Source organism: Pseudoalteromonas aurantia 208 (assembly GCF_014858725.1).
Taxonomy (GTDB): domain Bacteria; phylum Pseudomonadota; class Gammaproteobacteria; order Enterobacterales; family Alteromonadaceae; genus Pseudoalteromonas; species Pseudoalteromonas aurantia.
The window spans coordinates 288,357-338,164 of record NZ_AQGV01000009.1; the positions used below are offsets into that span (position 1 = coordinate 288,357).

The window sequence follows — 49,808 nt, forward strand, 5'->3', positions numbered from 1 at the left end:
CTAATAGTTTACTCACCACCGAACGTTGTTGATTCACTTTTATCGGATAAACACAGGTATAGTGACCTTGATACTGCTTTTGTTCACAAGCCAAGGAAAACGCCTCTGTCATAGTATCAACACGGTGTTGCAGAATATCTGTAAACCTGACTAAAACCGGTAATGTTAAACCTTCTGCTTTAAATTGTTCAGTCAGTTCGGTCAATGAGATTGCCGGAGTCCTTTTTTCCCCATCCGGAAATGCAACGAGCTCACCTTGGTCGTTAATATCAAAATAACCATCACTCCAATGTGCAACATTATAGATATCTCGCGCTGTCTCTAAGCCCCATTTCATGGCAATCTCACTTACTCAATTCGAAAGGCGTATTTTAATACTAGCGCATACTATTGGCGAACAAAATTCACGTCTCTTTCGTGAAAATACGCTTATATTTTTTTCAAAAGCGCGAAAGTCACACTTTGATGCAAAGTTTAGAAGCAATACATATATCAAACAACCGTTAAGCATGCCTCACTTTGTTATTCCTTGTTAGCCAAATCAAAGCACTATCAACGACAACTCAGATGAAACATGAGCTTTTAGCTAAAATGCGCTAAAATAGATTGAGCAAACACGTGCTCACTGGCAAAATTACCCGAATTAGAATAGTAAGTGTGAAATATATATGGCAAATCTAGAAGCAAACCGTTGGTTTACCGAAGTAAGTGACCGTGATGGCAGCGCCTTTTCTCTGCGTATCAACAGAAAACTCGATGAGATCCAATCTCCATTCCAGAATGTTGAAATGTATGAAACCACCGACTTTGGCAACTTAATGATAATCGATGGCTGTACTATGGTCAGCAGCAGAGAAAACTTCTTTTACCATGAAATGATGAGTCACCCAGCATTGTTTTCTCACCCAGCACCGAAGAATGTCGTTATTATCGGGGGGGGGGATTGTGGAACCCTGCGTGAGGTTTTAAAACACCCAGATATTGAACGTGTTACGCAAATCGACATCGATGAAGTTGTAACACAAATGTCGCTTAAATACTTCCCCGAACTGTGTGAATCGAATAATGACTCAAGAGCCACCATCATGTTTGATGATGGCATAAAATTTATGAAAGAAGCGGATGCTGAATCTATTGATGTCATTATCGTTGACGGTACCGACCCTATAGGACCTGGTGAAGGACTCTTCAACCATGCCTTTTATACAAGCTGCTTAAACGCTTTACGTAAAGGTGGGATCATGATCCAACAGAGTGAATCCCCCCTAATGCATATGCCGCTACTCATTGAAATGCGTGATGCAATGACAGATGTTGGGTTTGTTGACTTACAAACTTTACCCTTTCCGCAACCGATTTACCCTAGTGGCTTATGGTCATCAACGATGGCCCGCAAGGGTGAAGGGTTCTCAGGCTTCAGAGAGCAAGATGCTGATAAAGCACTATTTCATACCGATTACTATAATACAGGCATTCACAAAGGTGCACTGGCAACTCCTAACTTTATGAAACGCGCATTTGCCAAATAGCACTTGAAAAACGGACCCCATAAATACAAAAAACCCAAGCAATCGCTTGGGTTTTCTGCAAATGAGCCACTATCTTATAGCGTGCTTACTTATGATACTGCGCACTAAATTCGTGAACCGCATTAATGAAAACGCCCGCATGCTCAGGATCCACTTCCGGCGTAATACCATGGCCCAAATTAAAGACATGGCCATTGCCTTCACCAAATCCAGCTAGAATGTGCTGAACTTCTTCACGAATACGCTCTGGCGTACCATGTAGCATTGATGGATCCATATTACCTTGCAAGGCAACCTTATCACCCACGCGACGCTTAGCATCACCAATATCAATTGTCCAATCCAAGCCTACGGCATCACAACCTGTCGCTGCAATCGCTTCGATCCACTGGCCCCCATTTTTTGTAAATAGCGTTACCGGCACTTTTCGACCATCATTTTCACGAATGAGACCGTCTACAATCTTATGCATATATTGCAATGAGAACTCTTTGTAATCACGAGGACTTAACACACCTCCCCATGAGTCAAAAATCATTAACGACTGTGCACCCGCCTTTACCTGCGCGTTCAAGTAATCAATCACTGAATCTGCTAATTTGTCTAACAACAGGTGCAATGTCTTAGGTTCAGCAAACGCCATTTTCTTTATTTTTCCAAAGGTTTTACTACTGCCCCCTTCCACCATATATGTGGCAAGTGTCCAAGGAGAGCCAGAAAAACCAATCAAAGGCACTTCACCTTTTAATTCGCGGCGAATTGTACTGACCGCGTTCATCACATAACCCAGCTCATCGGTAGGGTCTAATTTGGGGATTTTCTGCACATCAGCCAAAGAACTAATAGGGCGTTCAAACTTAGGCCCTTCCCCAGTTTCAAAGTACAAACCAAGGCCCATTGCATCAGGAATAGTCAAGATGTCGCTGAACAAAATAGCCGCATCGAGTGGATAACGACGCAACGGCTGCAAGGTAACCTCACATGCCAATTCTGCATTTTTACACAAGCTCATAAAATCACCTGCTTGCGCGCGAGTTGCACGATACTCAGGTAAATATCGACCTGCTTGACGCATCATCCATACTGGCGTGACATCAACAGGTTGTTTCATTAACGCACGTAAATAACGATCATTTTTCAATTCGCTCATAGCGGCTCTCAATTCCAAAGCTTTAAAAATTGAGCAGATTGTATCATCATACACGCAAACGCTCTATGAAAAGCAAGCACCAAAATACGGGAATATGATCTAGATTAAAAGAGGCTGAAATTCAGAGAGTTAGTCCATCGCTACGTAACAAAATGTAAAACAACTTATTAATTTGTTTGCAACAGAGGTAAAAGCTTGGTATAAAATATCCGCGTTACAAAAATAACAACAAAACACCTTTATAATAAAAATAACAACTATTATCAAAGAGCTAAACTCATTTACAAACCACCTACGGGTGGTTTTTTCTTGTGAAAACCAACTGATTTACCCAAAATAACAACCCATTAAAAATCAACCACCTACACCAGTTTTGGTGAAATAAAATAAAAATAGGTTGACCTTTGCAGCAGATTTCCTTTTCATAGAGGAAAACAATCCGCTAAAGGAGTCCGCTATGCTTTCTAGGTTAGAACAAGCCCAACAAAAATGGGGAGGTAGCCATAGTGTTATTGATGCATGGTTGGCTGAACGTCAAGAGCTGTTATTACTTTATTGTAAAATAGCTGGATTTTCCCCTTACGATAAGAATGAACAAGCTTTACCAGAGCAGGTACAAATTCAATCTTTCTGTCAAATTCTTATGGACTATTTATCCGCTGGCCATTTTGAAATCTACGATAACATCGTAGAAGCCTGTAAGGAAAAAGGCCCTGAAAGCGCACAATTAGCGCAAGCGCTTTATCCTAGAATTGCTGATACAACTGACCTTGCTTTAGATTTCAATGATAAATATGCCGAAGCTTCTCAAGAAAGCCCATTGGTAGAGTTTGATAGTGATTTATCTAAATTAGGTGAAACACTGGAACTGCGCTTCGAGTTAGAAGATGAGTTGATTGATAACCTCTATGCCAATTATAGTCGTTAATAGCTATGCCATTGCGGAACGTTAGCAACAATTAAAAAAGGGCCTATTGAGGCCCTTTTTGCTGATGCTGGAGAAATGAATTACTCCGCAGCAGCTTCCGCTTTTTCTTCTTGGATCTCCAGTAATTCAACTTCAAATACTAAAGTCGAGTTTGCTGGGATTTTACCTAGATCACGCTCACCGTAACCTAAGTTCGCTGGAATAGTAAACTTGTATTTAGACCCAACTGGCATTAATTGTAAACCTTCAGTCCAACCTGAGATAACACGATTTAATGGGAAAGTAGTTGGCTCATCACGAGAATACGAGCTATCAAACTCAGTACCGTCAATTAAAGTGCCTTTATAATGTACCTTAACAACGTCAGTGACTAATGGCTTTTTACCTTCACCTGTACTTAATACTTCATACTGTAAACCTGACTCAGTAACGGTTACACCTGCTTTTTGTGCATTATCTGCTAAGAACTTTTCGCCTTCAGCTTTATTCTTTTCAGCATCTACTTTGGTTTTTTCAGCTTGTAACTCACGTACCGATGTGTCTAACGCAGTAAGGACTTCACGGATTTTAGCTTCATCTAGTTTTGCTTCTCCCGCTAATGCGTCTTGAAAACCACGCATAAGTAACGCTTGATCTAGCTCAACACCAAAACCTTTTTTATCAGCTAGGTCTTTTTGCAAGAAATTACCTACTGAAGCGCCAATGCCATAAGCTTGTTGTTGTAGCTCTGTTTCTAGTTTAACTTCAACTGGCTTTTCTTCAGCTTTTTGATTACATGCAGTTAATGCTAAAACTGACGCAGCAATCAAAGACAATTTAATCGTCTGTTTCATTCTGTCTATTCTCTCTTTCCGACATACCTAACGGTAGTCTGTTAATATTATATTAATGGTTAAATCTATTGTAGCCACATTATCATTCATCGCAGTAGATGCCAAATTCAAACGCTAAACGTAGAATAAGTTAACGCGACTTTGTGTACTTGATACGCTAGTATCTAATAACATACTACTTCTAACGGGCAGATTATATATAGTCTACCCTTTGCACTACATGACGTTAAGGGAAAATACCGATATTATGCCCAATGTTTTTCGTGTCGCCCTGCTATCACTATTAATTTTGCTTATAAGCTGCTCTGATGGCTCTAACCAAGCTGAGTTTACTGTTGAACACGCCGCACGGGGTGCATTCACAGCTGCGCTTTCTCAAGATGGGCGTTACAGTTTAGTGTCCTCAGTCGAACATGGTGTCAGCCTATGGGACAATGATAGCCATGGGCTAAAATATCAATGGCACCAATCATCTGAGCATGAAAACCTCGTCCACTCACTGGCTATTGCATACGATAATAGCTTTGCCGTTACTGCCGAAAATAATACTTTTGCCATTTGGAATATAAAAAATGGCAAAAACCACGGTTTCTATCAAATAAAAACAGGCACTATTCGCGACATTGCAATCAGCAACCAGGGCCGTTACATACTTTATGGTCGCAGCGATAACGTTGTTGTACATCTGGACTTAGAAAGCGGAAGGCGCATAGAGTTCCTTGGACATCAAGAAAAAATTAATAGTATTGCATTATCACCGAATGGACATTTTGCTTTAACTGGCGCAAATGATTACAGTGCTTACTTCTGGAATACCAAAACTGGGCAGGTAATTCATCGATTTAATCACCCAAGTCGAGTCACAAAAGTCGCATTAGATGCCAGTGGGCAGTATGCATTTACCGCAGACAGTTTAAAAAAAGCCAGCATATGGCAACTGACTTCAGGTGATCTTGTCTCGCAATTACAGTATATTGCCCGACAGAAAATTTTTAGTGCTGTGCGTTTCAATCAAAGTAGTGAACTGCTACTTACCGGTTCACCCAGTCGACAAATGGATTTATGGCAGGTAAATGATGGACAAAAGCTTGGATCTTGGCTTGTTGAGCCCAGATCTGGGAGCCGACCTAAATCAGCCGTTGTATTTGATGTGGCATTTGTAAACCAAGACCAAGCACTATTAACAGAAAGCTCTAGTGGACTACTAGAACGATTTAAGCGAGTAAACCGTTGATGACTGATTTAGAAAACCGCGTTATGGAATTAGAGGCTAAAGTGTCTTTTCAAGATGACACGATAGACACACTCAATGATGAATTACAAACTCATCAAAAGCGCCTAGCGAAGATGCAGCGCCAAATTGAATTAATTGGTGAGAAGATGAAGGAAACCAGTGAGTCTGGTATTATTCCACAACATCAAGAACCGCCTCCTCCCCATTACTAACCTTTCGTTATTCAGCCAGTTTACTCTGGCTTAAACACACCAATAACTTGTTCAAACTGGCGAGTCGACGCCTGCACGGCTGCTTTTGGTTGTGTCATGATATGACCACACTCAACACATTCGACCTTTTCCACATCATGTTCTTTAAATAGCATCATCACATCCATTTTTTTACACTCTGGACACGATGCGCCTGCAATAAAGCGTTTTTTCTGTTTCACAAATGTTCCCCTACTACTGGGTTATATAACAACCATCCCATTTTATCCTAAAGCGACTGTGCATGATACGCTTGAACAGGATTAAGCAGATCATGTTATGATGTGCCCAATGCACATTTAGAATTGAAACTATGATCCAGCTGTCTGATATTGAGTTACTTCGTGGTGGTAAAACACTCTTAAAAAATGCTAATGCCACTTTATTCCCTGAGCATAAAGTTGGCTTAGTCGGCGCCAATGGCTGTGGAAAATCCACTCTATTTGCGCTATTAAAAGGTGAATTACAATTAGACTCTGGAGATTTTCAATTTCCTAAAGATTGGTCTATTGCCTCGGTAAAACAAGAAACTCCAGCATTAGACATCAGTGCGCTGGAATATGTGCTGCAAGGTCATCACGAATATTATCAATGCCGCATCACTTTGCAGCAAGCTGAGGCGAGCGGTGACGGTGCGGTACAAGCCAAAGTACATCAAAAGCTTGAACTCATTGATGGCTATAGCATTGAATCTAAAGCGGGTGAATTACTGCATGGCTTGGGGTTTACAAATGCGCAAATAGATAACCCTGTGAGTGCCTTCTCTGGTGGTTGGCGCATGCGTTTAAATCTAGCCCAAGCGCTCATTCGTGATGCTGATCTGCTGCTGCTTGATGAACCAACTAACCATTTAGATTTAGATGCGGTTTATTGGCTGGAGCGTTTCTTGCGAGCATATACTGGCACTCTGGTGCTAATTTCTCACGATAGAGAGTTTTTAGATGCCGTCATTGACCAAATTTGGCATATAGATCAACAACGCATAAATATTTATAAAGGCCATTATTCTCAGTTTGAACGCCAAAAAGCAGAAAGAATGGCACAACACCAAGCTTTGTTTGAAAAGCAACAAGAACATATTGCACATTTAGAGCAATTTATTACACGATTTAAAGCAAAAGCAAGTAAAGCAAAGCAAGCGCAAAGTCGGGTTAAAGCGCTAGAACGAATGGAGAAGCTTGCGCCAGCGCATGCAGATTCCCCCTTCAACTTTGAGTTTGCTGACCCCATAGCATTGCCTAACCCACTTATGACATTAGACAATGCTGTTGCTGGGTATGGTGATGTCACTATCTTACATAAAATTAAATTAAACCTTGTTCCAGGTAGCCGCATTGCCCTGTTAGGTCGTAACGGAGCTGGTAAATCAACTCTCATTAAATTACTTGCCGGCGAGCTTGCACCACAAGCAGGGGAAGTATTCCAACATCAGGGCTTAAATATCGGGTATTTTGCACAACACCAGCTTGAGTCATTAGACTTACAAGCAAATGCAATCACACATTTACAGCGTCTTGACCCCAAAGCCAGTGAACAATCCCTACGTGACTTTTTAGGCGGATTTGCGTTTATTGGTGACAAAGCACTTGATCCAGTTGCACCATTTTCTGGCGGAGAGAAAGCACGACTCGTACTTGCGATGTTAGTCTACCAAAAGCCCAATTTATTGTTACTTGATGAACCGACCAACCACCTAGATTTAGAAATGCGTCATGCACTCGTTATGGCATTGCAAGGCTTTGAGGGCGCCATGGTCACCGTATCACACGATCGCCACATGCTAAAAAATACAGCCGATGAATACTACCTCGTTGATAATGGGATGGTAACCCAGTTTGGCTATGACCTTGATGAGTATTATCAGTGGTTATTAAATGCAAACAAAGAGGCCGCGAAGAAACCGGAAGTAGACACAAAAAGTCACTCTAGTAGTAATCGTAAAGAACAAAAGCGCCTAGCAGCCGAATTTAGAAAGTCAGTGCAACCGTTAAAAAAGCAAATTGAAAAGCTAGAAAAAGCGCTAGATAAGCATTCCGATGAGTTGGCCACGATTGAGATGCAGTTAGCAGATAACGATTTGTATCAAGAAGATAACAAGGCTAAGTTGACTGACTTACTCAATAAACAAGCGCTCGTGACACCAAAGCTTAATCAAGTTGAAGAAGATTTGCTCATGGCATTAGAAGAACTGGAAGGAAAAGAGCGCCATTTTGAACAGAGTATGAGTGCATGAACGCACTCTCTGCGGCGCTGTTTTGGCAATTTTCTTGCGCTAGCTATGCCCTGCCTAACATCAAGGAGCTGTTGTTGTCACTACAAGATAAGCATAATAAAAACATAAACCTATGCTTGTTATTACTTTACCTAGAGCAACAAAAAATACAGTTAACGCCAATACAAGTTAAAGCATTAGCAGATCTGTGTTCGGATATAGACGCGCAAACATTGTTACAACACCGGCAATTGCGCAAACACATCAAGGTATCTTATCAACGCCACCCCGCTTATCAGTCATTGCGAAAGCAGCTGTTAACAAGTGAATTAGCACTTGAGAAGTTTCAACAGCAATTACTTATAGAACACCTCGAATCTGATACTTTGAACCATAACAACGTCTCAAATAACCTGACGTTTTACCTCGATGAGCACCACGCGCTAGCCTTAAAACAATGCTTTTTCGCCACAAAAACATGATCAAGATCAAATCAGTGAATTAACCCTCGTAGCACGCTTAAAAAACTTGATCTTGATCATAATCCTTCGTAAGCCCCTCCTCTAAGATGAATACATCAACTAATTAGGAGTCACGGCCATGAACGTATTCTTCAGAGACTTTTTTACTGACCCAGTATTATTCTTGTCATTCGGATTTTTGGGGATTGTGATTGGGCTGTGTCTATTTTATGTGTATTACTTTATCAAGAAAATTAATGACGCAGAAGTACCTGAACAATAAAGTAATTATAAAACAACAATATATATTCTCAATGTAGACGAATTAAGCACGACGCACAAAGCACCTTACTAACCTAGTTAGTCGGGTGCTTTTTATTATCTGCGATCATGCCTATTTAAGCCTCAACACATTCAGCGTTTTTTGTTAAACTAATCGACCCATTGATAGCAAGATGTTTTATGGATTACTCATTTAAAGGTGCATGGTGGATGCGCAACCGGCATGTGCAAACCATACTGCCGCGTTTTTTTAGACCATTTCAAAAAGTACCTGTCTATTTTGAGGAACTGACGACCCCTGATGGTGACTTCCTTGAACTTGCATGGGCCAAAAACAAAAAGCCCAGTGCCCCAATCGCGATAATTTTGCATGGTTTAGAAGGTAATATTAATAGCTTTTATGCTAAAGGGATGCTTAACGCACTCAGTAAGAAAGGCTTCAACGCAGTACTTATGCATTTTCGTAACTGCTCTCGCGCACCAAATAAACTGGCACGCGCCTATCACAGTGGTGAAACCAGCGATTTAAGCTTTTTAATTAAAACGCTGAAACAGCGCTATGCTGACAGCCCGCTTTATGCGGTCGGCTTTTCATTAGGCGGAAATGTATTAGCAAAATATTTAGGTGAACAACGCCATACATGTAAGCTCTCTGGTGCCGCCGTCATTTCTGCACCATATCACCTCTCATCTTCATGCCAAGTCATACGCAACAGTTGCTATGGTCTTTATCAAAAGTACTTGCTCGACAGAATGAAGAAGTCGTTTTCCCGTAAGCTACCAACTATTCAAAGTGTATTGCCTTTAGATAAAGTGACCCTGAATAACTTCGACGATTTGTGGCAATTTGATAATCAAATTACTGCTCCACTACATGGTTTTGACAATGCGGAAGATTACTATCACCAAGCCAGTGCTCAACCCTATTTAAAACATATACAAACCCCTACCTTGCTTATTCACGCTAAAGATGACCCAATGCTGTCTGTACAAGCCATCCCCCATGAAGCACAAGTTAGTAGTGCCGTTACGTTAGCGGTGTCAGAGCGTGGTGGGCATGTCGGGTTTATTAGTGGCATGAACCCGTTTAAACCCTTTTTTTGGTTAGAGCAAGCTGTACCTCACTACTTTACTACATTGGCCAATATGGATAAAAAAATATGATCATTCCTATGCAACAACTTGACCCAACCACACTGGCTAATTTAATTGAGCACTATGTTTTGCGAGAAGGCACCGACTACGGCGAGCATGAGTATTCCACTGAAGAAAAAATAGCCCATGTCAAAGCGCTACTCAACACTGGGGAAGCGCTGATTGTATTCTCAGAACTGCATGAATCTGTCAACATTGTAACAAAAGCCCAATTTCAAGCCATGCAAAGTGAGGATTACAGCTAAAGCTGGTTTTTCCCTCTTGTATTTTCAGTTATAGTTTAGAGCTAATAACTAAACTAAAAAGGCAAAATCATGACCTTACGTTATTCTCTTTGCGCACTAGCACTGATGATATCCGGTGTACATGCAAAAGATTATCAAGCATCAGAGCTCGCCCATCGTCTCGCACAACAAAACATCCTGATTGATACACACATTGATGTACCATATCGACTTAAAGAACAATGGGATGACGTAAGTAAGGCCACCAAGTCAGGTGATTTTGATTATCCCAGAGCGGTAAAAGGGGGGTTAAACGCCCCTTTTATGTCTATTTATATTCCGGCCAACTTAGAGTTTGAAGGGAAAGGTAAAAGCTATCAGCTAGCTAATCAACTGATTGATGGCATGGAAGCTCTGGCATTCAGAGCCCCTGATAAGTTTGCAATTGCATACTCAACCAAAGACATTTATGTACACTTTAAACAAAAGAAGATGTCTATTGCGATGGGGATGGAAAATGGCTCACCTATTGAAGGGGAGCTGAAAAACCTCAAGCACTTTTTTGACCGCGGTGTACGCTATATCACCTTAGCACACTCACAAAGTAACCATATTTCTGATTCATCTTATGATATTCGTAGGAAATGGAAAGGACTCAGCCCATTCGGTAAGAACCTAGTAACTGAAATGAACAAAATCGGAATGCTCATTGATGTATCACATATTTCTGACGCCGCATTTTATCAAACAATGGAAATATCCAAAGTACCCGTTATCGCATCTCACTCATCATTACGTAAATATACCCCTGGATTTGAGCGCAACATGGATGACAAAATGTTAAAAGCACTCAAAAAAAATGGTGGTGTTATCCAGATAAATTTTGGCTCAAGCTTTGTCACGGCAAGCTCTCGAAGTTGGTATGATGTGCGCAATAAAGCACAAAAAGCAGCACAACAGAGCGGCAATACTCCAACCGATTTTGCGGCTGCATACCGTGCAAAAAACCCTTTCCCATTTGCCACGCTTGAACAAGTTCTTGATCATATAGATCATGTTGTTAAGCTAATTGGCATCGATCATGTTGGTATTGGGTCTGACTACGATGGAGTAGGTGACTCTCTGCCTATTGGTCTAAAAGATGTGTCGACTTATCCTAATTTAGTACAAGGTCTTTTAGATAGAAATTATACCCAAGGCCAAATCAAGAAAATCTTAGGGGGAAATACCTTAAGGGTGTGGCGTCAAGCAGAAGAATACGCTAGACAATTTTAACCTGTTTGTAGGTATGGCGTTGGCGTCATCGCTATACCTTCTTCTCATTGCCAATCACGCTTCACATGTTTTGCAAGCAGTAAACCTCATTTTCTAATCGTCATTCAAAACATAAGATAAGGCAAAGGGAGTCTTTAGGAAATAATTGAGAAGTACCAAGAATGATATATTAAGAAGAAATAAGTAGAATTATGTACAGGAATTGGTTGCGGGAGCCGGATTTGAACCGACGACCTTCGGGTTATGAGCCCGACGAGCTACCAGGCTGCTCCATCCCGCGCCTGTACTGTAGAAATTGTTTAAAGTTGATCTACATAACAACTTGGCTACCAAATCAAACAATAATTGGTTGCGGGAGCCGGATTTGAACCGACGACCTTCGGGTTATGAGCCCGACGAGCTACCAGGCTGCTCCATCCCGCGCCTGTACTGCAGAAATTATTTAAAGTTGCTCTACATGACAACTGGCTGCCAAATCAAAAAAGAATTGGTTGCGGGAGCCGGATTTGAACCGACGACCTTCGGGTTATGAGCCCGACGAGCTACCAGGCTGCTCCATCCCGCGCCTGTACTGCAAAAATTATTTAAAGTTGCTCTACATGACAACTTGGCTACCAAATCAAAAAAGAATTGGTTGCGGGAGCCGGATTTGAACCGACGACCTTCGGGTTATGAGCCCGACGAGCTACCAGGCTGCTCCATCCCGCGCCTGTACTGCAGAAATTATTTAAAGTTGCTCTACATGACAACTGGCTGCCAAATCAAAAAAGAATTGGTTGCGGGAGCCGGATTTGAACCGACGACCTTCGGGTTATGAGCCCGACGAGCTACCAGGCTGCTCCATCCCGCGCCTGTAATTTTAAGTGAAATCGCTTAAAATTTATTCTCCTAAAAAACAATGTTTTAAACTTGTCTTTTGAAGAGGTCGCTATAGTATAGGATTCTATTTTAAATGCAAGCAATTAAGCACTTAATTTTCGTTAAGTGCTTTATATACCAAAACGCAAGTAAATAATTACCGACCTTGTGCATTATTTAGACAGTGACCGTCGTTGATGTGGTGTGATCATTGTCTGCCAAGGCCAATCTTGGTGGCCCATCACAATAAAGTCTGGGTTTTCGATACTCTCTCTTTGGTTATAAGTAAGTGGATTAAACTCTGCGTCAGTGATACATCCCCCCGCTTCTTCCACTATTACTTGAGATGCGCCGGTATCCCACTCCCCCGTCGGACCAACCCGTAAAAAGCAATCTGCTTGACCTTCCGCGATAATACATGCCTTTAATGAACAAGACCCTAATGCAACTGTGTCAAACTGCCGTTCAATAAATTGACTGACAACTTCCAATTTTTGTCTACGGCTTACTGCAACAGTGAGGTTATTTGGCTTTGATACATAGATTTGCGTGTCCTGTGTCGCTGAACGTTTAAACGCCCCGCCGCCATGAACAGCATAGTAAGTGGTATTTTCAGTCGGCCAATATATTACCCCCAACACGGGTTTATTATTCTCAATCAAAGCAATATTGACCGCAAAGTCGCCACTTTCTAAAATAAACTCTCCTGTACCATCCAGTGGGTCGAGTAACCAATAGCGGTGCCAAGATGCTCGCTGTGATAATTCAGGGATTGGTGTTTCTTCTGACATAATAGGAATATCAGGGGTTAACTGTTGTAGCCCAGCCATAAGCACCTCATTGGCGGCAATATCCGCCAAAGTCACGGGCGTCTTGTCTGACTTTTCTCGCGCGCCAATATCGTCATTTTTATAAATTTCCAATATCGCGGCGCCTGCTTGCGCGGCAAGCGTAATACAAGGCTCCAATAATGAGTGCAAACTTACTCCTCCGATGCTAAAAATTGCTGTAATAACAGTAATGCGGCAACACTTCGAGCCTCTGTAAAGTCCACTTGAGTTAGCAAAGATTGCCAATCGTGTAATGGCCATTTAACAACGACCAAGGGTTCAGGTTCATCACCTTCAAGGCTTTGTACGTAAAGCTGCTGAGCAACAAGTACATGCATTTTGGCATTAAAGTAACTCGGTGCTAAAGACAGCGTTTTTAAATCTGTGAACTGTTTCGCTCCCACGCCCACCTCTTCCTTTAGTTCCCTATTTCCAGCTTCAAGCGGTGTTTCACCAGGATCAATAAGCCCTTTCGGGAAGCCTAATTGATAATCATGCGTACCAGCACAATACTCTCTCACTAAGAGTAGTTCATTTTCAGCCGTTATTGGGACGATCATAACCGCACCACGACCGCCGCCACGAACTCGTTCATATTGGCGTTGCACGCCATTGGAAAACTGCAAGTCGAGTGACTCCACAGTAAACAGTTTACTTTTAGCCACGACTTCACAAGTCATGATCTCAGGTGGACAAGGGTGCTTTTTCTGTGACATAGGCGTTTTTTTGCTATCATGACGGTAACTTAATCATAAAGCCTTTAACGAAAAATGCCTATGCTAAATTGGTCAAATATCGACACCGTTTTACTTGATATGGATGGCACACTACTGGATCTCCATTTCGACAGTCATTTTTGGCTCGATGTGATCCCTCGGGAGTACGCCAAGAAACAGGGGATTAGCTTAACCGATGCGAAAGCTGAAATTATGAAGCGCTACGAAGCCGTTGGCGGCCAAATACAATGGTATTGTTTAGATTATTGGCAAGCACAACTCGACTTGCCCATTATGGACCTTAAGCGAGAAATTCAGCACCTAATTACCATTCGTGACGACACTCCCGCTTTTTTACAAGCTCTCAAAGCAGCCGGTAAAGAGCTAATATTACTCACTAATGCCCACCCTGGTAGCTTATCGTTGAAAATAGAGCGCACACAGTTTGACATCTACTTAGACAAAATTATCTCCACGCACCAATACGGTGTAAGTAAAGAAAGCCAATCTCTGTGGCAACAAGTACAAGCTGACTTGCAATTTGATAAGCAGCGCACTTTATTCGTGGATGACAGCTTAGCCGTCTTAGATGCCGCCAAGCACTATGGTATTGCCCATTTGCTCGCAGTCGCAAACCCTGACAGCAAACAGCCAGCGAATAAAATCACTGGCTATCAATGTGTGACTGATTACCGCCACTTACTCCCATTAACAGATGAGTAAACTAGCTCGGGTAACGCGCAACTAAACCAGCATATACATTTTTGGCAAAATCTGGATGCTCTGTATCGAGGCTTTTTACTACGTCAACTAGGTGCTCGTTATCTTCTTGACCATTCCATACTTTGATGTACGTACCATCTTTGTAACCATGATCTTGACGGAAAAAGTTCAACGTATTTTTACCAACATAACCGCGATATAAATCGTCAATACTCATGTCAATTTGCTGCATGCACCCAGCAAAGGCTTCTGCATTAAACGTTTTATCCGCAACAGCTGATGCAGCCAATTGCTCTAGTGTTTGTTTAAAGTCAGCGCCACAATGCGGTTGCTGCAATTGTGTATCAAGCTGCTGCGCCAGCGCCTGATATGATGTTTCACCATCAATACGTAGCGACAAACCAAAGTGAAATATGTCCACCAACTCTAGTATCACTTGCTCTGTATCAGGTGTTTGCTTTTTCCACCACTTCCAACCGTAATGGTCGAGCATTTCTGCACATTCAACCCAGATAGCACGATACCAATCAAACCCTTGGTTAAACCACTGTTCATGAACTTTTGTATTCATGGCGTTTTGCATTTCTAGCATTACAACCAGTTTAGTGACATTGGCAGACATTGTGCTCTCTCTATGATCATTTCAAAGGCAATATGATACCCCACTGAAAGAAATTCGCCACTGGTCCGTTCTAATACAAGTCACTAATTTATTCATGAGAGTTTTATGCGTTTTCTAACAGCTATATCAATTATTATAATTGGCTTTTTCGTAAGCCCAATCACTCACGCGGCTCAAGTTACTAATATTGAGTCTGCCCCTGAACGCGTTAGGCCTTTGTTACCAGGCTTAGACGCCCCTCAATTGACGTTAAGAAATAAAGACAATAAATCAGTCAATTTAAACAACCTATATGCCGACAATAAAGCAACAGTCATTGTCGTTTATCGCGGTGGATGGTGTCCATATTGCTCTCGTCAATTAGCTGGGATCCAAAAAATTGAAGCACAAATTGCAGGCTATGGTGCAAAAATCATCGCGGTATCTCCTGATAGCCCAGCAGCATTGGCAAAAAGCAAAATCGACTCACCTAATTATCAGTTACTATCTGATAGTAAACTGGCATTAGCACAGGCTCTGGGTGTTGCGTATTTCTTAGATGAGAAAACAGCCAAAGCATACCGCGATCGTATGGGTGTCAATTTTGTTGATTTAGACGGACAAAGCAAAGTCGCCTTACCGGTACCAGCGGTATTTGTAGTCGACAAAAAAGGACTGGTGCAATTTCAATATACGAACCCAAACTACAAAGTTCGTTTAGATGAATCTGTATTACTCGCCGCTGTTAAAGCCGCGAGTATATTGTAACGCTCCCTAACTAAAACCGTTAGCTTATTAAATCATTAACATCTAACGGTTTTCCAGTCTATTGTAATCAAACAGTCCATACTCTGCACCCCGGTACTCTTTCGCAACGTTATGTAATATATCACTGTACTGCCAAAACTGCGGGTGCGTCCGACGAATACCAAACTGCGCTTTTAAAGCGCGATAATCTGCTTCACTTGCAACCGTTTGCAGTTGCGAAATAAACTCTGTTGCATGTACTTCATTTGGCAAATACCAGATCGCTTCGGGGTAATCTCCGATAAACCCTGGGACTAATGTGGCTCTGTCTTCTTGATAGGCTCGCTGACTCTTTTCATTCAACAAGCTTGAAATGTTATAATGCGCATTATGATGGATCAACGTGTAGGCGTTATGGCTCTGCCCTGTTGGGCCTTTCTGCAAAATATATGACACTTGAGGCAGTAAATTTATGGTCGTGGCAGGCAGGTGATTGAGTGCTTTAAATGCCTCAGGAACAGCACTATAATCATATTCTTGGCTCAATACGGGTGCCAAATGTTGTTGAAACTTATCAAGTAGCTCATCTTTTGGTGAATTCGTTACAAACTCAATACCCGTTGGCGCACCCCATAACGCCTTACGATTTATGAACTCACTTAAACTTACATGTGAACGCCTATACCAATGATCTCGCACTTCTTTACGAATACTTTTTGGCAAAAAGTTAATAAAGTTCTGTTCACCCTCTAAACGTAAAAAGTCCATATATAGGCGCGTATTTAACTGATGGCCTATATTACCGTATACGTCAAAGCCCGCCACCAGCAAATAATGAATACGTTCAAATAATGCGTAGTCAAGTACCCAAACTGTTTTTGGTTTTTGTCCAACAAAGCCTTTTACCACCGTTGCACTGTCAAAATGGCGAAATACCGTTAGCGCAGCGTTTTGATTATGCCCATCCCCTTGCCACAATAAATCTAGGGTTAAGTTTTCCCCATCCCCGAGTAACTTATTGGCCAATGCTGTTTTAGCTTTTAGATAGGCATGCTGCTGAGTTGCATACTTCGTCCAACTAGATACCGGCAACACATTACTTTGTTCTGAAGCAGGCAAAGCCAACTCATCATCATGCGATAACAACAACTCACTCACTTCTGGAGAACTGTTTTTATCCGGATCAACAAACGCCACCCAAAACTGGTCATTAATCACATTTAATGCCACTTGTCCTCTACACACGGGACCTTTGATATAACCCTTAATGATCAATTCCGCTTCATCAAGCATAAATTGATATTTAGATTTTACCGGGATTTGTGAAAACGCTTTAAATGGATTCGACGCAACCTTGGCATCATAACTCGGCAAATACGTGACGTCATAATCCGCACCAATAAACTGCTGATATAACCGCAGCATCTTCTTTCCATCTAGCGCAAGCGGCATATGCGTTTTGGCTAATATGGTAGTACGCTCATGCATTAACCGATAATAGACACGCCCAGTTTGCGGATCATCATACGGGCGACGAGTTGCAATGAGTTTAATTTCTTGCCCTGGGGGGGCAGTCGAGCGTACCAACTTAAAAAAGCTCGGTGATGCTGTTTTTACCTTGGTAGGAAAGTAAATATTGGCAAGGTACCAATGTTCATAAATATATCTCGCAGCCAATCGATGCTTTAGGCTATCTTGATTTAGAAATGCTTCCCACTGTGACACCTGCTTTATATCCTCCTCTGTGGGTGGGAGAATATGGGCCATTTTGGCGCCTTTGCGCATCCATGATGTTAGGGTATTGAACTCTTGTGGCGATATAGCTGGCAATCCATAAGGCATCCCCGCATGAGGTTGATGTCGTGCCAATGCGGAATACTCATCCATATTTGCACAGCGCTGGGTACGGTCTAATGAAAAATCAAACTCTTCACCCAGTATGCTTTGCGATGGTAGCGGATGACCCATCTTTAACAGCAAACTATTGTATAATACACTCCCTAACAAGTTCGCCTGTTCTGTCTGTACTCGCTCATTCAATACCGGTGTAAATCCCTTTTCACGCCACTGCTTTGTGTCCACTGCATCATACAACAACCTGCTTGGCTGTTGAGCCAATAACCTTGTGCCGTCATAGACCCGTGTTTTGCTTACCCCTCGGTCAATCCCTTCAGGTGAAGATAGCTTAAGTTGGCACGGTGCATCATAACAGCCGTGACACACCACACACCGTGTATCTAAAACAGGCTTAACCGCTTTTAAATATTCTGCTGCGAGACCATACTGACCACTACTCAAACGTGCTTGAGTTTGCGCTTTACCAAACAAATCATCATATTTGCTAAAACCAATTGCGGTACACCCACAAAGCAATAAAAAGCCAATCAATAGGGTCCAGAAGCGTTTTTGCATTAATCCTCCTCGACTTCTTCGCCTAAATCAAAGGTCGGCATCATCTCTACCGGAGGGGAAATAAAAACTTGCTCAGATTCATCACTGAGTACGGCACTCAATACCGGGCCATGATTCAGTAATAACTGTGCTTGGTGTGAGCCTGTTGCTAACGCTGAAAATGTGACATCTCTCACTTCAAGATCATACGTATCTAAAGTAATACTGACACTTTCATCTGATCTCGGGTTTTGACATAAATTAGCCAGAAGTGTTTCATCGAGCGTAACATTTAACACCAAATCAGGCATGTCAATATTACGCGTTTCGATTTCATCATTTAATAAAAATAGCGGCAAAGTAAGTGGTGTATTTTGTGATAATTCCATAGATAATCTGCATTCAGGTGAACTCAATTGATGTGCTCATATTAGCATAAATAAACTAAACTTTATTGACTCTATGGTCGACACTTCTTCCCTAAATAAAATGTTTTTTACCAAGGAAGTGGATCACCATTCCCATGTAAAAAGCTGCCACTGGATTCAAGCGTCAGTTCCTCAATACGGGTAATTAACCTATACGCTGCTTGCTCAGCTGAAATATCTCCTGCGTAATTCACCATCTCAGTTTGTACGAACCCTGGGTGCAACAATGTTAACGCGACACCTTGATCTTTTAATTCATGCGCTAAGCTCACGCTCGCGGCATTTAATGCGGCTTTGGACATGCGATAACCAATATATGCGCCAGAGCTATTATCTGCAATTGATCCCATTCGGCTGGTGATCATAGCAACTTTAGCAACGGGTGAAAGATTCTGCTGTAATGCATGCACAACACGAATTGGGGCAATGGCATTTACCTGTAGCTGTCGTTCTAGAGCTGAAAAGTCCATATCAGTCAGTGTTTCATTACTAAATACCCCTGCGTTATTGATAAGGACATCTATCGGTTGTTCAGATAAAGCCTCCTGTAACACAGTAATGTCCGCCGTGTTGCTTACATCGATGTCAGTTACAATATTGACCCCATTCAGCTGTGCAAGGGCATCAGATGAACGACGAACAATGGCTGTTACCTGATAACCTGCTAAAGCATACTGCTTGCAAAACTCTAACCCAATACCTCTATTGGCCCCTGTGATAACAATGTGTTTATTCATATCAATTCCTAATTACCCTACACAATATTTAACCCGAAACGCTTTCACGTTACATAATTTGAACTAATATTTTTGGGGTAAGATACATAAAAATCAAGCCAGCGCTAAGCAATCAATATGCAAAAACAACAATCATTAACTTACGTATTTATGGACAGGTAAACTCACTATGCGCACATTACTACTGATTATATCAGTACTTTTTATCCTCCCTTGCAATGCAAAGCCCTACACAATTAATGCCAGTGAAGCACTCTCCTATCAGCTAGGTCAGCAACAGGTTACCGCCATCATGACCGAAATTTATCAGCCATTGAACATCGTTCCTGAAGTGATATTTTTACCCAGTTACCGAGGATTAAAAAATGTGGATCAGGGCCTACTCGATGCGGAAGGCGGTCGTGTTGATGTTGTGATGACAACGTACAAAAACGTAATAAAAATACCAACCCCCATTGCGCAATCTCAATTAGCCATTTTTTGCCTTAAACCACACAGTTGCCAGGTAAACCTAAAAGATCCCATATTGCGTATTCACGGTAACCTCATTGCGGAACACTATTGCGCCAAAAAAGATTTAAGCTGTACTGCTGTGCAAAATGACGTTTCTGCTTTCCAAGCATTGGTAAAAGAACAAGCAAATATACTGTTAGCAAACAGCGTATTTCCCAGCGGCTCTTTGTGCACCGCAGGAATTAAAAAAGTGTACATTAAACTTCTGCACGCTAAACCTCACCGCATCTATCATTACGTGCACCAGCGCCACGTAAAACTGGTCAGCGCATTAGATGCATCAATTAAGGCATTACATCACTCTGGTAAGCTGCAAGCTTTAATTGACACACTGCTTCAGAGCTTTGCAAAATGTGGTGGTGAAGTGATCAAGTTACCGCAATCTCTGCCTATTGTTCAGAGTCAATAATATCTCCTGAGGTCGACTCTAAAATTGAAAATACAGCGCCGCTAGGGTCGCTCAATACAGCAAACCGACCCACTTGCACAATATCAGTCGGTGGCACACATACTGTGCCAGCGAGTTGCTCCGCTTGCGCTACCATTGCATCACAACTTCGCACAGAAAAATAAATCATCCAATGTGGCGTAATACTTTCATCCCACTCTGATGTCATTTCCATTAACCCTGCAACAGGCTCTGAATTGACGCTAAACAGGGTATATTGTGACTCCCCCATAGGCATAACCTCGGCTTTCCACCCTAAAAGCTGTGTATAGAAAGAGGTACTTGCTGCGACATCTATGGATGCCAGTTCATGCCAATACGGTACATTAAACTCTAATTTTCGTTGGCAACCTGAGTGCTCCTTCGCTTGCCACAATGCAACTAAAGCACCTGTTGGGTCGCTCATCATAACCATTCTGCCTGCACCAGGCACATCATGTGGCCCGTGAATAATGTGTGCGCCTAAACTTTGCGCTTCAACGGCTAATACATCAACATTTTCAACTGCAATATACGCCAACCAATGGCTCTGAACCTGTGCGTCTACTTGTTCTTGCATCATTTGATACATGGCGGCTATATCATCTTTATCCTTTTGCAGCATCGTGTAATAGTAATCATCACCAATCGGTTGATCATCAAACTGCCAGTTAAATAATTCGGTGTAGAATGTTTTTGCTGCTGACCAGTCACTCGAGCATAATTCAGCCCAACAAAATGTATTATTCGTAACAGAGGTTACTTTTGGCATATATGGCTCCATTGCTCATTGCTTAAAGTCAATATCAAGTAAAGCACAAAATCAGATACTCACATGGGTTTGTATTACATTCTCAGTACTGAATGCCTATTGCGTAACCAATTCTAAATATGGCCTACCATAGGTCTGAATAAGTAATTCTGCTGCTGCCTGACGTTTTAATGGTTTGCTCATAAGGTAACCTTGGCTTTGTTGACAATGCAATACCCCTAATACGGCCAATTGTTCTGGTGTTTCAATTCCTTCTGCGGTCACTTCTAAATCAAAACTTTTCGCAATTGCACAAATTGCTTCTATCAGCTGACGAGCGCTGCCAGCGCACTCAATACCGTCAATAAATGCCCTATCAATTTTTAAACCATCCACAGGCAATACGCTTAAACGAGCTAAGCTACTAAAACCAGTTCCAAAATCATCGATATAAATACCAAATCCAAGTTCATGCAGTTGCTCTAATGGCTCAATCAAACTGTCCTCCACCATCATCATCGCAGATTCAGTCAATTCAATTTTAAATTGTTGCGGTGACACATCATACTGAGCAAACAATTGCTTTAACCAAGGTACAAACATCCCACTTTGTAGTTGCAAGGGAGACACGTTCACACTCATAAACAGCCCTTCACAGTTATGCTCACTCATAAACGATAGTGCCTCACGAAACACCCACTGACCTAGCACGTTTATTTTGGCACATTCTTCCGCGATTGGAATAAACTCTGCAGGGCTGACAAAGCCCAGCTCTGGGCTTTGCCACCGCACTAACGCTTCAAAGCCTCGCAACACCTTGCCATCTCGACAAAAAATAGGCTGAAACTGTAATTTAAGCTCAGTGTCTAACGTCATATCATGTAATGCGCGCTCGACTCTCAGTTTCCTAGAAGCTTCACAGGCAATCGCTGAACTATAGATGTGATAGCAATTTTTACCTCGCTTTTTTGCCTCATACATAGCAATGTCCGCATCATGCAGCAGCTTTTCTGCTTCATAATTCAAACATGGAACGGTAAACTTCCTAACCCCAACACTGCCACTAATACAATGACTCTGCTCTTGATATACAAAAGGTTTACGTATTTCTACCAGAATATCTTCCAGTACGCCCTCTAATGGCATCGGCAATTTGGCAAAATCAATTAATACTGCAAACTCATCGCCTCCCAAACGCGCAATGTCAGCAAAGCTCCCTAGCAATATTCGCATACGTGTTGCAAATTCAACCAACAGTCGGTCTCCAGCGAGATGACCTAAGGTATCATTAATCAACTTAAACCTATCTAAATCAATATATAGCAATATATACTTTCGCTCTGTGGCCGTTCGACACGTTTCAACCAAATTCAAGAATGTTTGCCGATTAATCAGATCCGTTAAACTATCATGCTGAGCTTTGTACTTGAGTTGTTCATTAAATAATTTAAGTTGCGTAATATCTGTTACACGCCCTTCATACAAGGTCCCATTTGGGCTATGTAACCAACTTCCTGTTTGTCTAAGCCAAAGACTATCTTTAGACTCTACCTGCGCTAACCATTCTAATTCGTCATGTCGCGTTTTCTGATCAATGATGGCTTGCCACTGCGTAGCGAACTCATCATCAACGATATATTGGCTTAAATACGCCCCGAGGGGTTTGTCCTCTACGCCGATAAGCAGGCGTCTAAATGCAGGGTTAGCATCAATAAGTTGACCGTGTCCATCAAGTACAAAAAGCCCTTCATTACTGTTTAAAAATAGACTTTTGTACTTTCTTTCAGCACTGATCTGCTGCTGTAAAGCCGCTAAACGTCTATCCGATTCAACACTTAACCGCTCATTGGCTTGCGCTAGGCTTGTGGTGCGCTCAACCACTATCCTGTTAACAACGTTATTCCTAGAAACCAAATATCGTACTTGCATCCATACGAGCCATGCACATAGACTTGCCACCACAATGAATCCTGCGATCATCAATTGTCTATTTTCAAGTAAACTGGGGGCCAATTGCTTCTGACTAAATAACTGTAACATCAACTCTTGACCATAAAAGTCAATATGTTGATATGCACCTACTTGTCGACTTTCTAAACTATGCGTGTTTTGCCAATCAGAGCTAAACAGCACCTGTTGTTGTGTTAAAACACGAATGTGCTGCTGACTTGTCTGGTAAATATGACCAAACAAACCTTCTAGTAAAATTGGTAATTCAAAGCTAATACCCAATGCTGATGCAGCTCCATCGTGATCAGGCCTTTGTACCAGTAATGTCCATTTATCTTGATCTCGCCAATTGATGGCCATCAGACTTTGTTGTTCATAAAGGGCGTTGATTTGTTGCTCGGTAAAATTCAAGCTTTCCCCCATTGTATGCCCATATTCGGCCATTGGGGCCACGTTCATCAATGTCAGGTAATGCTGGCTGTGTGCTTGCGCTAAACGTACTTTATAATCAAAAAAGCCCTGACTTTTCTGACTGGCTTCCACATTCGCCACTTGTTCAGCACTAATGATTCGATACAGTTCTAGCCGTAGTTCAACGTCACTGCCCGGAAGCTGGGACTGTGCGACTTGGTTGAAAAGGTCCATTTCAAAACTAGGTACCAAATAAGAATCAATCGAATATAACAAATGCCCAACGTATGATAGTTTGGTATCAAGTTGATGATGGTACTGCGATAGCTGCTGTTGTAATGTTTGCCGTTCTTGCTGTTGGTAATAATTATTCAGTAAATAACCTACATACAGCATGACTGATACAAAAAGCGCAAAACACGCGGCACCAAACTGCACTGGTGAACGTAAAACTGAAATTATTGGCGTAACTATAGACATATGTAAATGACGTTGTATTCTATACACACCTGATAATAGTTCTTATTTACAATGAAGAAAAGCAAACTTTTACTTTATTCCCTTATATTGATACAAAGTGCCCCAATATTTGCAAATACAGCGCATTTGAATGTTTATTCGTTTCGTAAATATGAGCTCATTGAACCTGTCATTAAAAAATTTGAAGCACAGCACAATATTAAAGTTAACGTCGTAAATGGTAAATCCAAATACTTACTCGCTCGCTTGAAAAAAGATGGAATGGACTCTCTTGCTGACGTGATACTGAGCTCTGATTTAGTGCAGTTACATGATCACAAAAACCTCTTACAGCCAATCCCACATCTTGCCCAGTGGGATCATATCCCGAGTGAACTTAAAGATAATAATGGATTTTGGGTCAGCATTTCGATGCGAACACGTGCGCTTTTCAGTCGTAAAGATGATACATCATCACCACCACTTCGCTATGCATCATTAACACGCCCACAATACAAAGGCACCTTTTGTGTTCGTAACTGGCAGCATAGTTATAATCAAATGCTCGTAGCCTCGCTGCTTGCCAGTGAATCAGGCTCAGATACAGCATGGTTACCCATCGCTAATCAATTATTGGCAAAAAGACCCACAGGTGGAGACAGAGATCAATTGCGCGCTTTGGCCAGAGGGCAATGCCAATATGCACTGGCAAATCACTACTATTGGACCATGATGAAGCAATCCAATAACAAGCTAGACCGTGACCTAGCTGAAAAGCTTAACATACATTATATGATTGCAAATGATGGCACTACACCTATTTCCACGACCACCGCAGCAATAGCCAAATATGCGCCAAACAAGCATCACGCTCAAAAATTCATCCAGTTTTTATTAACAAGTGACACACAAAGCGTCTATGCCAGTTCACTAGCTGAATACCCTGTCATTGAAAAAGCAACAAGTAGAGTGACGCCATTTACCCCTAATATTACCGCAGTAAAACAAAGTCTTTCGTTATTAGACATAGCCAAAAAGCGCCTACAAGCACTTTAATTATTGTGCATAAATAACGCGTAAATCACAATTGAACAACTTAACCGGATACTCTCGGTGGCCCAAAACATGGTACGTCGTGGCTTTTTTTGGGCCTTGCAACGTCATCACCTGGTGGTGCTCTTCGCGGTAAGCTTGCTGTATACGGCCATATTGTCCTGTGTAAATAAGGGTTAAATACGGTGCTTCGTATTGCCACCACCCCGAAACATTGTGAGTACTTAGCACCCCTTCCTCACGCCATTGCCTCTCTGCACGCAAAACAACACGACTATCGTGCCCACTGCAATCGTGGGTATAAAGTAAATTAGGGGCAACCTGTTTACTAGCTAGAGCAGGAAAATATAACCCAAGGTTACCCTGCGAGTAAAAGTGATTATCATGATTAAACACTCGGGTATCAAGGCGTTCAAAGCCCAATTTGTTTACAAGAAGTGTTACCTCATCAACTATCGATTGAGTCAAATCTCCCGGGAAGTAGAAAAGGGTTGGGTTGTCATATACTCTTTTAGGTATCACATTATTAAGACGGTACTCAATACCTAAAGCATCTAACTCATTTGTTAATATGGACTGTTTATTTTCTTCTAACACCGCATGATATACATGTACCTTACTATTTGATTGGCAACCAACACATAACACCAACCAAAACATACTGGATATAACGCCATGTACTCGATTCATAATTTATTACTTGCCCCACCATTGATTACAACTGTAATCAATGGTGGGGCACAATGCAACGTCAAATCTCTACTATGCGCTTACGTTTCATATTTAGCGGCCCATTGTTGTACCGTCGATTTCTTATAAAGAATGTCTTTAAATAGGCGATGACGCTCGTATTTCAGTGTCAATTCCTTGGTGTCAGTACCAGTCATTATCTGATTATGGTATTCATTAAAGCGCGAGATCACACGATAACTATGGGCTGATTTATTTGCCACTCGTGCAAAATGTGCTTTCAAATAGTTTCTCACATCTTCTGCGGTCATTAAGTCTAACCCATCTAAGTTCATTAACTCTTTTTTTAACATCGCTCGAATACCCATACTTACGTCGCCCTTGTCTTGAGATGTGCTGTCTTATGCCTAGTATTAGCTTCTGAACCAAAATACACACAAATAACGATATCTAAGTTAAAGACCATAAAAAAAGACAAAAAGTTTCGTCAGCTGTCGCATCCAGCGGTATAATATCGCAAACTGAAATAGGAGTTACTTGAATGACCGATGAACCCATTGAATTTATTGAAGTTGAGCTAGAAGAAGAGCCAATAGAGTTATGCAATCTACTTAAGGTATTAGACCTAGTTGAAACGGGTGGGCAAGCTAAAATGCTCATTGGTGAAGGCTATATAGCCGTCAACAATGAAGTGTGTACGGTAAAACGCAAAAAAATGTATTCTGGTGATAGCCTACATTTTGATGGTGATGACTATGTACTCACACTCTCTAGTGACGCGACTCCAGCGATTAGAACACAACCGACTCCTGACGTTGTAGAGCCTGAAAAAAAGAAAAAGCGCAATAGAAGCAGAAAAAATAGAAAAGATGCTGACACGGGTAGAAAGCCAATTTCATTTGGGTAACACTGGCGCTGGCGATCACACGTATCTGCACTTGTATTCGATACATATTCACTCCTATTTCTCAGCAGAAGTGCAGATAAGGCGTTACCCTTATTATAATAAAATTCTCGTACCGCATGGCTGATATAAATAATTCAATTGCTTATCTTTAATACTCGGTGATATAAAAGTCACCCATTATATTAAAGGACTTCATTTTAGGAGCTGTCATGTCCATTTGGTTTCGCCCCATCACTTTAGCGTTTTGTAATGACTTAGACAACGGATTACATGGACAGGGGTCGCTCATGAAAACGCTTGGTATTAGTATAAAAGAAATCGGATCTGATTACCTCGTCGCCACAATGCCCGCTACACCACATCATCACAACCCGATAGGAATAGTCCATGGTGGTGCCAATGTCGCTCTTGCAGAAACAGTCGCCAGCTATGCAGCAAACTTCGTGGTGGACTATGAACGCTACTATTGTGTTGGACAAGAAATCAACGCTAATCATTTAAAAGCATCTCGCAATGGCATTCTTACAGCCACAGCGCGCGCACTACACATAGGAAAGCGCACATCAGTCTGGGAAGTAAAAATCGTCAATGCGCAAAACCAATTATGCTGTGTATCTCGAATGACCGCTGCAGTTGTTACTCGAAGTCGCCAAGGTGATTCATAACAATCTGTTGGTAAACTCCACTCTTTCTGATTTTTGCTAGCCCTAAATTAAATTGTCGAATTATCTCCTTCCCTTGTGGGTGTGTTTTAAGCACACCCGTATGTAATGGCCAAGACATCAATGCCGGATATAGCACCTCTAAATCATGCAGTTCTGGATATACTTTCAAATGATGTTTGACTGCCCATAAATCAGCTATTGCAACATCTACGCGTCCTTTTTGTACCAATTGTAAGCTAGCATGCAAACTTAGTACGGGCACAACTTTCAGCCCTTCTATACCATTTAAAAATTCATGATAGCCATACCCTCTTATGGTGCTCATGGTTAAGAAGCGCAGACTGGTGGCACCTTTAAAGTTAATCTTGTACTTTGCATGTTGGACCACCACCATATCGTTATTAAAATAAGGTTCGGTGAAAAGCAATGTCTGCGCTCGTTGATGTGTCCACCAAAGTGCTGGCACTAAATCAATTTCTTTTTGTTCCAGTAACCGCATTACTCTGCTAAATGGCGCAGTACGTATTTCAAAGCGAATATTCTGTGCCGCGAATGCAGCCACAGTGATCTCTTTCACTAAACCTGAACCATCTTCTAAAATATATGGTGGCCAAGGACTATGCCCCCCAACAACCACTTTAATTGGACTTGCAGCAGTAAAATGAGATACCAACATAAACCAAGCCAGGTAAAATAAACCTTTCAATTTTGTTCCTTATATCAATATGGCCGTTGATATAGTGTAGTCGATAAATGATCCACTCAGCCTATAAAGTACTCATATTGATACAGTAAAGATGACCCATATTATTGCCTTTGGTATACTAAGCTTCTGCCAATCATTGAAAGAAGCACTATGGAAAAGTTAGACACTGTTGTTATTGGCGCTGGTGTTATCGGAATGGCTGTTGCAGCGAAATTCAGTGAATCAACTCAAACACTACTCATCGAGCAAGGTGAGCAATTTGGTGAACACAGTAGCAGCAGAAACAGCGAAGTCATCCACGCAGGGCTGTATTACGCTACCAACAGTTTAAAAGCCCAGCTGTGTATCCAAGGTAAAGAATTACTATATCGACATTGTGAAAAATTTCACGTACCCCACAAAAGAATCGGTAAAGTGCTCACCGCAAAAACAACTTCTGAGGTGAATACCTTACACACTATTGCTGCGCAAGCAAAAATCAATGGCGTTGATGATTTGCAGTTTTTGTCCAAAACACACATTGGTCGCTACGCGCCTCATATTAACGCAACACACGGACTATGGTCTCCCTCTACAGGGATTATTGATAGTCATCAGTTTATGTTGTCACTTCTGACAAAATTAACACAAAATCACGGCCAATATGTGCCTCGTACACAGTTTTTAGCTGCGCGTAAAACCTGCAATGGGTACATAGTCGATTTAGATTGTGACGGAGATTTATTTCAGATCCAATGCCAATATTTAATTAATGCTGGTGGCCTTTTTGCTCAAAAAAATGCCTCTTTAATTGATGGGCTAGAAAAAAAATATATTCCAAAATTACACTATTGTCGCGGTCAATACTTTAGCTATCACGGTAAACACCCTTTTTCACACTTAGTGTATCCTGTGCCTGAAAAGCATGGGCTTGGCATACATGCAACACTCAATCTCGCAGGCCAACTCCGCTTTGGCCCTGACACCCACTTTATCCATGACTTAAATTATCAAATTGATGCCAATGATAAAAATAAATTCGTGCAAGCTATTAAGCAATATTGGCCAGCCATCGACGATACAAAGCTCTTTGCTGATTACGCAGGAATTCGCCCAAAAATAACTCAAACCGGTGCTCAAGACTTTATAATTCAATCCTCAAATACACATAGCTATACTGGCTTGATAAACCTATTTGGCATTGAATCTCCAGGCCTGACATCTAGCTTAGCAATTGCAGAACAGGTCCTTAAAGATATCGGTTAAATCATATTAGGTTGAGCAAGTTAGTGTGCTATAAATTTTCTTGCTAGTCACCATTTCCACCGGTTGCATCATCCAACTGTTTGGTTCGATCATCCATCAATTTTTGTACATTTTTAGCGTCTTTCATCAACTTATTTACCGCAGCAGGATTTAAAGCAGAGGGTACGCCGTGTTGCGACTCGTTCGCTGATTTCTCTGACGCAAGCTTATCCAAAATCGCTGTATCTTCCGCCGCCATAATCGTGACCCGACTGGGATCTAAGGTATGGTGCAGACTATCCCCTTTAGGATTTGGCTTATCTGAATAAATCCAATTGCCATTCTCATCACGCCATTTATAAATTACAGGATCACTGCGTACTTCTTTTTCCGGATCTATATCAGCTAGCTCTTTGGCTTTGCCAACGGCTTTATTAAGTGTATGTTCCGAGTATTGAAATACCGCTTGTGCACTCCCTTGAGCTTTTTGTACCAATTCTTCTGCATTTATCCAAGGCTTACCATCGGGACGTTTTAAAACAAAGAGCGATCCCAACCCTATTAGCATCACCATAATCATCATATAACTTACAGACTTCATGTCTTCACTCCCTCGTATCATTCAATTAAGCTTAGCGTGATTAATTAGATGATACACAGCTGACAGACATAAAAAAAGCACAACAAAAGTTGTGCTTGTAAAGCGTATCTGACACTGGAGAATGACTAGATACCATCGCCATCAATGTGTAAACCACATTCACGGTTCAATCCAAAAAAGCGTGTTTCTTCTTCCGTCATACCCGGTTCAAGTTTACGCGTCGTATGCACATCGCCCATCGATACGTAACCTTGCTCCCAAAGTGGGTGATAAGGTAAATCATGCTTAGTCAAATATTGATAAACATCGCGGTTATTCCAGTCAATGATGGGGTAAACCTTCACGGTTCCGCGGCTGATCTCTAAAACCTGCTTATCAGCACGTGTCGAGGCTTGATCTCTGCGTAGCCCACTAAACCATGTACCCACTTTATGTTCTTGCAATGCTCGCGTCATTGGCTCTACTTTATTAAGCGTATTGTATTGCTTTATGCCTTCTTCACCAAGCTCCCATAACTTACCATATTTGGCTTCCTGCCAAGCAGGGCTGTAATTAGAACGATAAACCTTTAAATTTAAGTTTAACCGTTCAGTTAAATAGTCAACAAACTGATATGTTTCAGGAAAAAGGTAGCCAGTATCAGTTAATACAACAGGCACATCTGCTTTTTCTTGCGTTACTAAATGCAGCATTACCGCGGCTTGGATACCAAAGCTAGACGATAAAAATGCATTGTTCGGCAAATTTTCTAAGGCCCAAGTCACTCGCTGTTGCGGCGTCATTGGCAACAGTAATTCATTTGCTTGTGCTAATAAGTGACGTTGTTCATCACCACTTAACTGTAATATATTTTTATAGTCACTCATGCTTATTCCTAAAGTTGGCGAGTTTTCACCCGCCAATATCCTATTTGTTTAAGCGTGGAAGTCTGTTTTTGAGACTTTAACTTCGGCAACAATGCCTTTGCGGATCACAAAGTCACCAAAACACTCATCTTGCTCACGCTCATTTACCCACTGACCGATTAAGGTATCTAGTGCAGGTAAATACACTTCTTCGCCTACATTTTCTAAGTATAATTTAGGCACCCTTGTACCTTCTTTATTACCACCTAGATATACGTTATATTTACCAGGCCCTTTGCCCACTAAACCAACTTCCGCTAAAAGCGCACGGCCACAGCCATTAGGGCAACCCACAACACGCAATATGATGCTGTCATTCGCAACTTCATGCTTTATCAGCAACTGCTCAACTTTAGTAACTAAGTCAGGTAAATATCGTTCAGCTTCAGCCATCGCAAGTGGACATGTTGGTAATGACACGCAGGCCATTGAGTTTTTCCGTTGTTCAGTATCCGTATCATCAATCAAGCCGTGTTCGCGTGCTATTTTTTCAATTTCCGCTTTTTGCTCTGTTGGTACACCAGCGATGATCAAGTTCTGATTCGCAGTCATGCGGAAATCACCTTGGTGTATTTCTGCAATTTTTCGACAGCCCGTTTTCAACGCTTTCTCTGGATAATCTAAAATACGACCATTTTGAATAAATAGGGTTAAATGATGCTTGCCATCAATTCCCTCAACCCAGCCAATGCGATCACCTCGATGTGTAAACACATAAGGTCTGCTCTGAGCAAACTTAACACCCGCTCGATTTTCAACTTCAGCTTTAAACTCATCAATACCAAACGTATCTAGCGTGTATTTCGTCTTGGCGTTTTTACGGTTAACACGGTTACCCCAATCACGCTGCACCGATACAACATGCTCAGCGATCTTTAGCGTGTGCTCTAGTGGAATGAAACCGAAATCATCCGCTTTACGAGGGTAAGTATTCACATCACCATGTGTCATGGCTAAGCCACCGCCAACTAACACGTTAAAGCCAACCAATTTACCGTTTTCTTCAATTGCAACAAAGTTCAAGTCATTTGCATGCACATCTACTTCATTGTTTGGAGGAATTGTGACGGTTGTTTTAAACTTACGTGGTAAGTAAGTTGATCCAAGAATTGGTTCAATATCCGTTGTATCTTTACGCTCACCATTTAGCCAAATTTCTAAATAGGCGCGTGTTTTTGGCAGTAAGTGTTCCGAAATTTTTGCTGCCCACTCATAGGCTTCTTGGTGAAGCTCTGACTCAACCGGATTAGTAGTACACAGTACATTACGGTTCACATCACCCGCAGTTGCAATTGAATCAATGCCTACATCATGCAATGTTAAATGCATTTCTTTGATATTTGGTTTTAATACACCATGAAACTGAAACGTTTGACGCGTTGTTAAACGAATACTGCCATACATGGTTTTTTCGCCAGCAAACTTATCTACTGCAAGCCATTGCTCTGGTTTGATAATACCACCTGGCATACGTGCCCTAAGCATTACATTATGTAAAGGTTCAAGCTTTTGCTTGGTTCGCTCTGGACGAATATCACGGTCATCTTGTTGATACATGCCGTGGAATCGGATCAACTGAAAGTTATCTGCTGTAAAACCACCGGTGAGTGGATCAGACAGGTCTTCGGTAATCGTGCCGCGTAAATGCTCACTTTGTGTTTTTAAACGTTCGTTATCTGCAAACTTAACGTTTTGATCATGCTTACTATTGGGCTTGCTCATTTATTAATTCCTAAATACTTTACTTTGACGGTATACCCCACGCGCATCGCAGGATATATAAGCACACGCACCGATTAATAGACGTCTTTTTGGTAGCGGTTTGCACTACGCAACTCTTTCAAATATAACTCTGCTTGCTCATCATCTTTACCACCATGCGCTTTAACAATATCCACAAGAGCTTGATGAACATCTTTGGCCATGCGGTTTGCATCACCACATACATAAAAATGTGCGCCTTTTTCTAACCAAGCAAACACCGCTGCGCCTTTTTCACGCAATCGGTCTTGCACATAAATTTTTTCAGCTTGATCACGGCTAAATGCCAAATCAATATGGGTTAACAAGCCTGATTTTACATAGCCTTGTAATTCCACTTGATATAAGAAATCTTGGGTGAAGTTAGGGTTACCGAAAAACAACCAGTTATCACCTTGCGCTTCTCGCGCATCACGCTCTTGTAAAAACGCTCTAAATGGTGCGATACCGGTACCTGGACCCACCATAATAACCGGTGTTGTATCATCGCTCGGTAAACGGAAATTATCGTTATGCTCGCTAAATATTTTTACGCTTACCCCTTCTTCAGCGCGTTGCGCCAAATAACCAGAGCAGCCACCGAAGTGCTGCTCTCCAAACGCTTCGAACTCAACTAACCCCACAGTTAAGTGTACTTCTTCTTCCACTTCCGCTTGGCTTGAGGCAATTGAATACAAACGCGCTTGTAGCTTACGACAGCTATCTGCTAATTCTTGCGCTGTGATATCAGCTGGATTTTGTAAAATAATATCAAACACTTGACGAGGCTCGATATATTCACGCATTGCAGCTTTATCTTCCACTAATGCCAAAAGCGCCGAGTTACCTGTCGCTTGCCCGTACTTCTCTACAAAACCTGGATAAGATTGCGTCAATTCTAGTTTTTCAATAAGCGCGGTACGAATATCTAGGATCTCTTTACCCAATGTAACTTGTGCATCAGCCACGATCCCTAATGTACTGAGAATCGCGTCAACTTGTGTCTCATCATTTAAGAAATACACACCTAAGGAGTCTCCTGGCGTGTAAGTAATATCAGAACCCTCTAGTGAAATCTCAACATGGCGTACATCTTTACTTGAGTCTCTACCGGTAATTTTTTGGACTACACTGAGCTCAGCTGAAAATGGATTTTGCTTCGTATATTGACTTGATGCTGCAGTAGGTACCCCAAATGGCATAGTCACAACATTGCCACCAGCACTTTGCTGTGCTTGCAATTGCGGTTCAAACACCGCTAATGCATCTGTAATCCACTGTTGTGCTTGCTCGTCATAATCCACATCAAGATCTGCTCGAGGAAAGGCAACTTCAGCGCCTAACTTAACTAAACGCTCTTCAAAATCAATGGCCGTTTGGCAGAAAAACTCGTAACTTGAATCACCCAAACCAATCACAGCTATTTGCGTACTGTCTAATTTAGGAGCCTTCTTACTGGCAATAAATGCATGTAATGCTTCTGCATCCTCAGGAGGCTCTCCTTCCCCATAAGTCGATACCACCACCACTACAAACTTCTCTTTTTTCAATGCCGACGTTTTATAATCAGACATGCTTACTAGTTTAACCGCCAAGCCTCGTGATTCAGCTTGCTCTTTCAGCTGAGTAGCAACGCCTTTCGCGTTACCTGTTTGTGAACCATATAATATGGTGAGTGGCAAAGCATCGCCTGCTGGTGTAGCCGTTTGCCCCACAACTCCACTTAATGCCGCTGTATTTGCATTTGCAGCCAAATACCCACTAACCCATGCCTGTTGAATAGGGTTCAGTTCTGCAACCAAACCTTGTAGTTTTTGCACTTGCTCTTGTGTGAGCGGGCTTGCCGCAGCACTAAGTTGACTCAACAACATTAAAAATTCCCCGTAACCCTAAACTATTTTTTGCTTAGATTGCTCATCTACAACGCCCTTACACGATGTAAGGATTTATGAGTTGAAAGCATACGCATCTCTACGAGTAAGAAAAAGACGAAGATCTGCTTTGTTATTCCATTTGGTTATTAATAACGGGAAATTCCAACAAAAACAGCTTAAAAGAATTGTTTCAAATTAGGCAACTCTAAAGTTAACATGTGCTCAACAAGTTCTGTATAAAAATTGATCTTGTTTTACTTCTAAAAAACAATAACTCTTTAAACTAAATATAGAGAGAAAATAATGAAACACGGGAACAAAGCAGCTCTGTCGATCTTAGCTGCCACATTTGGACTAGTAACAAGTGGTCATGCGGCCGCAAATGTTGCTAACGGTAACTTCGAATCTTGGCAACAAGGTAAACCAACACAATGGAGTACCATTGATAGTGGTATCTCTATCACAGAAAATAACACCATAGTTAAGAGTGGTGTTTCATCCGCTCAAGTGACAGTCACTACAGCATCACAGAGCAATACGGACTTACTACAGTCGGTTACGGTGAAAGCCGGCCAAACATATGATTTTAGTACGTGGGTATACCATACTGAAGGTAAAGTTAAAGCACGCCTTATTATCGATGGTTACCAAAACTATTCAGACCCATTTAATACCCAACAATGGCAAAAGTTAAGCTATCAATACACAGCCAATACAGACAAAGTGATTAATGTTGGCTTACGCTTTTACGATACCAGTGGCTTTGATGGTAGTGAAATTGTTTACTTAGACGACTTTCAACCATCGATAGCCACACCGCCACCGCCTAATGCATGTACAAAAAATACCTTAACGATAAAACTCACTACAGATAAATACGCGAGTGAAACAAGCTGGAAACTTAACACAGCACAAGGAAGTACCGTAGCAAGCGGTGCTGACTTTGCGAACAATACAACACATACTGAAACATTATGCGTTGCTGATGGATCGTACAGCTTTGTTATTTCTGATAGCTATGGCGATGGAATTTGTTGTGAATTTGGCAATGGAGAATATTTACTAACGCATAACAATCAAACAATTGCTAGTGGCTCTTCTTTTACAAATCAAAAAACACATAACTTCACACTCGGTAGTGATGGTGGTGATAATGGAGGGGGTACACCTGGCGATTATTATGCATCAACAACCGGTTTGACAGGGTATGCACTAAAAACTCAGTTACACACGATTATCCAAACACACAACTCACAAGGGTATAGCGCGATTTGGCAGTTCATAGATAAATCGGAAAGAGATAATTACTTTGAAAAAGACAACTCAGTACTCGACCGTTACTCTGAGAAACCTTCAACCAATGATGCGTATAATTTTGTTGCCGTAACCAATCAATGCGGTTCATATCGAGGAGAAGGTGATTGTTATAATCGTGAGCACTCTTTTCCAAAAAGTTGGTTTGGCGGAAAAGTAGAGCCAATGAACTCTGACATTCACCATATATTTGCCACTGACGGCTTTGTTAACTCCAAACGCAGTAACTTTCCATTCGGCGAGGTTGCATCTGCGAGCTTTACCTCAACAAATGGCAGTAAAGTAGGTTCCGCAACCAGTACATTAAACTACAATGGCACAGTATTTGAGCCAATAGATAAATTCAAAGGTGATTTTGCGCGGGTGTATTTCTATATTGCAACACGTTATGAAAATACCATTGGGAGTTGGCAAAATAACACCACTTATAGCAACGCCGTTTTAGATGGTAGTACTGGACGTGTTTTCGAGCCCTGGGTTATTGCAATGCTACTACGCTGGCATCAACTTGATCCTGTCGATGATATTGAAACAGCTCGGAATCAAGCTGCCTATGAATTCCAAGGGAATCGTAACCCCTACGTGGACCACCCTGAATTCGTTTCCAAGATATGGTGATCACACTATGCCTTAGCTAATAAAGCGCTGCTTTAGGGGCTGTTGATCTTTGCTGTTCTATTTTTGTTCTCTTTGAGCATGCTTTTATCGCGGCGCTTAATATGTGGCCTAGTAATCTAAGTGAATATTAAGCAACAAAGAGAAAGGGGTGCTCAAAAGAACCGCTAGGCAGCGCTTGATTGGCTTTTCTACTATGTTATCGGCTGACTCACATGGAATTACCATGCTACGCAGCCTCTGCCCTGTATAAAAACCAATCAAACTGCTGAAAAATAAACCTGAAAGATCAATAGCTCCTAATTATCTATAAAAAAACGGCCTAATCCTTTAGGCCGTAACCGACACTGCGGGGAATCTATCTTGGGTTAATCGTAACAGGTTTAATGGTCACCTTTGCATTACCACTGGCGCCCATGTGAGCATCGTAGTGCTGCCCTTCAAATAAGGTATAAAATACATCAATATAATCGTCATCATTGCTAAACCAATGCGCAGGCATCGCCTTTATCAATTGATTCGTTAATTGCGGAATAATGGCATACCCTTGTACATTCGCATCAGGAATAGCCCGCATAGCTTGCGTGACAATATCTAAAAAGGTGGTCGCTAATGTTTGGTAGTTTGTATTATCATCTTGCTCCATTAACAATACATCTGCCGCTTGCCAACGGTACCGATTCCAATGGATCAGGGTTTGATTTGGGGTATAATCACGACCATCATGGTCTAAGTACGGCATATCAACAATATCAAGTACAGGTTTATCACGACTCGGACTCACCCCAGTAACAATTGCATACACCTCCGCACTGCCTGAAATCCAAGGCTCTTCATCATCGTTTAAACGAATACGCTGTAAGTTACTGGTCGATAAGCTTTCTACATTAGAAGCTTGTTCGATATTTCTCGGCAAGGACCCCTGATCATTTAAAGTGAAGATATTCCGCATTATTGCCAGACCTTCACGCGCACTTTTCTTGCTGTCTATTTCAACAATTAATACGGGACGAGTAGGCATTCTATGCGCATCTAATAGGTGCATGTTGCCATTTTGGTCATAGGCTTCAACATAGAGCCATGTTTTATCGTCACCTTTAGGCGCAAATGCAACTAATGGCGTAACCCCTTCAAGCCAACTTTCAAGCATAGAGCTGTCAGCAAGTCGCAATTGATAAATTGCATCATTGCTTAAAGTAAGACCCTTTAATCTTCTCGTATAATGAGATGCCAGACGTAATTTATCTGCCGCGGTGCCTTGTAACAAACTTGAAGTTAATGGCACAGCTAAACGGTGCGGACTCATGATTGATGTTAATTTAGGGGTCAGGGATTCGACTTCTTTAGCAAGAAACTTAGATATATTACTTTTTATATCAACGACCTGATGTTCCCCATAAGAAAAAGCATCCACTTCGGGAAACAAAGTCGTTATTTTTTGCTCCTGAATTTGTGATGAATGGGCATTGAATCCAGCTGCAACCATTAAGGCCGGGAGCATTATTTTTGTTCTTAATTTCATCTTCCAATCCTATTATTATCCACGTGTGTTGGATATTGAAGATAAAACTAACAACAAAAAATATCAACAAATTAATACAAATTTAACAAAATAATTTACAAGTGAATCAAAGAATAAAAATAAACCTATTATTTATTATAGAGTTATTGTTATTTATTGCGGTGAGATCATAGGTAGAGTTAAAGACCTAATTATGTTTAGGTCTTACACAACTGCAACATACTTTACTCTGCTGGGTACAGAGTGATTTCTATTCCTGCGCCAATCGCTGAAATACGTAATAAAGTATCGGCATGTAGCGCTTGAGAATAGCATTTAGGTGACGCGCCTGAATTAAAGCCAATGTCAAAAGTACGCTTTGAACAAGACAACCACTGTTTCAATCCAGCTTTAGTACAAGACTCTATTAATTCACATAGATGGTTAATTGCTTTATCGGGACTAATCACATCAGCATTGGCTTCAATTCGTGCTAATTGACGATATTCATCTTTGTCATAGTGCAATATCACAGCATCTTTTTTAAGGTCACTCACTAATGCACTAATGTCATGTTTAGATTCTAGCTCGAGATCCACGTTTAAAAACTGAATTTCTGACATGTTTTCTGATTTACCTTATGTAGTATAAAAATTAACGGTGCTGCAAGGTAAAGTGTAACCAAGTAACGCCATGCTGGCTATAACAAACTCACTCTGCGACAATTTAACGCAGTGACAGTACCTAAAATTACCGTAAACTGACATTATTAAAAACTCGACACTAGAATAGAGATGATCAAAAACTTATTGAAGCCTGCGCGTAAAATACATAAATGGTTAGGGTATTTGCTTGCATTGCAAATTTTTGCATGGTTATTGGGTGGGCTTGTGATGAGTGCAATCCCATTAGAGAAAGTCCATGGCAAGCATTTAGCTAAACGCCATATAGATTCCCCCTTTTCTCGTCAACATTATACTGCTGACTTAAACTTACTTACAAACACCATGTCACAGCTCACATCTGTGTCATTTATTCATTTTCTTGATACACCCGTCATTAAAGCGATTGGTCAACAGACACATTGGTTTGACGGCATCAGTGGCAAAGTACTCGCGCAACCGATTGAGCAAGATATTCATAAACAGGCTTATTTACACTATTTAGGCGAAGGAAAAATAGCGTCATCACATTATTTTGCATCCGGACCAAGAGAAATCGGCTATAAAAAGCATGTCTGGCAGGTTACCTTCAATGATTGGCAAAATACAACCATTTACCTCAATGCCCACAGTGGTGAAATAATCACTATTAGAAGCAATATATGGCGTATTTTTGATTTTTTTTGGATGCTCCATATTATGGACTACGATGAAAGAGATGACTTTAACAACCCCTTACTAATCAGTTTCGCGACGGTAAGTGTATTATTTTGCTTAACTGGCATGTTGCTTCTTTTTCAATCCCGCCCTCGGAGGAAGCGCAACATACGTAAAACCTCGTCGTAACACTCGGCACTCAGAGCTTATTTGTACAGGCGCAGGAACGTTACTAGGAAGATGTGAAAAGAGGGCTCAGCCTTCAACGTTCGGTTATCAATGTAACGCAACAAATATTGCTATTGACCATATTAGTTGCTAATTTCTACACATAGTAATGACATTTGACCACTAGGTACTATTAATGAATTTTCACTCTTGTGCTATATTTTCTGCGGGCTTAAGTCTGTCTTTAATGTTACTAACCGGGTGTGGTGGTTCTGGTGGCAGTACAGCTGATAGTCCAGCACAAAATAGTACGACACCAAACAGCGCCACACCGCCCGACGCAACTTGGCAGTTTGGTCAATTTACTGCTGCTGAAAACTTTATTAATCACTGCTCGAATCCTAGAACAGGCATTGATCCATATGAAAACCAGCCTTTTCCTGATCAAGCTGGCTCTATACAACATGAAAAAATGTGGCTACGTTCACTCACTCACTCAACCTATTTATGGTATGACGAAGTAGAAGATAATGATCCTAAGAACTTTGACAGTGTGTCACAGTATTTTGATTCTTTAAAAACATTTCAAACTACCCCTTCAGGTAATCAAAAAGACCAATTTCATTTTACTCAAACTTACGATGCTTATAAAAAAGAATCGCAATCAGGCGTATCCTCTGGTTATGGGCTTCGTTGGGCAGCAATAAGTACTAAGCCTCCTAGAATATATCGCGTTGCATATATGCAAGATAACTCTCCAGCGGCCTTAGCTGGGTTTAAGCGCGGAGACACTATAGTCGCTATTAATAACATCGATATAAACTCAAATAACACAGAAGCACTCATTAATGGGCTCAGCCCAACTAACGGAAGCACTCACACATTTACAATCTCACGTTCCGGACAAACTGAGTCAATTGATATAGCGGTTACCGCAGGTGATATTGCCTTGTCGCCAGTGCAAAATGCTAAAACCTTTACTGCAGGAGAAAAAACGGTTGGTTATGTGCAATTCAATCAGTTTATCAGTGCTGGGCAAGCGGGCTTAATCTCGGCTTTCAACCAATTTAACAACGCCAATGTCAACGCGCTCGTCCTAGATATGCGTTATAACGGGGGTGGCCTTGTTGATATGGCAGCACAGCTTGGCTATATGGTCGCTGGAGCAAGTAATAGCACCTTTAGTCAAACCATTCACAATGATAAACAATCAGCAAAAAATCGCAGCGTTGGGTTTGAGCGAAGAATGATAAATTGGGATACGCTGCAGTACACTGATACAACCCTACCTAGCCTCAACTTAGATACCGTATATATCCTCAGTACTGCTAGCACCTGCTCAGCAAGTGAACTTATCATCAATGGACTACGCGGTATCGATGTTAATGTAGTACTTATTGGTTCGAAAACATGCGGTAAGCCATATGGTTTTACTCCCGCTCCAAATTGTGGCCAAGTTTATTACACCGTACAGTTTAAAAGTGCAAATGCGAAGGGGTTCGGTGACTATGCGGACGGATTCACGCCAATCGATAGTGACCTCGGTGCCACAGAATTAGGCTTAACGGCAAATGTATCAGGCTGCACTGTAGCGGATGATTTTACGCAGCCACTAGGCAATCCAAATGAAGCCCAATTACAGGCTGCATTAACACATATAGAAACAGGGGGTTGTCCTGTATCACTTGTTAATCGCCCTATCCAACAGAGCACCGCATCTAATCACAACAAAGGGGTTAGTTTAACGCTCCCCAATGCCATTTGGCAAAATAATACTATCTATACCATTATTAATGAGCAAAAATAATGGCATACGCAATAAAAGCCTCTTGCTGTGCACTCGTTTTACTCTGTGTTGGCTGTGAGCAGACCCCCACACCTGACCCTCAGCCGGCCATAATAAAAAAGACCACAGTCCAGATGAAAAATGAATTGCAGCATGCAATCGTTACCCTCAAAGGGGGGCTAACTCCGCGTTTGGCCGACAACGTATTTACCAACAGCAGCACGTTGTTACTTGAAAGAGTTAATAATCTAGCCAGTCCACTTCAGCATGCAATAATCGCTATGGATATGAGCAGTGTTTCTCGCTTTGAGTTACAAAAACGCGGTGAATTGTGTGTTCTATATTTCTCGAGAACACATAACTACGTACCTTTGGAAACCGTTGTGTGTGAACCGCTTCAGCTTGACTTAAAGTAATGCTTAAATACTCTGCATAATGCTTGCACTTTTGCGGTACGATGAACCGAAACATGTGTTACCAGCCAAAAATCTAGTGGCCAAGTTAACTCCTCTTCTAGTATTGGTTGAATACGATGAGATTGTTTAGCAATGTTGTGCTGTAGCCCACCAATTCCTAAACCACTATAAATCGCGCGTGCGGCTTCGGCTGTTTCTGAAACTCGTATACATATTTGTGCCGCATCTATCTGTTTATCCACCCAATCAAAATATGGCACCATTGCATTAAACCCTGCAACCCCTGATACAAAATGATGCTGCGATAGTTCTGCTTTTGTCTGTGGTATGCCCATCCGTTTGATATAATCATCTGATGCATATAACCCCGCCGTCGTTGAACACAGGTGCTGAACTATATAATCTGGATCGCTCGGTTTATCCCCAGCTCGGATTGCGATATGGGCTTGACCATGATCTAAACGAAGTCGTCGTTGTTCCAAGATTATTTCTAACTGCACTTTTGGATGTTGCTTTTGAAATTCAAGGCATGCTGGGCTTAACATTTCCACAATACCGCTAACCGTTGTCAGTAATAATCGGCCACTCAAAGTCGTATCTGCAGCAACAATTTTATGATACAACTGGCCCAGTGTATCTTCAATAGCCGTACCTGCTTGCAATAACTGCTGACCAGCCTCTGTCACCTGATATCCGCGAGCATGTCGATGGAACAATCGTGTGTTGAGCTGGGATTCTAGCTGATTAATACGTCGCAATACCGTACTGTGGTGGATACTTAAGACATGAGCTGCCGCGGTCAATGTACCTTTACTAGCTACAATATATGCAATGTGAATATCTTGCCAATCTTCGATTTTACCCATTATATAGAATCACTATTTATTTAATTCCTGAATATGATACATTCTCGAGTTATGACTTTTTACTTATTTTGTCACGATTGATACATAATTACCTATCTAAAACTAGGACTCTATCCAGAATGGATACTACAAGAAACTACCAGCAAGACACGCATATTTCACCACAATTACCTCATGCTTTTTATTGCTGTACATTTTCAGTCGAGCATTATAATGATAGCCAATTCTCTCTCCATGGAGTGAGTTTTCCAGAGAAACTGAAAAATGCTGTTGCCAAGCGTCGTGCTGAATTTTTAGCTGGCCGTATATGCGCAAAGCATACACTTGAAAAAGCAGGTGTGCGTAACTTTCCGTTACTAAGTGGAGAAGACAGAGCGCCAATTTGGCCATCTCATATTACAGGGAGCATAACCCACACACGTCATATTGCTATGGCTGTAACCACTTCAAACAGTGATGTACTTGGTATTGGTATTGATATAGAACGGCTAATGGATGCAGAGCAAGAGCAAAAGCTAAAATCACAAATTCTTCATCCTGCAGAGTCAGCCATATTTTCACGTTTGAATGAGCACACAAACCACCCTCTAACCCTCATATTCTCTGCGAAAGAGAGTATCTTTAAGGCCTTATATCCGAGTGTAGGGAAGTTTTTTGGGTTTGAAGCGGCTAAATTAGTCACATTTACTGCTAATGAACTAGAGTTTAGCATCACTGAAACATTGTCAGAGACCGTGCCTCAACATACCGTTGTTAAAGTACTTTACCAAACCACCTCTGAATTTGTATTTACTGAATGTGAATTTAGAGTCTACCGATAAAGCACAAAAAAACCAGTCCTAATTAGACTGGTTTTTTAGATTGGGCATTACATTACTGACGCTTAACTTTTACACGCTCTGTTGTTGTAATTGCAGCTTCAACACGACGATTCTGCGCATGCGCAGCGAGCGTATTCGCGGTGTTCAGTAACCGCTCTTCACCATAACCAATTGTTGATATACGCTGAGCATCAATGCCTTTAGTTACCAGCTGTTTTGCAACGCGGTCGGCACGCTTTTTCGATAATACTTGATTATACTTTGCATCTCCTACAATGGATGCATGACCTTCAAGTACAACTGCTGCGCCTTGATGCTTATTCAGAAATGCGACAACTTCATCAATGTCATTCAGATAATCTGATGATACAGATGAATTATCATGAGGAAAACGCACTAACAACTTCACGTTTACCGTTTTCTCTTCATACTTGCTACAACCGTTAGCATCAACCGCATCCATCATCGGAGTATTACTACAACGATCTCTTGAGTCGAGCACGCCATCCTTGTCTGAATCTTTCTTAGTAACAACGGGCGTTTTCACTGGTGCCGGCGCTGCTTCAACTTTTGGGGCTGCTTTAGTTGTGCCAAAGAAATAGTTAATACCTAGCTTCGCCCCCACATCCACATAGCTTCGCTCTAAGCCTTGATATACTGACGTCTCTGCATTCACAAATAAATTATCACTAAAGTGGTGACGGTAGCCAGCTCCTACATTTGCAAACGTATTACTATCAAATACATCTACTGATTTAATACCAAATATCCCGTAAAACGGGCCGCCGTCAAAGTGATATAAAGCATCTAAACCAAAACGTTCGCCATCTTGTGAGCCCGTACTCGCACCAGATAAATCAAAATCCATATCGGCATACTCGAAACGCGCACTCCAGTAGTCATTAAAGCGATAGCCTAACTCAGCCCCCCAACCCATAGAGTCGTCAACATTTACGCCGCCAGTGTTTGCCCCTAGCGTGTTTTCCCAACTCGCATCGTAATAATCACCAAACACTCCAAAGTGTATACCTTCTGAATGCTCTTTAGCCGATACTGTCGATGCAGCAGTCATTGCAATTATTAAACTAATATATTTAAGTTTCATCATTTCTTCCCGTATTTCATCAACGTGAGCGCAGATCGCCCTTCAATTTGGCTTTATAATAGTAGAACATTTCTTAATCTTTACTTAACATTTCAAGATAATATATTCCTAATACAATTATCCTATCTGACGACCAAATAATGTCTTGTAGAGCCCCTGTTCTGCTGAAAGTGCTTCATGACTTCCTGACTGAGAAACTCGGCCATCATCTAAAACGTAAATAAGGTCTGCTTGTCGTATGGCACTCAATCGATGGGCAATAATCAATGTGGTCCGGTTCGATAAAAAATCTTGTAGGTTGCGGTGAACTTTACTTTCAGTTTCTATATCTAGCGCTGAGGTTGCTTCATCTAAAATAACAACTTTAGGGTTTGCTAATACCATTCTTGCTATGGCAAGGCGTTGTTTTTGTCCGCCAGATAATCTCACCCCATTACGCCCAACTCTCGCGTCAAGACCATTATCTAAAACTCTGATAGTGTCATCCAATTCAGACACCTTTAGCGCTTGCCACATCTCCTGCTCAGTATGTTCTCTTCCCATCGTCAAATTTTCCCGCACGGTTGCATTGAACAAAATAGGTTGTTGTAATACCGTCGCTATATTCTCCCGTACTGTATGATAGCCAACATCCTCAATTGCGGTGTCAGCAATATATATTTGCCCTGATTGCTTTTCGTATAGCCCCAGTAGCAGCTGAACCAAGGTCGACTTCCCTCCTCCAGACACTGCAACAACCGCGACTTTTTTGCCTGCGGGAATATCCAATGTCACGTTTTGCAATACTGGTTGCTCTTCGTTATAACCAAAGTCCACATTGCTAAAATGAATACCTACCTCTTGTTGCTCAAAGACTCTCGATTGCTTAGCAGGCGCTGCTCGCTCAGTAGCAAATGCAAATACTTGGTTGAGTCGTTGTAATGCGGCTGACGCTCCATAGTATGCGTACTGGATCCCTAATAATTCTTGCACAGGCCCCATCATGAACCATAAATATCCAAATACCGCAAAAATTTGTCCTACAGTGAGATCAGCAAACACCACCATAAGCATGGCTATAGCCCGGAAAACTTCAAAGCCAAGTAAAAATACGGTAAAGCTTAATCGACTTACTGCATCTGTTTTCCATTGTGATTGAATAGCAAAATGCTTCAAGTCTGCAGCTGATTCCCTGACGTGTGAAAAATATGCACCTTCTCTGCGTACAGCTTTAAGCTGTGAAATTGCATCAAGCGTTTCCACCAAGGATGATTGAAATGCTTCGAATGCTGCATTTTCATCTTTTTTTAAGTGCTTGATCCGCTTACCGAACTGTCGTGAGAAATAAATAACCGCGGGGTTTAATAACAAGATAGTCAACCCCAAAGTAAAATCAATCCATAGCAATACCGCCGCAGTCCCAATGATAGTCAGTAAACCGATAAGAAACCTTGATAAAGTTTGGCTTATAAATGTATCCAGCGTTTCAACATCGGTAATACACCGAGAACTAATCGCACCAGCTCCTTGTGTTTCATATTCTTTTAATTGCACTTGTGGTAAATGATCGAGTAATTGCTCCCGAATCTTAAGGCTAATGTCTTTGCCAATGAAGGTAAACTGTCTTGACTGAAAGACGCCTAATATCAGCGCCCCGAGTCGCATCAGCACCACGCCCAGCAAAACGACTAGAATATATGCCGTTGGTTGATGCCATTGAGCAGGTAAAAACTGATTTAAAAAAGCAATCGCAGCTCCAGGGTGACCAAGCAGTACCTCGTCAACCAATAATGGCATCATTAATGGGATCGGCACACTTACCAAAGCGGCTAAAAAAGCAATAATATGAGCAGTGAACAACGGTTTCTTGTGCGCAATAACTTGCTGTCGTATATCCTGCCAACTCAGAGATTTTGTCATATCAATCCTTACCTATTACGTCCCACAGAATGTTTGATAACTCGTATCAGAGTTAGCTGTATTAACAAACTGATCTGGTACACTCTTATAATTGTAAGGCGAATTCAAAATGGGTAACCATTTAGTCAATAATGGGCTATGACCTAATTCATTAAACTCTGCGATGACTTTTTCAATGAGTTGATTTCGTGGTATCACTGATGGATTTGTTATTTTCATGCGTTGCAACACGTCACTTCGTTCATATTCACTCACTCGTAATTGCCATTTCACTATCCAACTATCAAGCTCACTAGGGACTAAAAATAACGCATCACTTTTTACTTCCATAGCATTGGTTAATGCGGCAAATGTATTGGTGTAATCTAATTGCTTCGAATTCATTTCTGATAAAAGTTCTGACAGCAATTCATTATCAGAGTCTTGCCATACTAATATGCCAAGCTTGCTCGCCCACATATCTTGATAGGCCTCATTAAACTCTGCGGAAAATTCGGCTATCGCAGCAGATAACATTTGTAATGCAGACTCTTCATCTGAGTCAATTAATGGCATTAATGACTCTGCTAACCGTGCACAATTCCAGTTTGCCATATTTGGCTGATTACCAAATGCGTATCGTCCTTGTTTATCTATAGAACTAAAAACCTGATTAAAGTCGAAACGCTCCATCATGGCACATGGTCCATAATCTATTGTTTCTCCACTAACTAAAGTGTTGTCAGTGTTCATTACCCCATGTATAAAACCGACTCTCAGCCAGTGAATCACAAGTTTAATTTGAGCACTACACACGGCTTTTAAAAACTCGATAACTCGTGTATTACCGCAACTCACTATATGTGGGTAATGCCGCGCTATAGCATCGTCCATTAAGTTTCGCAATCCATTGGTATCGTTATGTACTGCTAGATACTGAAAAGAGCCCACTCTGATATGACTGCTTGCAATGCGGCTCACTATTGCTCCGGGCACAACCTCATTTCGTATAACGGATTGTCCCGTTGAGATGACCGCTAGACAATGAGTTGTGGGTACATTTAATGCAGCCATTGCTTGGCTCATCACATACTCTCTCACTGCGGGTCCCAGAGCACACAACCCATCCCCTCCTCGTGAAAAAGGAGTTCTCCCAGAGCCCTTCAATTGAATATCAAATAATTGACCATTAGAATCGGTAAAAGCCCCTAATAGATGAGCTCGGCCGTCACCTAAGGTTGGGTTAAAGTGTCCAAATTGATGACCTGAATAGGCCAATGCAGTAGATGGGCTACACACGTTTTGTACACTGCCTGTTAATATTGCCTTCGCATCACTTTTCGCAACTGGAATATTTAAAGTATTAACTAATACCTCATTCCATAAAAGTAATTCTGCTGACCGTACGGTTGCTGGCTTGCTAGCAACCAAAAAGTCGTCACTAATATTGTTGTACCGTTGAATTAACTCCATCACAAACTCTCTTATTCTGGTACTTGATTATCGCCAATGCTAAAGGCCACCAATTGGCTTAAAGCTTGTAAAGACCAATCACTTTCATTTACCAAGGTATTAAAAAAAGCTTGGGCAGCCCCTAAGGATTTCTTACTTTGTAAACCCCCTTCTATAATCTCATGCGCTCGTAAGTACGCCTCCACATCTCGGCTGAGTAAAAAGGTATCTTTGCCCATAGCTCTTAGTGCGAAAGGGCCTGTATTACCACCTAATCTGGCACCATGCTTTTTTAAATAGTCCCACAACCCAATTATATTATCCGTAGGCCACTGTGCAATGAAATGAGAGAATGACCCGTGAGATTGCTGTATTTCGTGGATCATGTAGCAATTATCAGGAATTGTCTGAACCTTCTTATAGTTTCGAACAATGCGTTCATCTGCTGATTTTTGTTCTAAGACCTCAGGAGACATCATCAATAATTTATTGATCTCAAAGTCCCAAAATACTTCTCTAAAGCCATGCCATTTAGCGTTAATTACAGACCAATAAAAGCCACTTTGAAACACTTTTCGAGTGAACTCTTCTAGCCATAAATCATCCTCAATCAACATCAAATCTGCTGCTGTAACTGGGCTATTGATTAATGACATAAGAACTTGTTCAGACCCTTTTCGTGCACAAGCCCTTTCATATATATTCGAAAACTTTTCCATTATTCTAAGTAACCCTATTTCGAAAACGTAAATGATTATCTATAGTTATAATAAAGCGTCTACAAGGCACCTTATGAGAATTCTGTTTAGCATTTTTATATTTATTAGCTCAAATGTTTACAGTGAGCCGTATGCTAGGCAAATTAATATTACCACAGGTCAATGGCCACCCTATATTGATCAATCAAAAGAAGATCAAGGCTGCGTCGCTTCCTTGATCCGAGATGCTTTTGCACTATACGATATAAAAACACGATTTGTTTTCATGCCATGGGAAAGAGCATATAAAGATGGCATGAAAAAGGAGTTCATTGGAAGTGCTTATTGGTATTTTAGCAAGCAACGCAGTGAAGATTATATATATACTAAACATGCTATTACGGAAGAAGTAAGTCGATTTTACCACCTGAGTAGTTTACCGCTAAAGTTAACACGCTACTCAGATTTGAAGCCATACACTTTACTACTCAATAAAGGGCTTACGTACCCCGATGAATTACTTGAAGCGATTAGTGAACATAATATAAGCACGGTGGAGTCAACTTATACTGACAAGAATATTCCACTCCTTTTACGTAAGCGCGCTGACATTATGATCATGAATGAAAACACCGCTCAAGAATATAAACGTTCATTACCAGTATCAAAACGCTCTGCTATCACATCTCAAAAGAAGCCCGCATATATTAAACGAGGTTTTTTACTGATCAACAAAACACATCAACAATATGCTATTTTATTTGACCAAGCTCTCAGTACTCTATGGTCGAATAAAGATTACATTAAACACTACGAACAAAACTGTTCAAAGGTCAGTGTACTGACACACGCTTTAGAATGATTTAATCATAGAACGCACTCTGCTATTTTAAGACATGCTTGAACCTATAAGTATCGTTTCACTTTTCTAAACTTGCTTTAAAGTATTAATAGCTCACTTCCACTACGCGTAATATTTAATATCTGTGATTACAATTTAAATATGACTCCTAACCTGCGTCAGGAAGACCCCAGGTAAAGTGAGAGTATAAGATCAGATTTGCGTAATCCTGACTACAGCAATAAATACACCATAAGAATGTAGTCTCCCAGAACGGGTTTCAGTACGTTTCTCTCTTGCCCACTTTTATGGGTCTTGGCCTTCGTCAGGGGAACCATAAGGTGGAACTCATCTCTCTGAATTGGTTTCAGGTCCATGGTTTTCCGGGTCTCTTTCTTGCTTATTTCCCTAATTCCTAAACTCCAAAAAACAAAAAACCCGTCGCATCTCTGCAACGGGTTTCTCTAATTTAAAGCCTGGCAATGTTCTACTTTCACATGGCAACTGCCACACTATCATCGACGCTGTTTCGTTTCACTTCTGAGTTCGGCATGGGGTCAGGTGGGTCCAAAACGCTATTGTCACCA

General features: G+C 41.4%; 49 protein-coding genes, 5 tRNA genes and 1 rRNA gene (1 of these 55 only partly in view). 23 read left to right on the forward strand and 32 right to left on the reverse strand.

Annotated elements, in window-relative coordinates:
• Positions 1–337 carry the beginning of a biosynthetic arginine decarboxylase gene (speA, locus tag PAUR_RS01300; protein ID WP_192506021.1) on the reverse strand. It extends 1,544 nt beyond the left edge of the window, so only the first 337 of its 1,881 coding nucleotides appear in the window; its start codon is at positions 335–337; the stop codon falls past the left edge of the window.
• A 331-nt stretch (positions 338–668) separates the two neighbouring features.
• Between speA and speE the strand changes: the two genes are divergently transcribed.
• A complete protein-coding gene (gene speE / locus PAUR_RS01305; protein ID WP_192506022.1) occupies positions 669–1,529 on the forward strand; it encodes a polyamine aminopropyltransferase in 861 nt (286 codons plus the stop codon).
• A gap of 85 nt (positions 1,530–1,614) precedes the next feature.
• On the opposite strand, the gene hemE is transcribed toward speE, so the two are convergent.
• The gene (gene hemE, locus PAUR_RS01310; RefSeq protein WP_192506023.1) at positions 1,615–2,679 is read right to left on the reverse strand and encodes a uroporphyrinogen decarboxylase; all 1,065 of its coding nucleotides are present in this window, start codon (positions 2,677–2,679) and stop codon (positions 1,615–1,617) included.
• Between the two features lie 457 nt (positions 2,680–3,136).
• On the opposite strand from hemE, the gene rsd reads away from it, so the two are divergent.
• Positions 3,137–3,607 (forward strand): sigma D regulator, encoded by a 471-nt coding sequence (gene rsd, locus PAUR_RS01315; protein WP_192506024.1) that lies wholly within the window; start codon positions 3,137–3,139, stop codon positions 3,605–3,607.
• A gap of 80 nt (positions 3,608–3,687) precedes the next feature.
• Here rsd and fkpA read toward each other — a convergent pair whose 3' ends face one another.
• The gene (gene fkpA / locus PAUR_RS01320; protein ID WP_192506025.1) at positions 3,688–4,440 is read right to left on the reverse strand and encodes an FKBP-type peptidyl-prolyl cis-trans isomerase; all 753 of its coding nucleotides are present in this window, start codon (positions 4,438–4,440) and stop codon (positions 3,688–3,690) included.
• A gap of 247 nt (positions 4,441–4,687) precedes the next feature.
• On the opposite strand from fkpA, the gene PAUR_RS01325 reads away from it, so the two are divergent.
• The gene (locus PAUR_RS01325) at positions 4,688–5,674 is read left to right on the forward strand and encodes a WD40 repeat domain-containing protein (protein ID WP_192506026.1); all 987 of its coding nucleotides are present in this window, start codon (positions 4,688–4,690) and stop codon (positions 5,672–5,674) included.
• A complete protein-coding gene (locus tag PAUR_RS01330) occupies positions 5,674–5,886 on the forward strand; it encodes a SlyX family protein (RefSeq protein ID WP_192506027.1) in 213 nt (70 codons plus the stop codon). Before PAUR_RS01325 ends, PAUR_RS01330 begins: the two co-directional genes overlap by 1 nt.
• A 20-nt stretch (positions 5,887–5,906) precedes the next feature.
• Here the strand turns inward: PAUR_RS01330 and PAUR_RS01335 are convergent, their stop codons facing one another.
• The gene (locus PAUR_RS01335) at positions 5,907–6,107 is read right to left on the reverse strand and encodes a YheV family putative zinc ribbon protein (protein ID WP_192506028.1); all 201 of its coding nucleotides are present in this window, start codon (positions 6,105–6,107) and stop codon (positions 5,907–5,909) included.
• Between the two features lie 131 nt (positions 6,108–6,238).
• On the opposite strand from PAUR_RS01335, the gene PAUR_RS01340 reads away from it, so the two are divergent.
• From PAUR_RS01340 to PAUR_RS01365, 6 genes are all read left to right on the forward strand, one after another.
• Positions 6,239–8,158: an ATP-binding cassette domain-containing protein gene (locus tag PAUR_RS01340; protein WP_192506029.1), complete on the forward strand. Its 1,920-nt coding sequence runs from the start codon at positions 6,239–6,241 to the stop codon at positions 8,156–8,158.
• Complete coding sequence (locus PAUR_RS01345; protein ID WP_192506030.1) at positions 8,155–8,619, forward strand: TIGR02444 family protein; 465 nt, start codon at positions 8,155–8,157, stop codon at positions 8,617–8,619. Before PAUR_RS01340 ends, PAUR_RS01345 begins: the two co-directional genes overlap by 4 nt.
• Before the next feature lie 118 nt (positions 8,620–8,737).
• Positions 8,738–8,881 (forward strand): hypothetical protein, encoded by a 144-nt coding sequence (locus PAUR_RS01350; protein WP_192506031.1) that lies wholly within the window; start codon positions 8,738–8,740, stop codon positions 8,879–8,881.
• A gap of 179 nt (positions 8,882–9,060) precedes the next feature.
• On the forward strand, positions 9,061–10,044 hold the full coding sequence (locus PAUR_RS01355) for a hydrolase (RefSeq protein WP_192506032.1): 984 nt from the start codon (positions 9,061–9,063) through the stop codon (positions 10,042–10,044).
• The gene (locus PAUR_RS01360; RefSeq protein WP_192506033.1) at positions 10,041–10,280 is read left to right on the forward strand and encodes a YheU family protein; all 240 of its coding nucleotides are present in this window, start codon (positions 10,041–10,043) and stop codon (positions 10,278–10,280) included. The genes PAUR_RS01355 and PAUR_RS01360 overlap by 4 nt, the downstream gene beginning before the upstream one ends.
• Before the next feature lie 69 nt (positions 10,281–10,349).
• Positions 10,350–11,534: a dipeptidase gene (locus PAUR_RS01365; RefSeq protein ID WP_192506034.1), complete on the forward strand. Its 1,185-nt coding sequence runs from the start codon at positions 10,350–10,352 to the stop codon at positions 11,532–11,534.
• A gap of 203 nt (positions 11,535–11,737) precedes the next feature.
• Here PAUR_RS01365 and PAUR_RS01370 read toward each other — a convergent pair.
• From PAUR_RS01370 to nudE, 7 genes are all read right to left on the reverse strand, one after another.
• Positions 11,738–11,814: transfer RNA gene (locus PAUR_RS01370), tRNA-Met, on the reverse strand.
• 66 nt (positions 11,815–11,880) lie between these two features.
• Positions 11,881–11,957 (reverse strand) — tRNA-Met (locus PAUR_RS01375).
• Between the two features lie 65 nt (positions 11,958–12,022).
• Positions 12,023–12,099 (reverse strand) — tRNA-Met (locus PAUR_RS01380).
• Between the two features lie 66 nt (positions 12,100–12,165).
• Positions 12,166–12,242, reverse strand: a tRNA-Met gene (locus PAUR_RS01385).
• A gap of 65 nt (positions 12,243–12,307) precedes the next feature.
• Positions 12,308–12,384: transfer RNA gene (locus tag PAUR_RS01390), tRNA-Met, on the reverse strand.
• A 181-nt stretch (positions 12,385–12,565) separates the two neighbouring features.
• Complete coding sequence (gene cysQ, locus PAUR_RS01395) at positions 12,566–13,372, reverse strand: 3'(2'),5'-bisphosphate nucleotidase CysQ (protein ID WP_192506035.1); 807 nt, start codon at positions 13,370–13,372, stop codon at positions 12,566–12,568.
• Between the two features lie 2 nt (positions 13,373–13,374).
• Positions 13,375–13,938, reverse strand: coding sequence for an ADP compounds hydrolase NudE (gene nudE, locus PAUR_RS01400; protein ID WP_192506036.1), 564 nt, complete (start codon positions 13,936–13,938; stop codon positions 13,375–13,377).
• A gap of 60 nt (positions 13,939–13,998) precedes the next feature.
• Here nudE and yrfG point away from each other — a divergent pair, with 60 nt between their 5' ends.
• Positions 13,999–14,661: a GMP/IMP nucleotidase gene (gene yrfG / locus PAUR_RS01405; RefSeq protein WP_192506037.1), complete on the forward strand. Its 663-nt coding sequence runs from the start codon at positions 13,999–14,001 to the stop codon at positions 14,659–14,661.
• Position 14,662: 1 nt separating this feature from the next.
• On the opposite strand, the gene PAUR_RS01410 is transcribed toward yrfG, so the two are convergent.
• Positions 14,663–15,283 (reverse strand): dUTP diphosphatase, encoded by a 621-nt coding sequence (locus PAUR_RS01410; RefSeq protein ID WP_192506038.1) that lies wholly within the window; start codon positions 15,281–15,283, stop codon positions 14,663–14,665.
• Positions 15,284–15,388: 105 nt separating this feature from the next.
• On the opposite strand from PAUR_RS01410, the gene PAUR_RS01415 reads away from it, so the two are divergent.
• Positions 15,389–16,030: a peroxiredoxin-like family protein gene (locus PAUR_RS01415; RefSeq protein WP_192506039.1), complete on the forward strand. Its 642-nt coding sequence runs from the start codon at positions 15,389–15,391 to the stop codon at positions 16,028–16,030.
• Positions 16,031–16,072: 42 nt separating this feature from the next.
• Here the strand turns inward: PAUR_RS01415 and PAUR_RS01420 are convergent, their stop codons facing one another.
• The 3 genes from PAUR_RS01420 to PAUR_RS01430 form a co-directional block, all read right to left on the reverse strand.
• Positions 16,073–18,421 carry a fatty acid cis/trans isomerase gene (locus tag PAUR_RS01420; protein ID WP_192506040.1) on the reverse strand — a complete coding sequence of 783 codons (2,349 nt, stop codon included), beginning with the start codon at positions 18,419–18,421 and terminating at the stop codon, positions 16,073–16,075.
• Positions 18,421–18,789, reverse strand: a complete 369-nt coding sequence (locus PAUR_RS01425; RefSeq protein WP_192506041.1) for a hypothetical protein — start codon at positions 18,787–18,789, stop codon at positions 18,421–18,423. The genes PAUR_RS01420 and PAUR_RS01425 overlap by 1 nt, the downstream gene beginning before the upstream one ends.
• Positions 18,790–18,896: 107 nt before the next feature.
• A complete protein-coding gene (locus PAUR_RS01430) occupies positions 18,897–19,565 on the reverse strand; it encodes an SDR family oxidoreductase (protein ID WP_192506042.1) in 669 nt (222 codons plus the stop codon).
• A 169-nt stretch (positions 19,566–19,734) separates the two neighbouring features.
• On the opposite strand from PAUR_RS01430, the gene PAUR_RS01435 reads away from it, so the two are divergent.
• Positions 19,735–20,487: a hypothetical protein gene (locus tag PAUR_RS01435; RefSeq protein WP_192506043.1), complete on the forward strand. Its 753-nt coding sequence runs from the start codon at positions 19,735–19,737 to the stop codon at positions 20,485–20,487.
• Here the strand turns inward: PAUR_RS01435 and PAUR_RS01440 are convergent.
• Entirely contained in the window at positions 20,468–21,277 is an 810-nt protein-coding gene (locus PAUR_RS01440; protein WP_192506044.1) for a VOC family protein, read from the reverse strand. The two genes, PAUR_RS01435 and PAUR_RS01440, sit on opposite strands and share 20 nt — an antisense overlap.
• Positions 21,278–21,373: 96 nt before the next feature.
• Positions 21,374–24,097, reverse strand: coding sequence for a putative bifunctional diguanylate cyclase/phosphodiesterase (locus PAUR_RS01445; protein WP_192506045.1), 2,724 nt, complete (start codon positions 24,095–24,097; stop codon positions 21,374–21,376).
• Between the two features lie 51 nt (positions 24,098–24,148).
• On the opposite strand from PAUR_RS01445, the gene PAUR_RS01450 reads away from it, so the two are divergent.
• Complete coding sequence (locus tag PAUR_RS01450) at positions 24,149–25,132, forward strand: extracellular solute-binding protein (RefSeq protein ID WP_192506046.1); 984 nt, start codon at positions 24,149–24,151, stop codon at positions 25,130–25,132.
• On the opposite strand, the gene PAUR_RS01455 is transcribed toward PAUR_RS01450, so the two are convergent.
• Both PAUR_RS01455 and PAUR_RS01460 read right to left on the reverse strand, forming a co-directional pair.
• Positions 25,133–25,819 (reverse strand): hypothetical protein, encoded by a 687-nt coding sequence (locus PAUR_RS01455; protein ID WP_192506047.1) that lies wholly within the window; start codon positions 25,817–25,819, stop codon positions 25,133–25,135.
• An 80-nt stretch (positions 25,820–25,899) separates the two neighbouring features.
• Complete coding sequence (locus PAUR_RS01460) at positions 25,900–26,187, reverse strand: hypothetical protein (RefSeq protein WP_192506048.1); 288 nt, start codon at positions 26,185–26,187, stop codon at positions 25,900–25,902.
• A gap of 173 nt (positions 26,188–26,360) precedes the next feature.
• Here PAUR_RS01460 and PAUR_RS01465 point away from each other — a divergent pair, with 173 nt between their 5' ends.
• Both PAUR_RS01465 and PAUR_RS01470 read left to right on the forward strand, forming a co-directional pair.
• Positions 26,361–26,726 carry an RNA-binding S4 domain-containing protein gene (locus PAUR_RS01465; protein WP_192506049.1) on the forward strand — a complete coding sequence of 122 codons (366 nt, stop codon included), beginning with the start codon at positions 26,361–26,363 and terminating at the stop codon, positions 26,724–26,726.
• A gap of 209 nt (positions 26,727–26,935) precedes the next feature.
• Positions 26,936–27,391 carry a PaaI family thioesterase gene (locus PAUR_RS01470; RefSeq protein WP_192506050.1) on the forward strand — a complete coding sequence of 152 codons (456 nt, stop codon included), beginning with the start codon at positions 26,936–26,938 and terminating at the stop codon, positions 27,389–27,391.
• On the opposite strand, the gene PAUR_RS01475 is transcribed toward PAUR_RS01470, so the two are convergent.
• The gene (locus PAUR_RS01475; RefSeq protein ID WP_192506051.1) at positions 27,363–28,097 is read right to left on the reverse strand and encodes a substrate-binding periplasmic protein; all 735 of its coding nucleotides are present in this window, start codon (positions 28,095–28,097) and stop codon (positions 27,363–27,365) included. The genes PAUR_RS01470 and PAUR_RS01475 overlap by 29 nt on opposite strands.
• Before the next feature lie 150 nt (positions 28,098–28,247).
• Between PAUR_RS01475 and PAUR_RS01480 the strand changes: the two genes are divergently transcribed.
• A complete protein-coding gene (locus PAUR_RS01480; RefSeq protein WP_192506052.1) occupies positions 28,248–29,342 on the forward strand; it encodes an NAD(P)/FAD-dependent oxidoreductase in 1,095 nt (364 codons plus the stop codon).
• Between the two features lie 43 nt (positions 29,343–29,385).
• Here the strand turns inward: PAUR_RS01480 and PAUR_RS01485 are convergent, their stop codons facing one another.
• The 4 genes from PAUR_RS01485 to PAUR_RS01500 all read right to left on the reverse strand — a co-directional run bounded on the left by PAUR_RS01485 (position 29,386) and on the right by PAUR_RS01500 (position 34,438).
• Entirely contained in the window at positions 29,386–29,922 is a 537-nt protein-coding gene (locus PAUR_RS01485) for a DUF4124 domain-containing protein (protein ID WP_192506053.1), read from the reverse strand.
• Positions 29,923–30,047: 125 nt separating this feature from the next.
• Positions 30,048–30,788, reverse strand: coding sequence for a phosphoadenylyl-sulfate reductase (locus PAUR_RS01490; protein WP_192506054.1), 741 nt, complete (start codon positions 30,786–30,788; stop codon positions 30,048–30,050).
• A gap of 48 nt (positions 30,789–30,836) precedes the next feature.
• Positions 30,837–32,549: an assimilatory sulfite reductase (NADPH) hemoprotein subunit gene (gene cysI / locus PAUR_RS01495; RefSeq protein WP_192506055.1), complete on the reverse strand. Its 1,713-nt coding sequence runs from the start codon at positions 32,547–32,549 to the stop codon at positions 30,837–30,839.
• A gap of 74 nt (positions 32,550–32,623) precedes the next feature.
• A complete protein-coding gene (locus PAUR_RS01500; protein WP_192506056.1) occupies positions 32,624–34,438 on the reverse strand; it encodes an assimilatory sulfite reductase (NADPH) flavoprotein subunit in 1,815 nt (604 codons plus the stop codon).
• Between the two features lie 306 nt (positions 34,439–34,744).
• Here PAUR_RS01500 and PAUR_RS01505 point away from each other — a divergent pair, with 306 nt between their 5' ends.
• Positions 34,745–36,373: an endonuclease gene (locus PAUR_RS01505; RefSeq protein WP_192506057.1), complete on the forward strand. Its 1,629-nt coding sequence runs from the start codon at positions 34,745–34,747 to the stop codon at positions 36,371–36,373.
• A gap of 355 nt (positions 36,374–36,728) precedes the next feature.
• Here the strand turns inward: PAUR_RS01505 and PAUR_RS01510 are convergent, their stop codons facing one another.
• Together PAUR_RS01510 and PAUR_RS01515 are read right to left on the reverse strand one after the other, a co-directional pair.
• Entirely contained in the window at positions 36,729–37,892 is a 1,164-nt protein-coding gene (locus PAUR_RS01510) for a DUF3103 family protein (RefSeq protein WP_192506058.1), read from the reverse strand.
• A gap of 224 nt (positions 37,893–38,116) precedes the next feature.
• On the reverse strand, positions 38,117–38,494 hold the full coding sequence (locus tag PAUR_RS01515; RefSeq protein ID WP_192506059.1) for a hypothetical protein: 378 nt from the start codon (positions 38,492–38,494) through the stop codon (positions 38,117–38,119).
• 171 nt (positions 38,495–38,665) lie between these two features.
• Between PAUR_RS01515 and PAUR_RS01520 the strand changes: the two genes are divergently transcribed.
• From PAUR_RS01520 to PAUR_RS01530, 3 genes are all read left to right on the forward strand, one after another.
• Positions 38,666–39,379, forward strand: coding sequence for a hypothetical protein (locus tag PAUR_RS01520; RefSeq protein WP_192506060.1), 714 nt, complete (start codon positions 38,666–38,668; stop codon positions 39,377–39,379).
• A gap of 175 nt (positions 39,380–39,554) precedes the next feature.
• Positions 39,555–41,165: a S41 family peptidase gene (locus PAUR_RS01525; RefSeq protein WP_192506061.1), complete on the forward strand. Its 1,611-nt coding sequence runs from the start codon at positions 39,555–39,557 to the stop codon at positions 41,163–41,165.
• Positions 41,165–41,560, forward strand: coding sequence for a hypothetical protein (locus PAUR_RS01530; RefSeq protein ID WP_192506062.1), 396 nt, complete (start codon positions 41,165–41,167; stop codon positions 41,558–41,560). Before PAUR_RS01525 ends, PAUR_RS01530 begins: the two co-directional genes overlap by 1 nt.
• On the opposite strand, the gene PAUR_RS01535 is transcribed toward PAUR_RS01530, so the two are convergent.
• On the reverse strand, positions 41,542–42,426 hold the full coding sequence (locus PAUR_RS01535) for a LysR family transcriptional regulator (protein ID WP_225738241.1): 885 nt from the start codon (positions 42,424–42,426) through the stop codon (positions 41,542–41,544). The genes PAUR_RS01530 and PAUR_RS01535 overlap by 19 nt on opposite strands.
• A gap of 119 nt (positions 42,427–42,545) precedes the next feature.
• Between PAUR_RS01535 and PAUR_RS01540 the strand changes: the two genes are divergently transcribed.
• On the forward strand, positions 42,546–43,247 hold the full coding sequence (locus PAUR_RS01540; protein ID WP_192506063.1) for a 4'-phosphopantetheinyl transferase family protein: 702 nt from the start codon (positions 42,546–42,548) through the stop codon (positions 43,245–43,247).
• Positions 43,248–43,299: 52 nt separating this feature from the next.
• Here the strand turns inward: PAUR_RS01540 and PAUR_RS01545 are convergent, their stop codons facing one another.
• The 4 genes from PAUR_RS01545 to PAUR_RS01560 all read right to left on the reverse strand — a co-directional run bounded on the left by PAUR_RS01545 (position 43,300) and on the right by PAUR_RS01560 (position 48,401).
• On the reverse strand, positions 43,300–44,352 hold the full coding sequence (locus PAUR_RS01545; protein WP_192506081.1) for an OmpA family protein: 1,053 nt from the start codon (positions 44,350–44,352) through the stop codon (positions 43,300–43,302).
• A gap of 117 nt (positions 44,353–44,469) precedes the next feature.
• Entirely contained in the window at positions 44,470–46,251 is a 1,782-nt protein-coding gene (locus PAUR_RS01550) for an ABC transporter ATP-binding protein (RefSeq protein WP_192506064.1), read from the reverse strand.
• Positions 46,252–46,266: 15 nt separating this feature from the next.
• The gene (locus PAUR_RS01555) at positions 46,267–47,703 is read right to left on the reverse strand and encodes a protein adenylyltransferase SelO (RefSeq protein WP_192506082.1); all 1,437 of its coding nucleotides are present in this window, start codon (positions 47,701–47,703) and stop codon (positions 46,267–46,269) included.
• An 11-nt stretch (positions 47,704–47,714) separates the two neighbouring features.
• A complete protein-coding gene (locus PAUR_RS01560; protein ID WP_192506065.1) occupies positions 47,715–48,401 on the reverse strand; it encodes a DNA-3-methyladenine glycosylase I in 687 nt (228 codons plus the stop codon).
• 73 nt (positions 48,402–48,474) lie between these two features.
• Between PAUR_RS01560 and PAUR_RS01565 the strand changes: the two genes are divergently transcribed.
• On the forward strand, positions 48,475–49,242 hold the full coding sequence (locus PAUR_RS01565; RefSeq protein WP_192506066.1) for a substrate-binding periplasmic protein: 768 nt from the start codon (positions 48,475–48,477) through the stop codon (positions 49,240–49,242).
• A 453-nt stretch (positions 49,243–49,695) separates the two neighbouring features.
• Here the strand turns inward: PAUR_RS01565 and rrf are convergent.
• Positions 49,696–49,808, reverse strand: a 5S ribosomal RNA gene (gene rrf / locus PAUR_RS01570); the annotation flags it as partial.

Coding starts and splice junctions, on each gene's coding strand:
- speE (WP_192506022.1), top strand. CDS start 669: ATGGCAAATCTAGAAGCAAACCGTTGGTTTACCGAAGTAAGTGACCGT.
- hemE (WP_192506023.1), bottom strand. CDS start 2,679: ATGAGCGAATTGAAAAATGATCGTTATTTACGTGCGTTAATGAAACAA.
- rsd (WP_192506024.1), top strand. CDS start 3,137: ATGCTTTCTAGGTTAGAACAAGCCCAACAAAAATGGGGAGGTAGCCAT.
- fkpA (WP_192506025.1), bottom strand. CDS start 4,440: ATGAAACAGACGATTAAATTGTCTTTGATTGCTGCGTCAGTTTTAGCA.
- PAUR_RS01325 (WP_192506026.1), top strand. CDS start 4,688: ATGCCCAATGTTTTTCGTGTCGCCCTGCTATCACTATTAATTTTGCTT.
- PAUR_RS01330 (WP_192506027.1), top strand. CDS start 5,674: ATGACTGATTTAGAAAACCGCGTTATGGAATTAGAGGCTAAAGTGTCT.
- PAUR_RS01340 (WP_192506029.1), top strand. CDS start 6,239: ATGATCCAGCTGTCTGATATTGAGTTACTTCGTGGTGGTAAAACACTC.
- PAUR_RS01345 (WP_192506030.1), top strand. CDS start 8,155: ATGAACGCACTCTCTGCGGCGCTGTTTTGGCAATTTTCTTGCGCTAGC.
- PAUR_RS01350 (WP_192506031.1), top strand. CDS start 8,738: ATGAACGTATTCTTCAGAGACTTTTTTACTGACCCAGTATTATTCTTG.
- PAUR_RS01355 (WP_192506032.1), top strand. CDS start 9,061: ATGGATTACTCATTTAAAGGTGCATGGTGGATGCGCAACCGGCATGTG.
- PAUR_RS01360 (WP_192506033.1), top strand. CDS start 10,041: ATGATCATTCCTATGCAACAACTTGACCCAACCACACTGGCTAATTTA.
- PAUR_RS01365 (WP_192506034.1), top strand. CDS start 10,350: ATGACCTTACGTTATTCTCTTTGCGCACTAGCACTGATGATATCCGGT.
- nudE (WP_192506036.1), bottom strand. CDS start 13,938: ATGTCACAGAAAAAGCACCCTTGTCCACCTGAGATCATGACTTGTGAA.
- yrfG (WP_192506037.1), top strand. CDS start 13,999: ATGCTAAATTGGTCAAATATCGACACCGTTTTACTTGATATGGATGGC.
- PAUR_RS01410 (WP_192506038.1), bottom strand. CDS start 15,283: ATGTCTGCCAATGTCACTAAACTGGTTGTAATGCTAGAAATGCAAAAC.
- PAUR_RS01415 (WP_192506039.1), top strand. CDS start 15,389: ATGCGTTTTCTAACAGCTATATCAATTATTATAATTGGCTTTTTCGTA.
- PAUR_RS01420 (WP_192506040.1), bottom strand. CDS start 18,421: ATGCAAAAACGCTTCTGGACCCTATTGATTGGCTTTTTATTGCTTTGT.
- PAUR_RS01425 (WP_192506041.1), bottom strand. CDS start 18,789: ATGGAATTATCACAAAATACACCACTTACTTTGCCGCTATTTTTATTA.
- PAUR_RS01430 (WP_192506042.1), bottom strand. CDS start 19,565: ATGAATAAACACATTGTTATCACAGGGGCCAATAGAGGTATTGGGTTA.
- PAUR_RS01435 (WP_192506043.1), top strand. CDS start 19,735: ATGCGCACATTACTACTGATTATATCAGTACTTTTTATCCTCCCTTGC.
- PAUR_RS01440 (WP_192506044.1), bottom strand. CDS start 21,277: ATGCCAAAAGTAACCTCTGTTACGAATAATACATTTTGTTGGGCTGAA.
- PAUR_RS01445 (WP_192506045.1), bottom strand. CDS start 24,097: ATGTCTATAGTTACGCCAATAATTTCAGTTTTACGTTCACCAGTGCAG.
- PAUR_RS01450 (WP_192506046.1), top strand. CDS start 24,149: ATGAAGAAAAGCAAACTTTTACTTTATTCCCTTATATTGATACAAAGT.
- PAUR_RS01455 (WP_192506047.1), bottom strand. CDS start 25,819: ATGAATCGAGTACATGGCGTTATATCCAGTATGTTTTGGTTGGTGTTA.
- PAUR_RS01460 (WP_192506048.1), bottom strand. CDS start 26,187: ATGGGTATTCGAGCGATGTTAAAAAAAGAGTTAATGAACTTAGATGGG.
- PAUR_RS01465 (WP_192506049.1), top strand. CDS start 26,361: ATGACCGATGAACCCATTGAATTTATTGAAGTTGAGCTAGAAGAAGAG.
- PAUR_RS01470 (WP_192506050.1), top strand. CDS start 26,936: ATGTCCATTTGGTTTCGCCCCATCACTTTAGCGTTTTGTAATGACTTA.
- PAUR_RS01480 (WP_192506052.1), top strand. CDS start 28,248: ATGGAAAAGTTAGACACTGTTGTTATTGGCGCTGGTGTTATCGGAATG.
- PAUR_RS01485 (WP_192506053.1), bottom strand. CDS start 29,922: ATGAAGTCTGTAAGTTATATGATGATTATGGTGATGCTAATAGGGTTG.
- PAUR_RS01490 (WP_192506054.1), bottom strand. CDS start 30,788: ATGAGTGACTATAAAAATATATTACAGTTAAGTGGTGATGAACAACGT.
- cysI (WP_192506055.1), bottom strand. CDS start 32,549: ATGAGCAAGCCCAATAGTAAGCATGATCAAAACGTTAAGTTTGCAGAT.
- PAUR_RS01500 (WP_192506056.1), bottom strand. CDS start 34,438: ATGTTGTTGAGTCAACTTAGTGCTGCGGCAAGCCCGCTCACACAAGAG.
- PAUR_RS01505 (WP_192506057.1), top strand. CDS start 34,745: ATGAAACACGGGAACAAAGCAGCTCTGTCGATCTTAGCTGCCACATTT.
- PAUR_RS01510 (WP_192506058.1), bottom strand. CDS start 37,892: ATGAAATTAAGAACAAAAATAATGCTCCCGGCCTTAATGGTTGCAGCT.
- PAUR_RS01515 (WP_192506059.1), bottom strand. CDS start 38,494: ATGTCAGAAATTCAGTTTTTAAACGTGGATCTCGAGCTAGAATCTAAA.
- PAUR_RS01520 (WP_192506060.1), top strand. CDS start 38,666: ATGATCAAAAACTTATTGAAGCCTGCGCGTAAAATACATAAATGGTTA.
- PAUR_RS01525 (WP_192506061.1), top strand. CDS start 39,555: ATGAATTTTCACTCTTGTGCTATATTTTCTGCGGGCTTAAGTCTGTCT.
- PAUR_RS01530 (WP_192506062.1), top strand. CDS start 41,165: ATGGCATACGCAATAAAAGCCTCTTGCTGTGCACTCGTTTTACTCTGT.
- PAUR_RS01535 (WP_225738241.1), bottom strand. CDS start 42,426: ATGGGTAAAATCGAAGATTGGCAAGATATTCACATTGCATATATTGTA.
- PAUR_RS01540 (WP_192506063.1), top strand. CDS start 42,546: ATGGATACTACAAGAAACTACCAGCAAGACACGCATATTTCACCACAA.
- PAUR_RS01545 (WP_192506081.1), bottom strand. CDS start 44,352: ATGAAACTTAAATATATTAGTTTAATAATTGCAATGACTGCTGCATCG.
- PAUR_RS01550 (WP_192506064.1), bottom strand. CDS start 46,251: ATGACAAAATCTCTGAGTTGGCAGGATATACGACAGCAAGTTATTGCG.
- PAUR_RS01555 (WP_192506082.1), bottom strand. CDS start 47,703: ATGGAGTTAATTCAACGGTACAACAATATTAGTGACGACTTTTTGGTT.
- PAUR_RS01560 (WP_192506065.1), bottom strand. CDS start 48,401: ATGGAAAAGTTTTCGAATATATATGAAAGGGCTTGTGCACGAAAAGGG.
- PAUR_RS01565 (WP_192506066.1), top strand. CDS start 48,475: ATGAGAATTCTGTTTAGCATTTTTATATTTATTAGCTCAAATGTTTAC.